Raw genomic sequence first — 57,671 nt, 5'->3', positions numbered from 1 at the left:
TGTTCCTGCGGCGAGAGTTTTGCTGCATGATCGATTATTTCGCGCTTCTCGATCAGCCACGCGTTCCGTGGCTGGATCCTGCGGCGCTGAAAGAAATCTTTCACCGGAAGACGCTGGAGCAGCATCCGGATTCGGCGCGCGGCCCGGAAGGCGGCGGCTTCGCCGAGCTCAACAAGGCTTACCAGGTTTTGCAGGATCCGAAGCGGCGGCTGCATCATTTGTTGAGCCTCGAGAACCGGGCGCCGGCGGCGAACCAGGCGGTGCCGTTGGATTTGCAGGAGATTTTTCTCCAGATCGGCGCGTTGAACCAGAGCGCCACGCGGTTGCTGGAAAAAATGCGCGCGGCGTCAAACCCATTGACCAAGTCGTTGCTCAAGGTGGAGGTTATCGGCGCGCAAAAGGAGGTTGGCGGATTGCGGGACAAAGTTCAGGAACTCAGCAACGCGGCTGAATCGCGTTTGCGGCAAACGGAGATGCAACAGCTCGAGGAGCTCGCGATCCTGTATCAACGATTCGCTTACTTGGGGCGCTGGTCCGCGCAATTGGATGAGCTGGCCTTTCAATTGACCCTGTAGCGGCGGTCTCTGACCGTCGAGGATTCGACATAACTCGTTCGGCGGTCAGAGACCGCCGCTACAGCGAAATGTTCATTTGAACTTGCGAGGCCAACCTTTTCGCGGATGATGGAGACATGCTGACCCAGAGACAGCAAGGTGTTCTCGATTTTATCCAGTCGGAACAGCGAGAAAAAGGGATCACGCCGAGCACGCGCGAGATCCAACAGCATTTCGGTTTCGCGAGCCAAACCTCGGTCATGCAATACCTCGACACGCTCGAGCGGAAGGGCTTTCTGAACCGTCACGCGCGCAAGGCGCGGGCGCTTATCACTCCGGTGCAGAAAGTGCGGATCACGGACATCCCGATCTACGGGCAAATCCCGGCCGGGATGGCGACGCTGACCGAGCAGACGGTCGAAGGCCATGTCTCCCTCGACAGCCATTCGGCGAACGTTTCGAAGAACGGGAAGACGTTCGCGCTCCGCGTCCGCGGCGACTCGATGATCGACGCCCACATCCTCGATGGCGACATGGTGATTCTCGAGGACCGGAAAGATGCCCAGAACGGCGATATCGTGGCCGCGTTGATCGATGGCGAGACGACGCTGAAGCGATACGTGATGGAACACGGACGGCCTTATCTGAAAGCGGAGAACCCGCTCTATCCGAACCTGGTCCCGGCCCGGGAACTGCGAATCCAGGGAGTAATGGTGTCGTTGATCCGGAAGCAGATGCCGGCGGCGCGGCGAAAACGCGGATAAGACCTCAGCTCTGACTGTTCAGTTGAACATATCTCGCGGCTATGCCATTCTCGGGCATGGCCACGAGCATTATCGATCTTCGAAAGCTCCTGGCAGAACGCTTTCCCCAGACATTCGCTCCCACCGTTGATTGTCTTCCGACTGGAGTGCCAGCGATCGATGATTCCATCGGCGGCGGATTACCGAAAAATGCCATTACGGAGCTGAGCAGTCCCAATCCAAGCGGGGGGAGCGCGCTATTGCTTTACGCGCTTTTACAAAATGCCCACCGCACCGGTTGTTTTCTCGCGCTGGTGGATGGGAAAGATTCATTCGATCCCCAATCTCTTGATAATGCCCGTTTGGGCCATCTGCTTTGGGTCCGGTGCCGAACCGCCTTCGAAGCCGTCCAAGCCGCCGATTTACTTCTGCGCGACGGCAATTTCCCGCTCGTGGTGCTCGATCTGGTCCTGAATGCTTCCGAGGAGCTGCGCAAGATCCCGCAAACGAGCTGGTATCGGCTGCAACGCCTGGTGGAAGCCGCGCCGGCTGCCTTCCTCGTTCTTACTCGCACGAGTCTTATCAACAGCGCGCAATTAAAGCTTTCTCTCCATAACGCCTGGCAGCTCGCCGATCTGGAACAAGACTGCCTGACGGCGCGTCTCCAAATTCGGGTGAAACGGGCGCAGGGCGGAAAGCAGGTCATGGCGAGGACGGGCTGATGTTTGCCACGATTTATGTTCCCGATTTTCACCTGCAAGCCGCGTTGCGTCACCAGGCTGAGTTGCGCGACCAGCCTGTCGCGTTAATTGACGACCAGGAAAAAAAAGCCGCGATTATTCAACTCAACGCCGCGGCCGAAGAAACCGGCGTGCATCGCGGCATGACGCCGAGCCAGGGTTTGGCTCGCTGTCTTCAGCTTCAGGTCAGAATCCGGCTGCCTTCCCAGGAAAAGGTAGTCCAGGACATTTTGCTCCATTTGGCGGGGACGCTCGCGCCGTATGTCGAAGCAACCGCGGGAGGAATTGCTACGGTCCAATTCACGGACAATAAAAATCTCCTCCGGAACGTTACGCGAGTCATCGAGCAGCTGGCGGATGCTGAAATCGTCGCGCAAGCCGGGATCGCGCCGACGCCCGACGCGAGTTTTCTCGCGGCTCATTTGGCGAAACCGGTCTTGCAAATCGACGACGCGAGCCAATTTCTCTCCGGACTTCCGACCGAATTACTATCGATCGTCTAATTCCGGATAGCTGCGCGTCCCAGATTAACCGCCGGCAAAATCGGGATACTTTTCGCGCAGTTGTTTCGCCACACGATCGGCTTCTTCTTTCCGGCCCGCCTTTTCGTAGGCAAACGCGGCCTTTTGCAAGGCCCGCGGAGTAACCGCGGGATCGTCGTAAAGCAAGGCGACTCCCATAAAGGCCTTGCCCGCTTCGTCGAAATTCTGGCGCTCAACCTGGACGTCGCCGGCCAGCAAACGAGCTTCCGCATTCACCCGCCCTTCCGGCTGCAATCTCATTATTTCCTCGGCGATTTTCTGGGCGTCATCTGGCTTGTGCGCGGCGATCTTGGTGGCCCCCAGGGCCAGCAAGGTCTTCGCCTTGGCCGCGGGATCGGTCGCGACCTGGAGATATTTTTCGTAGGCGGCTTCCGCCTGGGCGACATTCTTTAGCTTCGTTTCCGCATCGGCGAGATAGAACCAGAAATCCGGTTTCACATTTCCGAGGGACTCGCTCTGACCGAGAAGGTTGAGATATTTCTCCGCCGCTGCGTAATTCTTCTCGTTGTAGTACTCGAGCCCAAGCCATTCGAGAATTTCCGCCGGGATTCGGGCGCTTGGACTGCCCACCAGGAACCCGTCCACTTCCTTCGTCAGGGCCGCGCGATCTTTCAGATAAAAATAGGCGGAGACAATTCGAAGCGTGGCCAGATTGTAATACTGGTCCTTGTTCAGCTGCCGGGCGGCGTCGAGCGGCGCCAAGGATCCTTTGTAATCCTTCGCTTCGAAGGCGGCTTTCCCAATGTAGTAATTGGCCTGCGCCGCGACCGAGCTCTTGGGGAACTCTTTCAGCAGCTGGCGAAACGCGTCGGACATTCCTTTCGCGTTTTCCTGCTGTCCGAGAATCAGGGCCTTTTGCTGGAGAGCTGCTTCCCGCTCCTTCGCAGCAGGATACCGGGCCAGGAGCGTGTTCAAGTCCCCGATCGCCGAGTCGTAGTTCTTATTCGCCTGATGAGCCAGGGCGCGCTGGGTTAGAACGGAAGGCATCTGCGGGCTGTCCGAAAAATTTCCCACGAAATAGTCGAACGCCTCGATGACGTGCTCCCCGTCCTTTAGCTGCACATAACACCAGCCAAGTTTGTAGGCAGCCTCAGCCCGCAGCTTTGGCGAGAGATGGGAATCGCGCAGCTCGGCGTAGAGCGGAGCGGCCTCGGCAAACTTCTGTTCCTTGTAAAAGTATTCGGCTTTCAGGAGCTTTGCCTGGTCGGCTCGCTCCGGCGCAGGGTTCGAATTGAGATACGCGTCGATTTCGGAAAGGAGCGACGTCGAATTCGTGTTGTAGAAGTTGATCAAGCGCTGGTATTGCGCGTCCTTCGCTTCTTCCTTGTCCGGATATTTCGCGATGATCTGGCGATAAATCTCATCCGCTTCTTTCGCGTGCCCGAGCTGGCGGTGGCTGTTCCCCACGATGATCATCATTTCCGCTCTGACTTCTTCGGGGATTTCGTTCTGGCCGCGTTTGTATTCCGCCAAGACCTTGTCGTACTGACCGGCCTGGTATTGCAGTCGCAGGAGCCCGACTTCGGCGATCGCACGCCATTTGCCGGCTTCCGGGAGCGACCGCCCTTTCTGCAACAAACTGAGCGCCTTTTCGGCCATCGTCTTGTCGGTCTTGCCCTTCTCCGTCTGCTGGAGATCGATCGCCACCATTCCGGCCCTGACGGTCGCTTCGGCCTTGAGAGCCGGCTTTGACGTTTCGTTGGCGAGCGCTTCGTAATTCCTGAACGCGTCCGCTTTTCGGCCGCGGGCCAGCGCGATGCTGCCCGCCGCGAGGCGCGCGTCATCCCGATAAGGATTGGGATTTTTCGCTTCGGCGACCTGCTGATAAAGATTCTGGGCTTCGTCTTTCCGGTCGGTGTTTTCCAGGCAGCGCGCCTCAAAATAGCGGGCCGATAAAGCCAGCGCAGGCTCCTTGGATCTCGCCGCCGCTCGATGGAAATGCGGAAGAGCTCCCGCATAATCCTTTTGGTTGAAAAGAATTTCCGCGACCCCATACGAGGCCGGGCCGGCAAACTCACTTTCGCCGTAATTATCCAGGACGCTTTGGAAACTGGTTCGCGCCGCGCTGCTTCGATTGAGGGCGCGATAACATTCCGCAAGATAGAAGTAAGCGCTGGCCCGACCCGGAGCGCCGGGATATTGGCCGAGGTACTTTTCGTACTCCGGCGCGGCCAGATCGTAGAGCTTCCGAGAAAAAAGACCGTTGGCGTACTCCAGCTGCCGGCGGTCCGACGCGTCGGTTTCCGATGCCGGTTCGGTGGAAGGAGGATTCGCTTCGGTAGTAGCCGGCTTTGGAGCGACGTTCGGTTCTGGCGGACTCCGACGAGGCTTGACCGACGATGACGAAGTCGGCGTATCGAGCGGGACAGCCCTGGGAGCGGGCGGTTCTGCCACTGGCTGGGCGCGGCGCACTTCCGGCGTTCGTTGCTGCGCGAGCGCAAACGAAGCCACTAACAAAATCAGCGCCGCCTGGACCAGGCCAACGGCGCCCCACCGGATTTTCATTTTGCCGTGGCGAAAGCCACGTTAGTCACGCCGGCTTCGCTGCAAATATTGAGAACGCCCACCACGTTCTTGTAGGCGCCGGTCTCATCTCCCCGAATGACGACCGCCTGGTCGGGATAAAGTTGCACCAGGTTCCTGAGCATATCGCCAAGCTCAGCCGCGGTCAGGGTGCGCCGATTAACGACCACGTTGCCGTCTGCTTTCACATTCACAACGACATCGCCGATCGGCGTCGCTTTTTCCTTTGCGGACGACGCCTTTGGGATTTTAACGTCGAGCTCATTCTCATTCCGGGCCGCATTCCAGGTCATGAGAAAAAAGATCAGCAGGAGGAGAAGAACGTCGACGAGCGGCGCGAGCTGGATCCCGGGATGCTGCGGAGTGGCGTGCCGGCGCAAGTTCATGAAGTGGGATGCGGGATTCGGGATGCGGGATGCGAGGTGGGCGTACGATGCTCGCGCTCCACGCCTTCGATGAACACGTTCAGCTTCCGACCGAGGAGATCGAGCCGTGCTTGTAAATCCTGGTAGGTCGTTTCGTTCGTCAACGATTCGGTTTCAGAGAGCCCTTCCAGATGGTCGATGGTCTCGTCGCAAGACGCGTGGGCGAAGACGAGAAAGCGAATGAATTCCTGTTTGTAACGACGCCGCCCGTAACCTTCGACGATATTCGAGCGGATCGATTTCACCGAGCGCCGAATCTGGCTCCCTTCTTCGTACATCTCGAATTTCGGCAGATCCCGAATCGTCATCCGATGGACGGCAACCGCGGCGTCCCGGGCCAGTTTCCAAATCTCAAGATCTCGATAGCTCACGTGTCGGGTGCCATATCATCCCGCATCGCGGATCCCGAATCCCGCATCCCTTTAGAATTCATCTTCGAGCAGGACCGGCGCACGTTCCGGGGTCCGCTTGTTGTACTGCAAGGAAAGCAGCGCCAGGATATGGGTCACGGCCGATTCCAACTCCGAAATGATCCTTTGTACGCGCCCCCGGAAGTAGGCGTAGAAAATCATCGCGGGAATGCCGATGGCCAGCCCAGCCGCGGTATTGATCAGCGCCTGGCTCACGCCGCTCGAGAGCAGCGCGTAACGGGCGGTACCAAGGTCGGAGCCCAGCGCGCCGAACGACTTGATAATGCCGAAGACCGTTCCAAGTAATCCCAGCATCGGCGCGATCATGCCGATATCCGCCAGATAAATAACTCGATTGTTCAGACTCGAGGCGACGCGCGTGCCCTCTGTCTCCGCGATTTCCCGAACTTGCGCGAAATCGGCGCTCGGATTCTTGGTGGTGAAATCGAGCATCTTTTGCACAACCCGCGCGATCGCTTCGCCGTGACGATTGGAAACCGCGAGCAATCCCAGGTAATCGCGCTTTCGAAGCAACGCGTCGGCAGTGGCCATAAAACCGCTGGAGACCACCGAGCCCCGACGAATGGTAAGAAGATACACCACCACCAGCATGACAAAGATGATGGAGAGGATGAACAGCGGAATAATGACCGGTCCCGCGGCAATGAGGGTGTCCAGAATGGACTTCGTGCGCGGCATATCAGGAGCCAACGGGGCCGGAGTCTGTGCCAGAAAAGGCAGTGCGCCCGCAAACAGCGCGAAGAGATTATTCATTCCGAAAGTGCTGTTAGGATAGGCGGCGAGGAGACCAGATGCAAATTAGGGTCAGCTTCCAATGACCGCCCCGCCACCGGCGGCGTTCAAACAAACTTTTCCCCCGCCAGCCACCGGCGCACCCGGAAAATGTGGGCCGGATGCTGTGGATGAAGCTCGACGTAATTTCGCTCCCCCCGCCAAAGATAACGGGCGTCCGTGAGAAGATCGTGCACCTGATAAACGTCAGCATCCATCGGCCCGAAGTCCCCCAGCGGAACGTGAACATAGGAATTCTGCGACTGGGTGGGATCGAGATTCACCACCACCAGAATGATGTTATCACGCGCCGCCGTCATCTTTCCGTAACAGAGAATGGCGTCGTTCTCGGCCCAGTAGAACTTGAGGTTATCGTATAACTGCAAGGCCCGGTTTTCTTTCCGGATGCGGTTCAGGCGCGCGATCCAATCCTTGATATTACCCGGCGCGTCCCAATCACGGGCTTTCCATTGGTATTTTTCCGAATCGAGATATTCCTCTCGGCCCGGCAGCGCTTCGTTCTCGCATAACTCGAAACCGCTGTAGATGCCGTAGACACTCGACAACGTCGCCGCCAGGACCGAGCGAATCAGGAAGGAAGGCCGGCCACCCTCCTGCAAATGAAACGGCAGAATGTCAGGCGTGTTTGGCCAGAGATTGCCGCGAAAATATTCCCGCATCCCGGTCTGCGTGAGTTCGGTGAAATATTCGACCAACTCGGCTTTGGCGGTCCGCCACGTGAAGTAGGTGTAGCTCTGGGTAAAACCGGCCTTGGCCAGCGCCTTCATCATCTTCGGTTTCGTGAAAGCCTCGGACAGAAAGATCACGTCCGGATACTTCGCCCGGACTCCGGAAATGAGGAATTCCCAAAACGCGACCGGCTTGGTGTGGGGATTATCCACTCGAAAGATCCGCACCCCGCGTTCGGCCCAGAAGAGAATAATGCTCTTCATCTCTTCCCAGAGCGCGCGCCAGTTTTGGCAGCGAAAATTCAGCGGATAGATGTCCTGGTATTTCTTCGGAGGATTTTCGGCATACTTGATCGTCCCGTCCGGCCGCTTGTAAAACCATTCGGGATGTTCCCTCACGTAGGGGTGATCAGGGGAGCAATTGATCGCAAAATCGAGTGCGATCTCCATTCCGCGACTGCGGATTTCATTCTCCAGCCAGGCGAAATCCTCAAAGGTACCGAGGGCCGGTTCGATCGCCTTATGACCGCCCCACTCGCTGCCGATCGCGTAGGGCACCCCGGGCTCACCCGGTTCGCAAGTGACAGAATTGTTGCGACCCTTCCGATTGGTCTGGCCGATCGGATGGATCGGCGGGAAATAAATCACGTCGAACCCCATTGCCCTGGCGTCGTCTACGCGGGGAATGGCATCGCGAAAAGTGGAGCCTCGATCGGCACGGCCTTCGGCCGAGCGCGGAAAAAACTCGTACCAGGCCGCGGTTCTCGCTTCCTTGCGATCGACCACGACGCGTGGTGCGGGGCCATATTGGGTGGCGCTGGCCCGGTCCGGATAGGTTGCCATCAAAACATCGAGCTCCCCCGAATGAGCGATCGCATTGACATCAGCCGGCTGCCCCGCTCGGATGGCCTCCCCAAGTTCGCGAAGCCGAGCTGCATCCGCCTGATCATCCGCGCGGTCCGCTGCCCCATCCAGCAATGCCGCCCCTTCTAATGTCTCGCTCGACAAATTCGCCAGGCCCGCTTCGAACTTCTTGGAAAACTCGTGCTGCCAGCCGCGGAACGTGTCGGTCCAGGCTTCGACGGTGTATTCGTAGATCGAATTTTCGTAGAGGGTGCAAACGCCTCGCCAACGATCATTGTCGACGTGGGCCATGGGCGTCTCGTGCCATTGCGTCTCACCCAGCTGACGCCATTTCAAGGCCGCCGCGACCACGTCGTGACCGTCCTGGAAAACATCGGCTTCCACCACCAGATCGTCACCCACGACCCGCTTCACCATGTAGCGCCCGCCATCGACGAGCGGTTGCAGATTCTCAATAACAGCGGTCGGAAAAGGCCGGAGCATGGGGCCATCAATCAACCGAAATTCGCCTGATACGAAAGCGAAATTCTGCGGGGGCGAAGGAAAGAACTAACTCAAACCGCAAAGTAAAACGCGCACTCGTACAGACCGGAGGTGCGGGTTTCTTCGCGTCGCACTTCCGTCCCTAAAACGGCCGCGAAAAGGTCGTGCTCGAGACGTCCAATGATCGGATATTGATCGAGCAGGTTTAGGATCGGAGAATGGCACTCAAGGATCTGGGGGCCGCCTTCTTTTTCGTCGGCGACAAATTGCGACATATATCCTTCCTTTTCCCGTTGGGACGCGAGCCACTTCGCACGCTCCACGACGGTTTCGCCTTTTGCTTTCGCCTTCACCGCTGCCGTTTTGCGCTCGAAAACGTTGAACAGCATCTTTTCCGGCCCATTCGGGCCGTAAACCTCCTTAATCGATTTCAGCAGCTCCAAAGTAAAGTCATTGCTGTCGCAGGGGAACAAATCGTGGGTCCGCCGGGTCAGACGATAAACCATTTCCGGGCGGCCCATTTTTTGTGGGCGTCGCCAAGTATCGAGATATCCATCCCGCTCGAGGGTAAGGCAATGTTGTTTGATGCCCATGTAGCTCATCTTCATCCGTCCAACGAGCTCGTTGACGGAAAGGCCTTTGGTGCGCTTGAGGGTGTTGAGAATTTCTAACCGTTGGGTACGGCCGATTTCGGAAAGTAATTGTTGGTTCACTAGGGCTCCTCTATAGGTAAGGCCAACCTTAAGGTCGACCTAAAGTCGACCGAGATTACCCGCAGGGGCCTTGGAAAGGCAACAACAAACTTTTCACAAGATTCAGGGGGGAAGGAAATTACGTTTCTTGCATAATCCGGCCTCCGGATTCTGCGTCAAAAAGGTGCGTTTTTTCCACTTTGATCTCGAATTGGGCTCGAAACCCGCCCTCACGCCTCTCCATTCCCCGGCGAGTCCGGCAAACCAACCCATGAGCCCCGGTCTGAAGATGAAGGGTCGTCTCGGCTCCCCCGGGCTCAACCCGATCCACCAAGGCCCGGAAGCGGGTCGACGCGCGCTCAACCGGCCCAGTGCCAGCCGCCAGAGCGCAAAGCTCGAGGTCTTCCGGACGGACCCCCAGAACGATTGGCTTGCCCGCAAAGTCTCGCGCTTCTGGAAATCGAGAACCCGGCAGGCGCACTTCGATTGTGCCATCCCCCGCTTCCGAAAAGAGAAGAGAATCGCGATCCTGCTTCAGCGTCCCGTGAACCAGATTCATCGGCGGGTTCCCGACGAATCCAGCCACAAATAGGTTCGCCGGCTGCTCGTAAATCGACTCGGCGCTCCCATCCTGTTGCACCATCCCGCGATTGATTACCACGGTCCGAGACCCCATTGCCATTGCGTCAACCGGATCGTGGGTCGCGTAAACGATTGTCGCGGGCAAACGCTGGTGGAGCCTTTTGATTTCCGCTCGTCCGCGAAGCCGCACCTCGGTCCCAAGACTTGAGAACGGCTCATCAAAAAGGAACGTCTTCGGTTGAAGCACCATCGCCCGGGCCAGAGCGACGCGCTGCCGTTCCTCCTGACCCAGCGAATCGGCATCGCGATCAAGCAACGCCTGCAACCCGAGTATTTCCGCCACATCCAGAATGCGTTTCTTAATTTCGGCCGCGGAAAATTTCCGGCGTCGCAATCCGAGAGCCAGGTTGTCGAAGACCGACATCCGCGGGTAAGGCGCGTAGTCTTTCGAAACGAGCGCAACATCCCGGTCTTTCGGCGGAATCCCGTTGAGCGGACGGCCATCGACCAAAGTCTCCCCTTGCGACGGTTCCAAGCCCGCGATCATCCGCAGAATGGTGGAAATCCCAGAGCCACGCGGTCCCGTGAGAACCACAAATTCCCGGTCGCCAATCTCGAGATGAAGCCCGCTCTCCGGAGCGAGGCTGGTCCGAGCAACCGAGAGATTCTTCAAAATAATTCCAGCCATAATCTAAACAAACGGGAGCGAGACAACCTCGACCATTACATCGGCATTTCCATCGGACTCGCCGGCCTTGGCCGCGTAAAGCCGGGTGCCCTCCGAAAAATAACCGCGCTTCACATAGCCAAGGGCGATTTCCTTTTCCAACCGGGGGCTCCGGGTGGCGCTGGTAATCCAGCCGGCTTCCTTGCGCTCGTCGGTGCCAGCCACGAGACGCAAATCCGGGCCAAGCGGCTCTCCGGAAACGGAAATCAAACCGCACAACCGTTTGTTGGTTTGGCCCGACATCTTCATTCGGGAAATTACTTCCTGCCCGATATAGCAACCCTTGTGGTAGTCGATCGAGGTCGCCTCCAAATTCGCCTCCAGCGGGATGATTTCGTCCGTCAATTCCCGGCCCCAACGCGGAATCCCCTGTTCGATTCGCAGAACTTCGGCACAAGCATCGTCACAAAAGGCGAAGCTGTCCGCCAGTTCGCCACGAACTTTTTCCGCCTCGGCACTCTCGAACCAAAGGTCCCGACCGAGCCAGCCAAAGCGCGTGGCGAGAATGGTTCTTGCCGGCCGCGTAATAAGCGGCGGCGGTTCGCCTTCAACGTGAAAAATCGTGTATCGATCGGTCACATCCTCGAGTTGGACGTCGTCGGCAATAATATACCGGTCCAGCCGGGCCAGGAGCGCTTCGCGAAGCTCGGAATCGGCGTCGAGGAAAAACGCATCGCCGTCCGCCGAGAGGTAAACATGACCATTCAACTTTCCCTTCGCATTCAGGATCGACGCTTGCAGGGCGGCATCGGCGGAGGCTTTCCGCAAATCGTTGCTAATTTGCCCATTCAGAAAACGGACGGCGTCGGCGCCGGCAATCCGCAACTTCGCGCGGCTCGAGCAGTCCAGGAAAATGCCGCGCCTGGCCTTGGGAGATGGCGTCATGCTGGACGCTTCGGACGAACTCAATCGTCCGTCCGTCGCCGCCAAAAGCCTCCCCACAATCCCCGTGGCTCGGGCTCGTCCCCTTCCTTCAGGGGTGCCGGGAAAGTAAGAATGGGAGCTTCTGCGGGCTTGGTTTCGGTGGACTCGGTGGACTTAATTTCGGCACTGGCGGCCGGTTTTTCCGCCGGCGCCGGCGCCGGCGCTGGCGAAACAGGAGCTGGCGATGGCGCCGCGTCTTTGCTTTCACTCGGAGCCGCCGCCTCGCTGGCGGGTGCAGCCGCTTCTGGTTCGGCCGTTGCCTCCCCTGGAGCTTCAACGGCCGCGGGAGCTGGGACCACCTCGCCCATCGCCTTGGCCTCGGATGGAACTTCCGCTTTTGTCTCCACTGCTTCGGGAATCTTTTCCGGGACAGCCGGCTGCGTCTGATCGATGCCGACCAGACGAGGCTGATCGTCCTCACCGTTAGTCTGGCCGGGCGGACTTCCCGCCGGAAAATACTGGCGAAAGAGCGACGAATAATCGTCGTCACCCCGCCCCTGGCGCAGTTCTTCGGTTAAGCCATGTCGCGAAGCATCAGTAGCGCCGAACTCGATCCCAAATCCGCGAGCCAGTCGGGTCGCGATGACGACATCCTTGAGCATGTGCTTCACTGAAAAATGAGGCTCGAAGTTGCCCTGCATCATCATGGGCAGCTTCATATCGAGGGTCGCCGAAAAGCTGCCGTTGTTTCGCATCGCCACTTCGAACTTTTCCATCGGGAGGCCTGATCTCACGACAAGGGCCAGCGCTTCCGCGGCCGCCTGGACGCTGGCGGCCGTGATCATGTTCGTCGCGACTTTCACCGTGGTCGCGTCACCCACTTTGCCGATTTCGATGATCTCCTTGCTGCTCGCTTCCAAAACCGGACGCGCCTGGCGCAGGGCCGCCTCATCGCCGCCGACGTAATAAACCAGCTCGCCTTTTTCCGCGGCGTTCTTGCTTCCGGTAAAAGGGCAATCGAGTAATTGCCCGCCACGGCGTTCCACGATCTCGGCCGCGGCCCGCATCGTGTCCGGCGACACCGTGCAATGCGCCATGACAATATGATGCGCGGTCAGATTGGGCGTCATTCGTTGCACCATCTGAAGCAACGCGTCGTCATCCGACACGAAAATCTGGATGAAATCGCAAAGCTCAGCCACTTCGGCGGGCGATCCGACAAAATTCGGCACCGGGCGCGGGGTGCGGTTCCAGACAAAAACGTGGAACCCGTGTTCGCGGAGATTGTCGACGACCCGCTGGCCAATGATGCCAAGGCCGACCACTCCAATATTCTTTCGTGTGCGAAGGGACATTTCCTGAACTGATTACGTCGCAGATTTACCGGCGACCGCTGAAAATCACGGCAAATCGCCTGAGAAGCAATGCCGAAGTTCAACCCACGTCGTCATGAAAACCCGGCTCATTTCAGGGCAAATTCAGCCAGATAGTAACAGGCGACTGCACCTGTGATGCGGAGGCTTTCCGCGCTGATTTTGTCCATGGTGTCCGCCGGCGTGTGCCACGCTGCAAAGTCGAAATCGATCAAATCGATCACGGGAATGCCAATGGCGTTCAAAGGCGTGTGGTCGTCCATCACATCGCGGTCGAAGTAGGTGAAATGCTTTCGCAGGTTCAAGGCGTCCGCTGAAGCGAAGATATCCCGTGCGATCTCGACGGGAGAATCCGGAGGCAGCGTTATCTTGAGCGATCGGTCCCCCACCATGTCGAACAGGATTCCTCCTCGGAACGTCCTGGCCCGGTTCTGGGCGGCAAGGTCTTTCGCGAAATGACGGCTGCCGTAGAGGCCGTCCGTCTCGGTGAACGCTTCGTACGCTTCTTCGCCGTCAAAAAAAACCAGCTCCACTTTCCGGGCGAGGTCCGGACGCTGCGCCAGAACCCGGGCTAGCTCGAGCAGCACTCCCGTGCTGGATCCGCCATCATTTGCGCCGACAAACTGGGCATTATCGAATGTTTTCGTGTCGTAGTGGGAACAGGCGAGATAGGAGGGCGAAACATCTTTTCCGCCGAAAGTCGCGATCAGATTCACAAAACTCACGCTGCCTCGCGGAGTCTGATCTGTGAAACCCTGGCGTTCCACTTTCCACCCGAAAGACTCCAGCTGGCTGGTCAGGTATGTTCTCGTCTTTTCGATTGCCTCAGTGGCCGGTGGCCGGGGTCCCAAGTCGACCATGGCCTGAACATGGGCGAGCGCCTTTTCCCCGGAGAACTCTTCCCAGATTTTTGGATGCGCGTTTCGCTGGGACTGCGAAGTGGCGCGATCGCAAGCGGCGAGAAGAGCGAGCGCGAGAAGCACAAAGGTGAATCGGGCGCTCCGCGCCCGATTGGAGACTCGCGGCGCCCCATTTGGAAATATCGCGCGCGGAGCGCACGATCCACCTTTACTGCTCTGGCAATCCGAGGGCGGCGAGAAGCCGTTGCAGATCATCGTTTCCATAATACTCGATCTCGATGCGGCCGCGTTTTTCTCCGTGATGCAGCGTCACCCGGGTGCCGAGATGCTCCTGCAATCGGCTTTGCAGATCGTCAATCGCCGCCGAGCTGACAGTCGTTGCTGACTGGCGTTTGCGTCGTGGGTAGGTCTTCCCGAGTTGTCGCGCTACCAGTCGCTCGGTGGCGCGGACGGTGGCGCTGCGACGAAGAATGGTTTCAGCTACGGCGCGCTGCTCCTCGGGTTCTTTCAACGCGAGCAACACCTTGGCGTGACCCACCGAAATCAAACCCTGCGTCACCCATGCCTGCACTTGCTCGTGGAGATCGAGCAGGCGCATCGAATTCGTCACCGCCGCCCGGCTGCGACCCACTTTTTGGGCAATGTCTTCCTGCCGCATGCCGAATTCATTCGCGAGCCGGGCATACGCCTGCGCTTCTTCGATCGGGTTTAGGTCCGCGCGCTGGAGATTTTCGATCAGAGAAAGCTCCAGAACTTCGAGATCGGTCGCGATCCGGGTGATGATTGGCGCCTCGGTGAGGCCAGCTTCCTGGGCCGCGCGCCAGCGTCGTTCGCCCGCGATCAATTCATGACGCCCCGCGACCTCCCGGACGACCAGCGGTTGGATGATCCCATGCTGACGAATGGAGTCGACCAGCTCGGCGAGGGCATCGCGGTCGAAATCCTTTCGCGGCTGCAAAGGGCTCGGCACGATACTGCCAAGACTGACCTGACGGATCTTCTCGCCCGGTGCTGCGTCGAGCCGAACGGCTGGCGGCCGCGTGGTGATCAATGCGCTGAGACCTTTGCCGAGAGCTGACTTCGCCATGCCCTTGCAGGGTATCGGAACGGCGGTCGCGAGGCAAACGGCAATGCCTTCCCTCAATTTTGCGAAGCTGCTCGGGCGCCGCTACCGTGCGCGCATGGCGAGCGAAGTTTTCACCCTGGGCCACTCACCCGATCCCGATGACGCTTTCATGTTTTATGCGATGGCCGAAAACAAAATCGATCTGCGCGGTTATCGCTTCGAGCACCGCCTTGAAGATATTCAGACGTTGAACGAGCGCGCGCTCCGGGGCGAGCTGCATATCTCGGCCATCTCGATTCACGCCTTCGCCTATGTGAGCGATCGTTATGCCCTCTTGCCCTGCGGTGCGAGCATGGGCGATGGCTACGGACCGATGGTGGTAGCCGTTAATCACGAAGGGCTTCCCGTCGATCCCGCGGACGATCAGGTCCGCGCCTGGCTCAAAGGCCGCACGATCGCGGTCCCGGGCCGAATGACCAGTGCCTACCTCGCCTTGCAACTGTATCTCGGAGACTTCGATCACACGGTTGTTCCGTTCGATCGAATCTTCGACGCCGTAAAATCCGGACAAGCCGCCGCGGGTTTGATTATTCACGAAGGCCAACTGACGTATGCGCGCTCGGGATTCAAAAAAGTGGTCGATCTGGGCGAATGGTGGAAACGGGAGACGGGGCTTCCCCTGCCTCTCGGTGGCAATGTGCTACGCAAGGACATCGCGCCTCCGGTCCAGCGCGACTTGCTCGCGATCATGCGCGAGAGCATTGATTACGGACTGGCTCACCGGCAGGAGGCCGTGGCGCATTCGATGCCTTACGCGCGCGATATGGATGCCGGCCTCGCCGGGAAATTCATCGGGATGTACGTGAATGATTACACCCGTGATTACGGGCAAACGGGCCGCAAGGCTGTCCGCGAATTTCTACGGGTAGCCCATGAACGCGGTTACCTCGAGAAAGCGCCGCTGGTAGAATTCGCGGAGTAGCCCGGTCGCTGGTCTACTTTTTGGGCTTGGGGGAGGGCTTGGCAGCCTCCTTGGCAAATGTCTTGACCCGTTCGAATTCCTTCTGGAAGCCGGAGGTAAAGTCGTGCGTTCCGTACTCAAAAAGCACGACAAAACAAAAGGTGAAGAACACAAAAAGAACGAGCCAGAAAAGCCCGCGAATCAGCGACATGCTTTCAATGGTAACTTAGTCGCCTTCTGAGGTCAATTGGCCTGCACGGTCTCGAAACTTCCCGTTGAACGGTCACTCGAAACTGCCATTCTTTCCGAGCCATGCGCGTGCCTTTGCTCGATCTCAGCGCCCAATATGCCGCGCTCGCCAATCCGATTCGGAAGGAGATCGACGAAATCCTTGCCACCCAGCAGTTTATTCTCGGGCCGAGGCTCGAAGCATTTGAGAAAGCGATTGCGGATTACTGCGGTTCGCCCCACGCCATCGGCGTTTCCTCCGGGACCGATGCGCTTCTGGCGATCCTGATGGCGATCGGGGTTGGGCCCGGAGACGCCGTTGTCACCAGCGCCTACTCCTTCTTTGCCACCGGCAGCTGCGTCGCACGCGTGGGAGCGACGCCGGTCTTCATCGATATCGATCGGGATACCTGCAATATCTCCCCCGCCGCGCTGGAGCGCTATCTTTCCGGCTGCCACCGTGACGGCGATGGATCGCTCCGCACCGCGCAGGGCCAGAAGGTACGCGCCATCGTTCCCGTGCATCTCTATGGCCTGTGTTGTGAGATGGACGCCATCCAGGAAATCTCCGAACGATTCCGGGTGGAGGTAATCGAGGACGCCGCCCAGGCCATCGGCGCTGAGTACCCTTTTCGGGGCGGGAAAGCGAAAGCCGGGACGATGGGCCAGATCGGTTATTTCAGTTTTTATCCGTCGAAGAATCTGGGCGCCGCCGGCGACGCCGGGATGGTGATCTGCCAGGAAGAATCGATTGCGAAACGCCTGCGGGAGTGCCGGCAACACGGAATGGAACCGCGTTATTTTCATCACTTCATCGGAGGCAATTTCCGCCTGGATGAAATCCAGGCCGCTATCCTGAACGTGAAGCTGCCTTTCCTTGATGGCTGGTCGGCCGCCCGGCGAGACGTCGCTGATTTTTACCGCGAGGAATTCGACCGCCTTGGCCTAACGAATCAAATCTCGCTTCCGCCGGAACCGTACCGGAAACAAGGCCTGACGAATCACCACATCTATCACCAATATGTGATCCATACACCGCGCCGGGATGCGTTGCGGGAGCATTTGACGCGGAAGGAAGTCGGGACCGCGATTTATTATCCCCTGGGACTGCACGAGCAAAAATGCTTCGAATACCTCGGATATCGTCGAGGAGATTTCCCGGAGACCGAGCGCGCCGCGCAGGAGACGCTGGCCCTGCCGATCTATCCCGAATTGACTCGTGATGCCCAGCGCTACGTGGCGGAAGCGATCGCGGAGTTTTTCTAGGTGGATCGAGCGCTCCGCGCTCGATGGTTGCCGTTCACTGTGGAAGCCTGCCTACAATCGCGCGCGGAGCGCCCGATCCACCACTTGCGGCAGTGCACGTCCAAGCCTATATCAACGCTCGCCTTTGCCGGCAATCGGGTAGGTACCGAAGTGGCCAAACGGGGCGGACTGTAAATCCGCTGGCTTACGCCTTCAGTGGTTCGAATCCACTCCTGCCCATATCTAACCTTGTCGCGCGCGTCTTGCCTTCGCGGCCAGGAAAATGCCGGCCCCGAGAATGTTGGCCCCAATAATCACAGCACTGATCTTGAGGGTGAACGAGAAATTGCTTTGCACGGTGATGATCGGAAAGACCGAGAGCACGACGTAAAGGAGCGTCATGAGAAATCCCGATGCCGCCGCGATCCGCAGCCACCAGGGCGGCGCTGGTTTAAGCGCGGACAAACCGGCCAGCGGAATGGCGAACATGACCAGGTAAGTCAGCGCGTAAAAGATCCCGCCGGCGTTGAAAAGAAGCTGAAACGATTCCTGCCGGCCGACTCCGATCAAGCTCAACGCTCCCATCACCAGAGTGACGATGCCTACAAAGAGGATCGAATTCGCGGGAGTTTTGAAACGGGGATGCAGTTTGGTAAACCAGCCCGGCATGAGATGGTCCCAGCCGGCGACCATTGGGAGTCTCGTTAGGCCGGTGAAGTTCACGCTCGCCTGGGCAATTCGGAGAACGATTAGGAGAGCGAGCGCGATGGGAACGACCAGGGCCGCGACCCCAAAAGTGCCGAATCCGAGGCTGAGGACCTGGGGAATGGGCGCAATCAGGTCGATGTCGTCCGGATGGACGAACGCCAGGACCGAGCTGGTGCCCAGGATAAACATGACCGCGATAAGCGGCGCGGCGACCATCACCGAACGGCCAATTGTCCGGGCCGGGCTGCGGCATTCGCCCGCCAGGATGGCCACATACTCAAATCCACCCAACGCGCCGAAACCGAGCTTGCCCAGAATGTTCAGGCTCAAAAGCGAGAAGACCGGCATCGCCGTCGCCAGCGGGTGATACTCCCGCAGCTCGCCGCGGGCGACATGAATGAAGGGCAGCGCGAGCAGGGCCGCGAAGATCGTCAACATGATGATGCCCCCGGCATTGTGGACCCATTTTCCCACGCTGAGTCCGATTGTGGAAACGACCACGAGCAAGGCAATCACCACGACACTGGTCAGGGTGATCAACCATTTATTGGACGAAATCCAGTCACCCGATGGACCAATAGCGTAGGCCAGGTTGGTCGTGAGCTGGAGGCCGAGCTCAGAGGTGTTGGTGATGACGTAGAGCCATAGATTCCAAGCGACCATGAAACCGGCCGCTTCGCTGAAACCGAGCTTGGCCCATTGATAAAGCCCGCCCTCGAGCGGCATGAGCCGGTTCAAATAAATGACCACCGCTGCGGACGGCAGATAAAAGAAGGTAATGGCGAGCAGCCAAAAAATGACATGCGCCGGACCAAGCTTCCCGGCCGCGCCGACCCACGACAACCCGATGATGAAAAGAATCTGGGTGAGCGCGAGATCGCGCAGGCCGAGTTCTTTTCGGAACTCCGCGCTTCTTTGCTCAACGCGTTCTTCGCCGGCGCGTAGAGTTGCGGCTGCAAGACGATCTTCCTCCGCCATGAAGGCCGGATCGTGACGCAGTTACCTCGTTCTGTCGATAATCCGCCTTGGCGCTGACCGAGGCTTAACGTTTTTTCTTCCCGCCCCGCTTCTTGCCGCCACCCTTCGCGGAACGAGCCTTTGCTCCGCCCTTTTTCTTGCCCCGGCCTTTGGCCGCGGATTTCGTGCGGCTTGATTTTTTGCCCCGCGATGCGCCGCTCTTGGCTTTTCCTCGGGACTTCGTCTTTGTCCCTTTGCTCTTCTTCGCAGCCGCTTTTTTGGCGCTCCGGGATTTGCTGCTCTTCTTCGCGGGTCGTGAAGCCTTCTTGCTCGCGCTCTTGGAGGCTGCCTTTGCTTTGGCGGCGACCTTCTTAACGGCCTTGCGCACTTTTGGAGCCGTACTTTTAGAGCTCGCGGCCCTTCCAGCGATCGCGCCGAGCACACCGCCCACCACTGCGCCTACAGGGCCGGCGACACTGCCGATGACCGCGCCAGTCGCGAGGCCAGCCGTCTGTTTGGAAATAGGTGGAATCTCGATGTTTTCAGATGAACTGGAGGGTTCGTTGGATTGTTGATTTTCTTCAGCCATAACGTGGGTGCCCCTTGGGCGGTAGGTTGGTTTGAATGTACTTCGGATGCCGCCGCGCTTTTAGACGTGGCCGGTGTTGATTTTGCCTCGGATTTCGGCTCCGAGCGCGAACCTACGGTCCAACCTTGGGGGGAAAGAAGACGTTCTCCCGTTCGACGGAGGCACCGCGGCCCAGGAAGAATTCGCGCAATTCCGGCGTGTAATACTCCTTGTTCTTGCCCGGATTGAGCCCAAGGAAAATGCGGCCCCGGGGATTGAGGTGGCGATCCAGGTCGTCCAGAAAGAAACCCCACTCGACCGGCCCCCACCACCAATCCTGCTTGCTGATCCGGTTGAAATCGGTCGAGAACGCCGTGATCAAATCGAACTTCCGTCCCAGATCAGGAAGCGGCTCGTGCGGCCGAATCGTCCACACTCGACGTTCGACATGGAATAGCTCGAGCAGCTGGGTGAAGAGCGGGAATTCGTCGATATCCAGGCCGAGGCAATCATGCCCGAGATGTTGGAGGACGAAGAGAAAGAACCCGCCACCACACCCGAGGTCGAGGACCGACTTGCGGGGACAGAGATGCAATTTGAGGTCCTGCGCCCGGATAATGTTCAGCCGCAGCCATCGCCGCACATCGGCGTATTTCGCGTAGTGTTCCTTCGAGGAAGCGTATTGCGCCTGGATCCCGGCCAGTTTCGCCTGATCGATCCGGTTGAAAATGGGCTCCAGAGGCAGCGGGTGGATGAACCGCTCCGCTCGCCGCCAGGCCCGGCGGTAGGTAAGTGGCTGCGCCAGCTTAACGACTTTGTGGGAGAATTTCACAGGTCGGCCAGGGACAATGCCGGCAGCAATTGGGGCCAGCGTATCGTCACGCTGAACCGCGACAAAAGGACAAGTCTGGAGGATGGGACTCCAAACCGTTGGAAATCGACTGAAATGGCGCGCGAATGCGCCGGCTTAGCGGCCGCGACGGTTGCCTCCGCCGCTGTCGCGACGTCCGCCACCGTAACCACCTCCGCCACCGCCTCCGCCACCGCCGTAGCCACCACCACCGCCGCCGTAGCCACCGCCGCCGCCACCATAACCGCCGCCACGTCCGCCACCGGGCGGGCGAGCTTCACGGGGACGCGCTTCGTTCACGGTCAGGGGACGGCCTTCTACCGTCTTGCCGTTGAACTCGGTGATTGCTTTCTGGGCGTCTGCTTCCGTTGTCATCGTGACAAAGGCGAAGCCGCGCGATTTCCCGGTGAACTTATCCTGCATCAACGTGACCTCTTGAACTGGTCCCGCTTGAGCGAAAAGATCCTGAAGATCTGTTTCGGTCGTGTTGAAGGAAAGATTTCCTACGTATAATTTAGTTCCCATCTGAGTTTACTGAGGAAAACGCCGCCAGGCCACTGTTCCCGCTCATCGGATTTCAAATCGCCACTGAAAATCTCAACTGACAATCTACCAACGCACCGAGCTTCCGTTTTCTTATCGGCGTTAGTAGAGGCTTTTGCCGGTGAAAGCAAATAGAATCGGGCCCTCTGTCCCTGCTAAAAATGGCTAATTTTTCCTCCGCCCCGCAGTCGCCAAATCCCGTCCGCGTGGCCGTGGTAGCAGCCGGTGTCGTTAGCCCGCTGGGGTGCGGCTTGACGGAGACTTCTTCTGCTTTGCGCGAAGGGAGGGATTGCGTCACGCCGGTGATGTCTTTTGAGGTGGATCGATGCCGCTGCAAGACTGCCGGACAGGTCGCAGACTCCCGTTTGGGCAAGGCCCGTGACCTTTCCCCCCACCCGGAGCGGCTGCATCGGGTCGCGCAAATGATGATCCTGGCCCTGCAAGAAGCGCTCGCCCAAAGCGAGGGCTTTCAACCGGAGCTTACCGTGGTAGGGACCACCAGCGGCGGGATGACGTTTGGCGAGGCCTACTACCGCGCCCTGAATGACAAAGCCGGCACCCGCCACGCAGCCTCCCTGATCGCCAATTACACCCCGCAAAAGCCAGTTATGGACGCTCAGGAAGCCTTCGGGATCACAGCACCCTGCCAGGTGATTGCGAATGCCTGCGCCTCTGGGACAAACGCGATTGGCCATGCTTTTGAATGCGTCCGTTCCGGTCGCTATCAGCGGGTGCTGGCGGGAGGATATGACGCCATCTCGGAGCTCGTATTCGTTGGATTCGATTCCCTCCAGGCCTCGACTCCTGAACTTTGCCGGCCGTTCGATAGCGAACGCACCGGAATGGTTCTCGGAGAAGGGGCCGCGGTGCTCTTCCTCGAGAATTTTGACGCCGCCCAGGCCCGGGGCGCCAGGATCCTGGCCGAGATCGTCGGATACGGCATCTCGACGGATAACCATCACCTTACCCAGCCAAATCCATCCGGAAGCGGTCCGCGTCAGGCGATGGAGAGTGCTTTACGGAGTGCTGCGATTGGGCCGAGCGAGATCGACTACATCAACGCGCACGGAACGGCCACGCCTTTCAACGACGCCGCCGAAGGCAAAGCGATCGCCGAGCTTTTCAACGGCGTGCGCGTGAGCTCGACAAAGGGAATGATGGGGCATTCGCTGGGCGCGGCTGGAGCGATTGAGGCTGTTTTCAGCATGCTCGCGCTCCAGGGCCAATTCTTGCCTCCGAACATTAACTTTCGCAAAGGAGACGGAGACCTAGACCTGAACATCATCGCAAACCAAGCCCGGAACGGCCAGGTCCGGACCGTTCTTTCCAATTCCTTTGGCTTCGGCGGCACCAACGCATCGATAATCCTGCGGGCCTGCTCGGAATGAATCTGCGAATTGCCGGCATGGGTTGGGTCACGCCGCTGGGCAGCGGCGTCGAGGAGGTCTGGGAGCGCCTCTTGAAGGGCGAGAGCGCAGCCGCCAGCGCCGTTTCCAGCCCCCTTGGGCCCGACTATCTGGCTTTTAGGGTGCCGGCTGAGGCAACCGGCCAGGCTCCGCCCCATCCGCGGCTGCGGCGCTCCAGCGCCATCTCGCGCTTCGCGGTCGTGGCCGGGCTTGCCGCCCTGACCGACGCCAAGCTCACGCTTGATCCGGACATCGCCGGCAAAACGGCCCTGATCTTCGCGGTCTCCAACGGCGGCGTGATCTACACAAAACGATTTTATCATGATGTCGTCGAATCGGGCGCGCAGGCGGCTAGCCCGCTGCTTTTTCCCGAGACGGTCTTCAACGCCCCAGCGAGTCATTTGGCCGCCATTCTCGGAATTTCTGGAGCGAGTTACACTTTGGTAGGCGACGGGGCGGTCGGAACTCTCGCGCTGAAGATGGCGGAAGAGCTAATGGGGAACGACGCGCTCGACTACTGCCTGGTGGTGGGCGCCGAAGAGGCCGACTGGTTGCTCTGCGATGCCTATCGGAAGTGGCGCCTTCTTCGTTCGGCTCCGCCGGTCGAGCCTTTTCAACAGCCACCCCACGGAATGATTCTGAGCGAAGGTGCGGGAGCTATCTTGCTGGGGCGACGCGGACCAGTGGCGATTGAGAAGATCGCCAGCGGAACCAATTTTCGCACTCAGCGCGAAGCCGCGTCGTGCATCGAGAAAGTCGTCGGCGAAGTTTGCCTTGAGCCACCCGATTTCGTCGCGGCCAGCGCGAATGGAACGTTCATCGATGAGGGGGAACGCGGGGCGATTTCGAAGCACTGTCCGGACGCGAGGGTTTATGCAATCAAACAGGCTCTCGGCGAAAGCGTGGGGGCGAGCAGTCTCTGGCAAACCATTTGCGCGGCCCAGTCCCTCCGAACGCAGCGTGTGCCTGCGCTTTCACTCGGCGCAGCGGCCATCCAGGCGCCGCTGCGCACCGCCATCGTCTCGACCTGCGGCTTAAACCAGCAGGTCGCCGGTTTGCGTCTCGCGTTCTCGCCGCCGGCCTGACCTCGCCCAACCCCGATTTCCGCCCTATACGCAGCCCTGCTTCCCCGCTTTTGCCTTTGCAACTGCCCTCCCCTCCAGTAGCTTCGGCATCCGGCGATGCGTAGGCTGTTTTTACCTTTTTTTGGCCTTCTTTGCGCCGCTTCCCTGGCCCAAGCGGAGCTGGGCACGGAGAAACAGCCTCTCGAAATATCCGCCACCGGCGACACCAATTACGAGAACGGCATCGCCACTGCCCACGGCAACGTGGCCATTCACGCCGGTGATGCCGATATTTACGCCGATTCCGTCCGCTACAACCCCAAGACCCACGAGGTCCTGGCGGAGGGAAATGTCCGGATTTATCGCACCCAGGGGCTGTTCGTCGGCGACCGCGCGATTTACAACACCGAAACCAAAAAAATCCAGGCGGTCGACATGCGGACCGACAAGACGCCGTATCTGGTCAGCGGAGAGAATGTCACTTCCATCTCGGAAGACGCCTATCTGGTTTCGAAAGGTTCCTTCACCACCCACGATTCCTCGAAGCCGGATTTCCGTCTCCAGGCCAAAAAGATTCGAGTGTATGAGCACGACCGGGTGGTCTTTTCGAACGTGGTTTTTTACGTCCGGAACGTCCCGATCTTTTGGTGGCCCTATCTCTACCAATCGCTCGACGACTCTTTCACCTACATGATTTCCCCGGCCTACCTGAGCTCCTGGGGCCCATCTCTTTTGGGCCGGATCAGCATGCCGATTACCGATGATATCAAGGCTGACATTCGCCTTGATTATCGTTCCCGGCGCGGACTCGCGTTTGGGTTCGATCCCTACATCCGCTTCGGTGAAAACAAGAGAAGTTGGGCCAGAATCCGGACCTACTTATTGAAGGACGAAAATCCGGACATCAATCGCACTTCTGCGGTGCGTCCGGACATTCCCGAAAATCGTTACCGGGTTTCAATCCAGAGCCGGACGCTGTTTACCGAAGACATCTACGGGATCGCGAACATCACGAAGCTAAGCGACGAGTTCGTGCTCCAGGACTTTTTTCAGGGTGAGTTCCAGCTAAATCCGCAGCCGGACAACATCGTCGCGGTAACGAAGAGCAATCCGAATTACACGCTCACCATGCTCGGCCGTTTCCAGGCCAACGAATTCTACGAGACGACCGAGCGGTTGCCCGAAATTGTCCTCGACGTCAAACGCATGCCGATCTTCGGCGGCCCGATCTTTTACGAAGGCGAGACCGGCATCGCCGACCTCCATCGCAGCTTCGAGGAAGATTCGCCCAAGCACGATTACAGCACGCTCCGGCTCGACTCTTTCCATCAGTTCACCTTCCCGACGACACTCTTCGGCTGGCTCTCCGTCGTGCCGCGGGTCGGCTTCCGCGCGACCTACTATGACAAAACGCGCGACGTCACGAAGACGGATATCATGCCAAGCGACAACCCCTTCATCCCCGATTTCCTGAACGTCGATTTGACGGATAAGGTTGTTTTCGCCGGGAACAAATTGCGGACGGTCTTCAACGGCGGGATCGAGAGTTCATTCAAGGTAACCCGGACGTGGGACGGCGCGCAGAGCAGCGCCGTTGGTCTCGACGGTCTCAAGCACGTCATCCAGCCGTTCGTGAATTTCTCCTGGGTTTCGACGTCCGCGAACGATCCGGCGTCGATCCTGCAATTCGACCGCTACCAGCCTTCGACGCAATTGCGGCCAATCGATTTCCCGCAGTTCACCACCATAGACTCGATTGATAACTGGACCATCCTGCGCTTCGGCGTGCGCAATCGGCTCCTCACCCGGCGAGACGATTTCACGGTGAGCTGGATGGACATCGAGACCTACATGGACGTGAACTTCGATAACCCGTTCGACAAGACGCAGTATTCGAACCTGTTTAACCGGCTCAATTTCACACCGGTCCCCTGGATGTCGTTCGGCGTTTCTTCGCAGGTGCCGTTGTTCGAGAAGGGCTTCACCGAGGTCAACACCAGCATCAACGTTCAGCCAATCGCGAATCTTCAGCTCTCGTTTGCCCATCGGTATTTGAACCAGAATCCGTTTTTCGATAACAGCAGCCTCTACGTCTTCGGGGGCTTCTATCGGATCGATGACAACTGGGGCATCGGAATTTCGGAACAATACGAAGGAACCAGCGGTGTCCTCGAGCAACAACGCTATTCGATCTATCGGGATCTGACGAGTTGGGTCGCGTCGGTCGGGGCCATTATCCGCGACAATGGCGGGGTAAAAGAATACGGCGTTCTCCTGACCTTCACTTTGAAAGCGCTGCCGAAGTTTAGCTTCGATCTTAACTTCGATCCGGGCGGCGCCGAACAAACGCAATAAGACGGCGTGGCGCGTTCCCGATTGCAATTTGCGCGCTTTGCCCGTTCTTTTCCGCGCTGCGCCTGACGCGCGGCGCTAATTTCTCATGGACATCTCCATTATCGGTTCAGGTTATGTGGGTCTCGTTACCGGGGCTTGTTTTGCGGACGTGGGCCACAACGTCATCTGCGTGGATAACGATCCGCGCCGGGTAGAGGCGTTGCAGGCCGGCAAAGTGCCCATTTACGAGCCGGGCCTGGAAGAAGTGATTCACCGGAACGTTTCCGCCCGGCGGCTCCGCTTTACCGGAAGCATCCAGGAAGGGGTCGATAACTCACAGATCGTGTTCATCGCCGTCCCCACCCCGCAGCAACCGGACGGCAGCGTCGACCTCAGTTTTATCGAAAAGGTCGCGAGAGAAATTGCGGGCGTTTTGACCAGCTATCGCGTCATCGTGGACAAGAGCACCGTGCCGGTAAAAACCGGCGAGAAGGTGCGCGAATCAATCAAGCGCTATAACCGGCATGGCGCTGAATTTGACGTCGTCAGCAACCCGGAGTTCCTGCGCGAAGGCTGCGCCGTCGCGGACTTGATGCAGCCGGACCGCATCGTGATCGGCGCCGAGAGCGAACATGCGATCGACCTCATGAAAAAAGTCTACGAGCCTTTCATGGCGCCGATTCTGGTCACGGACATCAATAGTGCTGAGTTGATCAAGCACGCCGCCAATTCTTTCCTGGCGCTAAAGATTTCATACATCAACGCGGTTTCGGCGATCTGTGAGGCGAGCGGAGCCGACGTCGAAAAGGTGGCGGACGGCATCGGGATGGATCGCCGGATCGGACGGAATTTTCTCAACGCGGGAATCGGTTACGGCGGCTCCTGTTTTCCGAAGGACCTCGCCGCGTTCATTACGATCAGCGAACAGCTGGGCGTTCCTTTCAACCTGCTCAAAGAAGTGCAGCGGATCAACGCCGAGCAAAAGAACCGGTTTTTGAAATCGCTCCGGGCAGCGCTCTGGGTTTTGCGCGAGAAAAAAATCGCGGTTTGGGGACTGACTTTCAAACCCGACACCGATGACCTTAGATCTTCCGTCGCAATCGATCTCGTGGCGGACATGATTAAGGAAGGCGCTCAGGTCACGGTTTACGATCCGAAAGGAATGGAAAAGGCGCGCTCGCTCGAGGCGATCGCCGGAGCGAAATTCGCGGGCTCGGCGCTGGAAACGGTGGAAGGCGCTGAAGCGCTGGTCATTGCCACGGAATGGGCGGAATTTGCCAACATCGATCTGGCAGTAGTGAAGGAAAAGATGACCACGCCGATAGTTTTCGACGGACGCAATCTGTTCGATCCCGAAACCATGGCGAAACTCGGCTTCCACTATCACTCAATTGGCCGCGCGAGTGCAAAACCGCGTGGATCGTAACAGGTGGATCGTGCGCTCGGCCGCGCGATAACGTTCTCAGCCAGCTCTAATCGAGCGACGGAGCGCTCGATCCACCTATGTCAAACACGAGTTCACGCGCTCTGGCGCTGGCCGCGCTCCAGGAATGGCGCAGCAGCGAAACCTTTGCGGATGCAATTCTCTCGCGCCGGTTGCGCGCGAGTGAGCTGATGCCTGCCGATCGTGGATTCGCCACGGAGCTCTTTTACGGAGTCATCCGCAATATCGCACTGCTCGATTTTTGGATCGCTTCGCTGCGGCCGGTGAATTTGGATCCCGATGCCCGGGACATCCTGCGGCTCGGTCTCTACCAGCTCTTTTTCCTGGAGACCCCGGAGCATGCCGCGGTTTTCGAGACCGTCGCGCTGGCCAGCACGAGATTGCGATCCCTGGTCAATGCCATTTTGCGCAATGCTCTTCGCCAAAAGGAGCTGCTTCTGGCTCGTGCGGGCCAGCAGGACCTCAGCATCAGAAGCTCGCATCCTCAATTCCTGATCCAGCGCTGGGCCCACAACTTTGGAGAGAAAAACGCCGCTGCCCTTTGTGAATGGAACAACCTTCCAGCTCCAATATATGCCCGCGTTAATCTGCTAAAAACTTCGTTGGAGAACTTCGTCAGCCGACACCCTGAAGTCGAAGCACTGCCCGAAAATGCGAACTTCATGCGCCTGAAGAGTATTCCCGGCGAGGCGCTGGCCGCCGGACATTGCTACATTCAGGACCCCAGCACGGCGCTCGCCTGCCGGCTGCTCGATCCCAAACCCGGCGAGAGAGTGCTCGACGCTTGCGCTGCGCCTGGAGGCAAAACCGGTCTGCTCGCCGAGCTAATGAGAAATCAGGGGGCGATCGTGGCCTGCGATCGTGACGCCGGCCGAATCCAAACGCTCCAGGATAATCTGGACCGCCTCGGCGTCGGAGTCGTCCGAGTGGCGCAACACGATTGGACCACGGGCCAGGCCCTGCCGGAACCGTGGGTAACTTGTCCGTTCGATCGGATCCTGATTGATGCGCCTTGCAGCAATACCGGGGTGATGCGGCGCCGGGTCGATCTCCGCTGGCGGTTGAGCCCGAAAGATTTCTCGCGCATGCCGCACGAGCAGCTTCGCATTGTTCGCGCGATCATTCCGCTGCTCAAAGCGGGAGGAGCTTTGGTCTATAGCACGTGCAGCATCGAACCGGAGGAAAACGAGAAGGTCATCGACGCGATCCTGCGTGAGTTTTCGTTCCTTCAACTGACCGAGCAACGTTCGCTGCTCCCCTTCCGTGATGGATTCGATGGCGCTTACGCCGGCAAACTCGTGCGCGCTGAGTGATGATTCCAATCCCCGCGCAACGTCATCTTGCATCCGCGATTGCCAGTGGAATCGTAAGGCGCTATGCATGACCCGCGCTTTGACAAACTCGCCAAAATCCTGGTCGAATATTCGACCAGATTGAAGCGGAACGAAACCGTCCTGATCGAGACTTTCGACGTGCCGGACGAAATGACGATCGCGTTGGTGCGGGCTGCGCGAAAGGCCGGAGCGATTCCTTTCGCCCAGGTGCTGCGATCCCGAGTTAACCGGGCGCTAGCGCTCGACGCGACGGAGCGCCAATTAAGTATCACCGCCGCTCATGAATTGGCTCGGATGAAAAAAATGGACGCCTACATCGCTATCCGCGGCGCAAATAACGTCACGGAATTGTCCGATGTTCCTCCGGAGCAAATGAAGTTGAGCGCAAAGAAGATGCGGCCGGTGACCGACTGGCGGGTCCAGAAAACAAAATGGGTCGTGCTGCGGTGGCCTTCGCCTTCCATGGCCCAGCTTGCTTCCATGAGCAGCGAAGCGTTCGAAGATTTCTATTTCGATGTTTGCACGCTCGATTACCGGAAATTGCAGCCGGGCATGAAAGCGCTCAAGGCGCTCATGGACAAGACCGACCGGGTGGAGATCAAGGGTCCCGGAACGGACTTGCGCTTCAGCATCAAAGGCATCGGCTCCGTGATTTGCGGAGGCGACCGGAACATCCCGGATGGCGAGGTTTTCAGTTGCCCGGTCAAGGATTCCGTCCAAGGGCACGTCCTCTTCAATGCGCCCACCATTTATCAGGGCACCGGTTTCGACAGCATCCGGCTGGAGTTCAAGGATGGGAAGATTGTGAAGGCGACGAGCAATCTGACCGAGAAGTTGAACAAGATTCTCGATTCCGATCCGGGGGCCCGGTATATCGGCGAATTCTCGCTCGGCTTTAACCCGTATGTCCTGCACCCGATGCGCGACATTCTCTTCGACGAGAAAATTGCCGGGTCCTTTCATTTCACTCCCGGTCAGGCCTACGAAGACGCGGACAATGGCAATCGCAGCCAGGTGCATTGGGACATGGTCAATATCCAGCGTCCTGATTACGGCGGCGGTGAGGTCTACTTCGATGGAAAACTCATCCGCCGCGATGGTGAATTTCTTCCCGCTCCCTTGCGGTCGCTGAATCGCGGACGGTTCACGAAGAAGTAATCATAGCGAGCCTGCCAAGGTAGCGACGGCGCTCTGTCGCCGTAAACAGCCGTTGCAGCAGGGTGGGCGTCGTCCGCCGACAGAGCGGCGTCACTACAAACAAAACGAGGAGGCAACCCTGCCTCCTCGTTCCGTTGATAAACTGGACGACTTGCCTTACGCCGCTTTCGGGCCCGCGCCCTGCGCGTTGAGCTGCATCATGCCGATCTCGCCATTCGGGGAGATCTGGACGTTGGCAATCTCGAAGACCGGCGCGCCTTCAACCGCGCTCGGACCTGCGCCTGGCAATTGCACCGACACACTCTTGGAAGTGGAGTTCAGGACGATCGAAGCAATCTCGAACGACGGCGAGAATTCCACGGTCGCGATTTGGAACCGCCCCGTGACATGGACGGAAGCCTGCCCTTGTTGCGAAGGGGTGAGCTGAACCGCGCCGGCATCCGTGCCGGAAAGAAGCTGGAGTCCGGCAATATTAAAGGCGGGCGAGCTGATCACGCTGGGCCGTTGCTGTTGTGACGGAGTAAGCCGAATCTGACCGATGCCACCACCCGCGGCCTGCACGGTGGAGACTTCGAACGTGACTTGGAGATTCATCGCCGGCTGCGGCTGTTGCGAGGGCGCCAGACGCATGGTGACGATCTTCGAGGTCGGCTTGAGCTGGAGCGCGCCCATCTTAAAGCTCGGCGTAAGTTGCAGCGACGCGATCTCAAACGAGAACGTCAGCTGCACTGCGGTTTGCATGCCGCTGGCGGGTTGAGATTGCGGAGCGCCCCCCATCATTGGAGCTGGGCGAATTGCGGGAGCGGGTGTTGGTTGGTTCGGTTGAGGCATGGTGGCTGGTATGGTTGGCTGCTGAGCTAAAGGCTCGGTGGATATGACTTGAGGCGCAAACGACGGCGATTCGACAGAATGACGAAGAGCGCCGATCCCGGCCATCGTCGTCCCGGGGACAACGTCCTGGGCTAGATGGGCCGGAAGGGCTTCCGGTTCCGGTTTGGTGATTTCGGCCATGGGCGAATCGGTTGAAAACGCGGGAACTTGATACGGGATAGGTTGGCCTTGTGCAACTGGTTCTAGCTCCGGCTCCCAAGTTTTCTCGATCTCCTCCGGCGGAGGCGCGGCCACGATCTCCGGAGCCGCGAAAATCGGTTCACCGACCGATTCGAATGATTCTGCAGTTTCGGCGACCGGCACGGCGGCTTCTTCGATTGGAGCGGACGCCTCGAATGGAGCCGGGGCTTCGAACACCGGCACGGATTCCTGGAACGAAAGCGGGGCCCAAACAGGCTCGGGCATTGCCGGCGGCGTCCAAGCCGGAACTTCGGGAACAAACGGCACCTCCTCCGACACCGCAGGGACTTCGGCGACGACTGGCTCTTCCAGCATCGAGGCGGGGAGTTCGGCGGCGACTGGTTCTTCCGGCAGCGCGGCCGGAATTTCGGCCACAACCGGTTCTTCCGCCATCGCGGCCGCCGGGAGTTCGGCGACGATCGGTTCTTCCGGCAGCGCGGCCGGAATTTCTGCAAAGCTCGAAATGGCCTGAACGTTTTCCTCCACAACCGCGGGCTCGATGACTTTCGGTTCGCCGACAGAACTGAACTCCGGTATCGGCGCGAACGAAGCGAAGTCGCGATTGGCCTTGGGGCTGGCCACCGGTTCCGGCGCCGACACGATTTCCGAGACCGGCTCGATTGCAGGCGTCTCGACCCGCTCCGGCTCCGGTTCTGAAACTGGAGCGCGTGGAACCAAATTCTCGATGGCGGCGCCGAGTCCAGCCGGAGTCGTTCCGCCATTTGTGCCAAAAGGCCGATTCGTTTTGCCAAAAGGAACCGCGGCGCGGCGGACAGAAGGTTCGGAGGCTTTGAGATGCAGCGAGACTTGCGGAGGTCCGCCGGCAAGGCGCTTGGGAGCTGCCAATTTCTGCTCGGTAGCCGGCGCCTCAACCGCATCGAAACTCGGGCCGGTGGCGGGCGCGGGAGAACGGTAAACCGAAACGCTGACGCGACGGCGAAACTCAGAATATCCAACCCAGGCGAGGATGAGAAGTGCGGCTGTAATCAGGCCGCCGAACAGCAAGCTGTTGTAATTGAAACGATCCGGATTCTCGCCCACGGTCTGCACGGTTGCGGGCACCATTACGGTGGCCGGTGTGGTGGCGGAAGTGGTCGTCGTCGTTGCGGGCGCTGGGGCAACTTTGTTTGCGGGTGAAGTGGCCGGGCTGGTCTTTTGGGTAACGGCGTTCGACGTCGCCGGGCCGGTCGCCGGACTTTGCTCCGTCTTCGCCATCGAGGTCGCTGGTCCTGTAGCCGGGCTTTGCTCTGTCTTCGCGGTAGCGGTTTCAGGCGCAGTGGCGGGACTGGAAGCAGGTTCAGGCGGAAGTGGCGCGCGCGTTTCGGACGGCAATGCGTTCGAGACTACCGGCGTTTCCACGCTCGGCGAATTGGTCGTTACAGGCGCGGGCGGCTTCTCGGTCTTGGCGTTCGCGGTCGTCGCGTCCGTGCTGGAAACCTGCGGTGGCGCTTTCTGCGGCGCCGTTTCGGCCGGCTGCTTGGCGGATTTGTTCAAAGCCAGCGCAGGCGCCGGAATGGGGCTTGGCTCAATCGAAGGCGTCGATTCCACCTTGGCCACTTCCTTGGATGGAGCGACTGGCGCGGCCGCCACGTTTTGCTGGATCCAGCCGAGATCGTAGAAGGAATCGGCGAACACGAGGTTTAGCGCCGGGGAATAAATTTTCCGGGCGGAAACGATCCAATCATTCGCTTTCGCGGTGTTGTTATGTTTGAACTCCCAGGCGGCCTGGGCGTAGTAGAGCGCCGGGGTATCGCCCGTAAACTGGAATTGCTCCATCATCTTCTGAGCGCGGCTGTCCTTGCCCTCGAGCAGCAGCGTCAGGTAAATTTTGAACTTGATGATCTGGGCAGCCTGGTTCTTGTCGCCGCCCGGTGAAGGCGTGGAGTTGAAGAGCGCCTCATATCGTTCGCGCGCCTTGGTGTAATCCTTTTTCTTGAAGGGGATCTGCGCGAGGTTGTACTGCGCTTCCCGGAATTTCGGATCGATCTTGGCCGCTTGCTTGAACGCGGCTTCCGCCCCGTCGAAGTCTTTCTGGGCCAGCAGAATTTCGCCCCGGAGATTGATTGTCGCGGGCTGGTTGGGATCGGCCGCGTCGGCTTCGTCCACTAGGCGGCGGGCGGCGGTCAGATCGCGCTGCTGAAAAGCCTGCTCAGCTGCCTCAAATTTTTCCGTGGCCATCGCCTTGGCTTTCGCCTGACGTTCCGCTTCCGTGGTGATTTCCAAAGCCACCCGTGTTTGGCCCGCCGGCTTTTGCATCCAGCCGACCTCGTAAAGAGATTCGGCAAAAAGCTTGTTCAGCTGAGGTGAGAATTTCTTCTCCGCCGCTGCCAAGAGATCGTTCGCTTCCTTTTCGTTTTTGTGCTGGAAAGCGATGGCCGCATTCGAGTAATGGACGGCCGGGGTATCGGGCGAGAGTTCAAACTTCGCCAGAATCGAATCGACCATGTTCTCCTTCCCTTCGAGCAGATAAGTCAGGAGGACTTTGTATTGGATGAGCTGCGACGCTTCGCCCTGGAGCTCGGCATTTCCCTGGAGCAGACCCTCAAATCTTTTCCGCGCCTCAGCCCAGTCTTTCCGCAAAAACGGGATCTCAGCCAGGTTGAACCGGGCATTCCAGAATTTCGGGTCGGTCGCGAGCGCCTTTTGGAGCGCGGCCTCGGCCTCATCGTATTGGGCCTGCCGCATCAGGATGACACCGCGCAGGTTTTGGGATTCGGCCAAATCCGGCTGGCGGGCATCGATCGCGTCGAGTTCCTTCAGTGCCTGGGGATAATTGTTGGCGTTGAATTCCCGGAAAGCCTTGTCATACATCGACTCGAGCTCCGCCTTGGTGGGGGCAACATTTGTCGCCGCAAAAGAGCTGAGGACCAGGACCGTAATCGTCGCGAATTTCCGAATGTTCATGCCAGGACGCATACAAGCTTTGCGCATGCCCAATGACAAGCCAATTTTTGCCGTTTTCTCCGCGAAAATTCGATTTTTTGCCGGTCGCACCCCCAAGGGCCAAAATCGATCCCTTTCCGCCTCCGCGGCCTCCCACGGCCGCTGCTGCGCCTCAGACATTCCGATTCGCGATGATCCGCAACCCTTCCAGCGTCAAGTTCGGGTGGACCGCTTCGATTTCTGGCAATTTTCGCGCGATCAATTGAGCATACCCGCCGGTTGCAACCATTCGCGGCCTTTTCCGCGGAAAATTCTCACAAATGAGGCGATCAAGGATCTCGTGGACCAGGCCCCGATATCCAAAAACGGCGCCGGACATCATGGCGTCCCGGGTTGTTTTCCCGATCGCCCGCGCAGGCTCGCTCAGTTTCAGCCGAGGCAGCAACGCTGTCCGCTGATAAAGAAAATTCGTCATCGCCTCGAGACCGGGGGCAATCACCCCGCCGACATAATTCCCGGCGGCCGAAACGACATCGAAGGTGACGGCCGTACCGAAGTCCACCACGATCGCGGGGTAACCGTACAATTGAGCAACCGCCGCCGCATTCGCGAGACGATCCGCACCAATGGATCGCGGCGCGGGATAATCAATCCCGACGCCAAGATCAAGTTTCGGACTTAGAAAAAGAGTGCGCGCAGAACCGGCCGCCGCGGTGATGACTTTGTTTTTTTGAGGGACAACTGAGGAGACAACGATCGTCGCCACCGTTCGGCCACACAGAATCTGGCGGATGGCTTTCGCGGTGAGCTGGTTTGTCGGATGACGCGCCGGTTTTTCAATCCGATTCCGGGTCGCGAAGGCAATTTTTGCGAAGGAATTGCTGATGTCGACCAGCAGATATTCGGTCTGTCTTTTCCTGGCCGCACGCATTCCTGAAGGGCATTTCATGCCGGAACGACCGGCTCCGTCAAGTCCATCAGACTCGCCCCTCGGGCAGCGCGGAAGCTTGCGACCTCACCGGGCAACGTTTAGCCTCGGGCGCGTGAGAAAAATGGTTCAGCGCCCGCGTCGTTTGCGCCGCAGCGCAGGCGTGCGAAACCTCGTTCGGGAAACGAGGCTTACCCCGCACGATTTCATCCTCCCCCTTTTCATCAGCGAAAAGCTGACGGCGCGAAAGCCGATCGAGAGCATGCCCGGCGTATTCCAATTCGCGCTTGGGGATGTGATCGCGGAAGCTCAACGCGCCCATGACCTGGGATTGCAGGCGGTCTTACTCTTCGGCATCCCGCGCGAAAAAGACGAGCACGCCAGCGGGGCCTATGCTGAGAACGGCGTTATCCAGCAAGCAGTGCGCATCATCAAGGAGCGCTGTCCCGGGCTGGTCGTGATGACGGATGTTTGCCTTTGCGAATACATGAGCCACGGCCATTGCGGCGTGACGCGAATCGACGGCGAGCACTTCCACGTTCTGAATGATGAATCGGTCGAACTGCTCGCTAAAACGGCTGTCTCGCACGCCGCCGCCGGGGCCGATTTTGTCGCGCCGAGCGATATGATGGATGGCCGGATCGGCGCGATCCGGGAGGCGCTGGATGCCAGCGGCTTTCAGGACACGGGAATCATGAGCTACGCGGCGAAATTTGCGTCGGCCTTTTACGGACCGTTTCGCGAGGCCGCGGAGAGCCCGCCGCAGTTCGGCGACCGCCGTACTTACCAAATGGACAGCGCTAATGCGCGCGAGGCTTTGCGGGAAGTCGCGCTCGATATCGACGAAGGCGCGGACATCATCCTGGTGAAACCGGCCCTGCCTTACCTCGATATTCTCTGGCGGGTGCGCGATCGCTTCGCGAAACCGACGGCGGTTTATCATGTAAGTGGAGAGTTCGCGATGGTGAAAGCCGGGGCCGAGAAAGGATGTTTCGAAGAACGTGCGGCGGTGATGGAGATCATGACGTCGCTCAAGCGCGCCGGCGCAGATTTGATCGTGACCTATTGGGCGCGGGAGCTGGCCGAATGGACTCGCCCGTAACCGCGCGCCGTGCTGAAACCGAAGCCCATCTGCGGCTGAAGCGTCTGGCGTTGCTTTGGGCGCAAGCGAATGGCTACTCCGCCTGCGCCGCGGAAGTGAGCCTGCCGCAATGCCGCTATCGGGCTGATGTCGCAGCGTATCGAGCACGGCCGCGTGAACAAACCGTGACCGCCATCTTCGAATGCAAGCAGGCTCTTCCCGACTTACGTCGGGATAATTGCGAAACCGCGAAAACCCGTGAGCGGCTCCGCTCGCTCCGGCACCGGCGGGAGATTCTCGAAAAACATTTGCGGGTCCATTACCCCACCCTGCGCACGGGCGACTCGCTTTTCGCCGAGTACGACTCACACGATTTCGACGCGATCGGCCATCGTGGTTATCGACGCGTCCTGCGGGAGTCCGCCGCGCTCGAGAATCGGCTCTACGGCGGAACCAAGTTCGAGTGCCTGTGCCGTTACCGATGCGCAAATCTGTTTTTTCTCGTTCTGCCTAACGAGTTGTTTCGCGACACGGAGGTGCCAACTGGCTGGGGTGTGCTCGTGGAAACAGGCGGGACGCTCGATTTGGCGCGGAAACCAACCTGGCATGACAACGCCGCCCAGGCCCGGATTCGATTGCTCCAGCGCATTGCCACCGCGGGCACGCGCCAGTTCAATCGCGCTTTCGCTATCACTCGCGAAGAACTCGGCTACGCCTGATCAGCCGTGTTTCGGGACGAGCAGATTGCGGCCGGTCATTTCCTTCGGTTGGGAGAGACCTAGCAGAAAGAGAAGAGTGGGTGCGACGTCGGCCAGAATACCGTCTTCGACCCGAAACTCGGCGGCGTTCTCCGCCACGTAGATGAAATGGACGAGGTTTGTCGTGTGCGCGGTGTTCGGGGAACCGTCCGGGTTCCGCATCAGCTCGCAGTTTCCGTGGTCCGCTGTGATCAGGCAGGCCCCGCCCAGTTTGAGAACCTCCGGCACAATCCGCGAAACGCATTCATCGATCGTTTCCACCGCTTTGACGCCCGCGGCGACGACGCCGGTGTGTCCCACCATATCGGGGTTGGCGAAATTGAGGATGATCAGATCGTAATTGGCCAGACGGCCCAGAACTTCATCCGTCACTCCCAGCGCGCTCATCTCCGGCTGAAGATCGTAGGTCGCCACTTTCGGCGACGGCACGATCTTGCGGTCCTCCCCCGGAAACGCGCGCTCGATTCCGCCATTAAAGAAATAGGTGACGTGCGGATACTTTTCCGTCTCCGCGATTCGCAGCTGGGTCTTCCCGGTCGCGCTCACGACTTCGCCCAGGATCTGCGGCAACTCGTCCGGAGCGAAAACGAAGGGCGATGGGTAAGTGACGTCGTATTGCGTGAGGGTGACGTAATGCACCTGGGGCGAGACTTCCCGGTCGAATCCGTCGAAATCCGGCAGGAGAAAAGCCTGCGAAAGTTGCCGGGCGCGGTCGGCGCGAAAATTAAAAAAGAAAACAGTATCGCCGTCGCGAACGCGTTGCTCGTTCGGCTGGGAAAAAACCAGTGGCGGCAGGAATTCATCCGTTGTCCCGCTTTCGTACTGCCTTCGCACAGCGTCGGCTGGCGAACTCTCGCAAACATCGCCGCGTCCCAGCACGATAGCGTCCCACGCTTTCTTAGTTCGATCCCAGCGGCGATCGCGATCCATCGCAAAATAGCGGCCGACCACAGTCGCTATCTTTGCCCCGCTTTTCGTTAGTCCGGCCCAGCAGGCTTCGAGAAAATCCGCGCCACCAGTGGGAGACGTGTCACGCCCATCCGTGAAAGCATGCACCAAAATATCCGTGACTCCCGCGGCCTGAGCGGCGTCAGCAAGCGCGATCAAATGCCGGTAATGGCTGTGCACGCCGCCGTCAGAAAAGAGTCCGAGGAAGTGGAGCCGATGACCGCGGGCGCGCGAAAAAGCTTCTTGAGCAACGCGGTTGCGCGATAATTCCCCTTCGGCGATCGCCTTGTTGATTCGGGTAAGATCCTGATAAACGATTCTGCCCGTTCCGAGATTAAGGTGGCCCACCTCCGAGTTGCCCATTTGTCCCTCGGGTAACCCAACATCGAGACCGCTGGCGCTGAGCCGGCCTCCAGGGTACTCGCGGTAAAGCCGATCATGGAAAGGTGTTCGTGCCAGCAAGGTGGCGTCGCCATTCTCTTCGCGCTTCTCCCGCCCGCCGGGATTGATACCCCAGCCATCGCGAATCATGAGCAGAATCGGTTTCGCCACGGTGGCGCAGTTTGCCGAGGATCGAGGGCGCGCACAAGCGGTTTCCCGCTCTGCGGGATTGACAACGTGAAGCCCGGACTCCTACATCGGCCTAATGAAGTGGCGGAATCAGTTACTCGCGCTGTTCTGCCTGATCCTGTTCGCGGCGTTTGGAGTGCTCTACTTTCAACATTGGGTCGTTCAAAAACCCTTTGGTATTATTTTGTTTATCGGGGAAGGCCTGGCCCCGGGCCGCCTGGCGGCGACCCGGGTTTATGCCGGCGGTGCGGATAAGCCTCTCGCGCTCGATTCGATGCCTCACCTGGCGTTGATCACAAATTACTCAAACGATTTTGCAGCGCCCGACCGGGCGGCTGCTTCCACGGTCCTCGCGACCGGAGTGAAGGCTAACAATAAGTCGATCGGAACTGATTCACACGGGACCGCAACGAACCTCATTGAGTTAGCACGGCAGGCAGGCCGGGCGACGGGGTTGATCACCGATGGAAGTATCGTCAATCCCACCGCCGCCGCCTTTTACGTGCACGCCTCAAACCAAAGTGGTCCGGCGGACATCGCCCGACAGATGACGGACGGACCAGCGATCGATTTGGTCCTGGGCGGAGGCGCAGGGGATTTTCTGCCGGAAGCAAAGGAGGGCACGAGGAAGGACGGACGCGATCTTCTCTCGGAGATTCGACGCAAAGGCATTGATCTTGTGCGTTCGAAAGCGGAGCTCGAAGCGATCCCGGGCTGGCGGCGCCCAAAGCTCTTTGGCGCCTTTAGCCGGGCGGAACTTGCCTACACAGATCAAATTGAAGCGCGGGGGGAACAACCAAGTCTCGCCGACATGGTTCGGCGCTCCATCGAACTGCTGCAATACAACCGCGCCGGCTACCTTCTGATCGTCGATGCAGCGCTGATGCGAAAAGCGGCGGAACAGAATGATGCGGAACATACCTTGGCCGAGACAGTGGAGTTCGATCGCGCGGTCGCCGTTGCGCGCCGATACGCCGGCGACAAGTCCGCCATCTTTGTTTGCGGCGACGTGGCGATTGGAGGGTTGAGTCTTAATGGGTACCCGTTTCGGAAAGACCGTGGAATCGCCGTCCTCGGCCTTAATTCAGCTGGCGAACCGTGGTTGTCATGGGCGACCGGCCCGAAGGGCCCGAAAGCCTACGGAGCCGCGAAATTAACTGCGACCAATACGACGGAGGCAAATTCCACCTCGGCCGAGATTTCCCAAGAACCCGCGGCGTTTTACGCGCCCTTAGCGCTGGAAACGGTCGACGACGTCATTGCTTTCGGTGCCGGGCCGGGCACCGAGGATTTGCAGGGCTCGAAGGACAACACTGCGATCTTCAACATGATCCGGGATCTCCTCTGACACGGCTGCCGAAACCCGAACCAATAACGGCGGATGTTTACCAAGTCCCCGCGCAAACAAAAAGCCCGTCGATCAGCAGGGCTGATGGACGGGCTTTAGAAAGAATCCTAGCTAGTCGCTGGCAGGCACGATCTGCGGAATAAAGGTGAACGGCGGCGGCGGCGCGAGCGGCGGCGGCGGGCCCTCTTCCGGAGGGGCAGGAGGAGCTACTTCAGGCAGGTCCTTGCTTTCACCAACATCCTTCGAGTCTCCGACGTCTTTGGAGTCGACCGTAGTCTGGGCGCTCGAGAAATTCCGATTTGAAGCCAGGAGATTGCCACGAGTCGGACTGAAAGCGGAAACTTCTGCAACCGTGAAAGCGGTGTCGCTGTGCGCGGCTGGTGACCACCGCACCATCAGGTAGCGACCGGACGTGGCAGGAAAATCCACACTCGCGTTGCCCTGTGTCCCATCATCAATTGCAGACGCGACAGACTTGAGACTCGAGAATGTCTTCTCGTTAAGCTTCAGCGCTCCATCGCTCTCCACTCCAGGCAACGTCGGCAGAACATAAAAATCAATTGCCGTAGCCCGAGGTGAATAAACAGCCGAGAGCTTGCGAACCGTCGCTACTTTTCCAAGATCGATTACTGCGACCGGAGAATTGTCCGTCGGGGAAAAGACAAACGAAGTTGCGGCCTGATCGTCGATCATGTTGTTCGCGTCCTTCAGGTCCGCACCCGAGCTGACATACAGGGCGCGCGCCTGCGTGCGCACATTGTAATTGATCAGGGCGAAGCTGGCCTGCGGACTCAGGCTCGATTTTGTGACCGAGTTAGTCTCGGCGGCAGGCACCTTTTGCAGGACGATGTCCGAAGCAAAAACGGTTGAAGCCGAGAGGAGGATGCAAGTGGCAGAGCGGGTAAAAGCGGAGGCGAGCGTTCTCATAATTTCCATATCCACAAAAACGATAGTAGGACGTTTCCTTCGTCTCGGCAATAAAAATCTTTAGGCCTCTGCCGATATTTTTCGCGGAAGCATCCTACCACGACCATTCTGTCACAACCCCTAGAGAAATGCTCGCTTTTTCTCCTCCTTCTCGGCCTCCCGCCGCCATTGTCGGGCCGAGGCTAATTTACCCTCTTGGATTGCTGCATTCATGGATAAACCTTATCCCCGGAAAAAGGGAACGCTGGGGCCGACCGAGTTGGTTAGAATCGCTGCCGGCCGTGCGACATTTGACGCCTCCGCGCGGCGAATACAGGCCGGCATATGGCCGACTTGATTCACAATCGGCGTAATAACGGGGGTCTCCGTTTCGGAAAATCCCTCACGCAATCTCGCCTGGCCATTTTCACTGCTTTCACATCCCGCCGGCGCCGAAAGACCGACGGACCTTGCCGCGTCGGAACCAGCCGGTTGCTCCACTGGTGCGTAACGCCGCGCCATGAAAAGCGAATCAGCAAAGCAGACGGCGGAAGAGAGGCCAAGAATAGCGGCCGCCACCAGAATGATCCTCCTAAAGGCAAAAGGTCGAAGGCTGACGAGAACCATAGTGATTATGGTTTTTATGAGCACTGCTTGTGCCAAGCCGCGGAGCGCTCAAGCCGCTCTGGGTTGCACGGTTGAAACTGGGCGGTCGGCTTCAATGGCCCGCGAGGGACCGGGCAAAACTCAGGTTTTTCTTTGCCTCTGGGAAATCTGGCTGGATTCGCAGGGCGGCTTCGTAATGCGAGATGGCCGCATCGTATTCGCCCCTGTCACGCAGCAAATCCGCCAACTCTTTATGCGCGATGTGAAGATCGGAATTCAGTGACAGGCTGTGTTCGAAGTGCGAACGCGCTTCTTCGTTTCGTCCCAACAGGACAAGTGTTTGGGCGAGGAATACTTCGCACTTGCCGTTCTTCGGATCGAGTCGAAACGAACGCTCAAAGTGCTCGAGTGCCCGGTCAAAATCTCCGAGAGAATACCAGGCACCTCCCAGATAGTACTCGGCCTCGGAGAACCCGGGTTTCGTCGCAATTGCAAACTCGTACTTTGCAATCGCCTCCCGGACCCGACCCGTCCGGAACAGCGCCTTCCCATAATTCAATTGCGCTTCGGGATCTTGCGGCAGGACCTCCGCCACCTTCGCGCTCCGCTCAACAGGCGGAACGACCCGACCAACCAGTTGCGCAGCGCACAGAGCTCCAAAAGGGAGCACCAGCGCCGCCCAACGCAGGGTGTGGCGGGCCCACGCCGGCCAGAGCCGTGGCGATGCCAGAGCCGCTGCTCCAGCCCCTTCGATTCCCAGCGCGGTCCGCGTTTGCGGCTCGCGGACCTTCCAGATAAATCCGTCGTAATAAAAGTGAAGCAACGCGGAAGCCGTCACGATGCCGATGAGGCCCTGTCGGATCCACTCGATGGTAATGGCGGATTGAGTCAACGCGATCGCCCCGTAAGCCAGAACCAACCCGACATACACACCGATGAGCGACCCGCTTCGCCGGAAGACGAAGCGCATGAACCCACCAATAGTCTTGTCCCGCTCGACCCGGGTCCGGTTATAAATCCAGACGATGGCCAGGTATTGCACATCATGAAAAACCTCGAAGAGTGCGATGCCCACCAGGATATTCTGAACGCCATTGTTGCAGTACCACCAGAAGGCGATGCTGCTCACGAGGAGGGTGATTTTCACCGGGCTGGCGCCTCGAGCGGCGCGCCAGTCACTCCATTGTCGCCACAAGAAGACAGCCGTGACGAGTCCGAGCGCAACCACAATCCCCAACCGCACTGCGGAAATCGCAGCCGAAGCCAATGCTGGTCCACCGCTTTCGTAATACAATTCGAGCAGCGATCGAAAGCGGACCGGGGACAACACAACGGCCGCGGAAAACCAAGCGAAACATAGCGCGAGATCTACACGCGCCCGAGCCGCAGCCTTGGCGGACGCCTTGGCATCGTAGATCCGGCAAAAACCGTAGGTCTGCATCATTCCGTGCCAGATTCCCCACGCCATCGCCACGAGTTGAACGGCCTGAATGTTGTAAAGCGATGACCAAACGCATACGGCGAGAATGGCCAGAGGAGCAACGATGAACCGAACCTTGAAGCGATCAAAAAGGGAACGGTCTCCGTAGGCCCGAATCATACCCGGCAAATGGTGCCCCATCGCGCCAAAGGCGCCGACAAAAAGGAAAATATCCTGAGCGCTCCAACGCGCCTGAGCCGCAGTGAAAATCGGGATCAGAAGGGCCGGCGTCCCGACGAACAAAAGTAAATCCCGCCACCGGTCCAGAATCCAGGGTGACGACTTCGGCGCCGCCGCCGACGGAGCGTGCTTTGCTTCGCTACCTTCCGATCGCGGCATCTTCTCCAGCGTCAATGCGTGCGATGCCATCCCGATTTGATAATTCAAACCGATCGCAAAAACAAGTCCCCGCGTTCGAACTTGCCTGCCGGAAAAGCGAAAGGCGGGTGGCTTTCTGCCACCCGCCTTCGCGTTGATTATTCTACGTTAGTTTAGAACTTCTTCGTCAGGCTCGCGAACCAGAACCGGTTACGGATCGAGTAGAGCGAGGTGTCGTAGTTGTCATTGAACGCGCCGATAACCGATGGCGGGTAGCGATCAAACGCATTGTTCACGCCCACCGTCAGCTTGGTGCCCCAGAGCATCCGCTGCCAGATCGAGGCCGTAGCGGCTTCGGTCTGCATCACGTTCTTGCTGTCCTTCGACTCCTTCACGTAAGGAGCCGGCTCGACTGGCGGCTTCACGAACTCGTAGCTCAGCTGCATGTCGAGGGTAATGTAGCTGTCCACATTCCGCGGCGTGTCGGCGCCGTAGAGGCGGATGTAGTCGGGTCCGAAGAAGCCCGGGTCATCCCGGAAATCGCCGATGTAGTTAACCGTGGAAACGAAGTCGAAATGTCTCCATTCCCATTCGCCGCGGAGGAAGGCCTTGTTCCAAGGAATCGCACCAGGAGCCAGCGGCAATGTGCCGTTGTTATAGTTTCCAAGGAAGCTATTGAACGCTCCTGTGCCCGGTTGCGCCTTCCAAGTGAAGAAGTGGTTCCAGCCACCGGAAAAGGTGAACTTGCCCCAGCGCTCGGTCGGAATTTCATAGACCGCCGTGACATCGATGCCCTGCACGTGCCGCTTACCGGCGTTGCCGACCTGGGAATACACGCACTGCAACGCCCCGCCGGCGTCGCGGACCGCACCAAGGTTGGTGGCCGGATCAATTTGGTCAGTGCAGAACGGAGACCCGTCGGGGAAGGTCTGGACCGGCGACAGGACGTTGCCAGCCAGCAACACCTGGGCGAAGTCATTCCCACCCAGGATGAGATCCGTGGTGAAGAGCTGATACCAGTCCACGGTCATCGTGAAACCAGGCAGGAACTTCGGTGTCCAGACAATGCCGGCTCCATAAGAATCGGTCTTTTCTGCCTGCGTTCCAGGATTTCCGCTTCTCAAGACGCCGCTCGGTGGCTGCAAGGTAACTGGACCACCAGGATTGAACGGATCGAGGAGCTGCGGGAAGTCCTGAGTATTCGGATCGAACAGGTTCGCCGGGCTGGGCGACCGGAATGACTGGCCCCAGGAAGCGCGCAACGTCAGGTCCGCAGTCGGCTGATAGCGCAGCGACACACGAGGCGCTCCACCGAAGTCCTCATCGGGATTAGCGTTGTCGAAGCTACCCGTAACATGGGTGAATTGATCTTCGTCATCGAACTTCTCGTAACGCCAGGCGATCGAGAGATCGAGCGAACGAATCCACGGAACGTTCATGGTCGAGGTCACGATCGGAATCCCAAACTCGAAGAAGACGGAGTCGACTTCCTGCTTGGTCTTGGTATTCGGCGCTTGATTGAAGCCGAGCTGATCATTCGAAGCCTGCACTGGATCGGGGATCGAGTGCTGCTGAATTTCCCGATGTTCGTAACCGAGCGCGAAGTCAATACCACCATTCCACAGGTTCGGGAATAGATGGGCATTGATCTTGGCATCATAGAGGAAGTCACGCTCGAGGAAGAGCGAGTGACCAATGTAGGTGGCCCCGCCCTGCAAATAATCTACACCCGCTATGCTATTGTCGTAGGCAGCGGTCAGGCCGGTCGGCACGCCGTTAACGTAAGTCGGGGCCGTGCCGGTAATCGGCGCGAATTGGCCGATAAACGGATTGAAGGTGCCATTAGCAATCAGCGCTCTCAGAGACGAGCGGCGAGCGTCGCCGCTGTCGATCCGATCTTCCTGGAAGTGTTCGTAAACGAAGCCGCTGTCATAGCCAAAGCGGCTGATGAAGCCGTTATCTTTGATATTAAAGTCGCCGTTAATCCCAGCCACATAGCGCTGATAATCGTGATCGAAGAACGACCGGCGGCCAGAAGGGTTCTTGACTTCCTGCTGGAGACGATATCGGACGGACCCGAGGTTGTTGCCAAACGGGTTGAACACCGAAGCGCGGGCCTCGGTGAGGCCGTTGAGGGTGCTCGTGATAGCGAAGGGAGAGCCGGCGAGACCGTTATCCTGCTTGGTGTGGGAATACATGATGTCCCCATAGAGCTGGAGGCCGTCACCGAAGATTTTGTAGCGGCCAGTCACGTAATACATCGCCTTTTCCACAGCCGGAATGGCCGGAGTGAAGGCGCGGAAATTGAACCGGAACGGATCAGTGCCAGCAGGAACGTCGAACCGCCGATAGCTGCCCGGGGTGACTTGGTTCTCGCTTTGACTGATCAGAGTAAGCTGGCCGGCAATCCCATTCACTGCCGTCGCGATACTCACGCGACCAGCATACGTCGGGCTGTTGTTATTGAGACCGCCCCACTGCATGCCGTCCGGGTTGTTGCTTGTATCACCGCTGCGAGCCACATCGGGACGATCGCGCGAGTAGAGGTTGGCGCGGGAATAATATTCACCGGCGGCCGCGATAGCGACTTTACCATCCAAACCTGTCACACCACCCTTGAGGTAAACCTGGCGAACGTGAGCGTCCGTGTCGGTCGTATTGCCATACAAGGCGAAGAGTTCAGCACCCTCATACGGCTTTTCACCGGGCCCGTTGACGAGGATGAAGTTCACGACACCCGCGACTGCGTCGGAACCGTAAATAGCGCCGGCGCCGTCCTTCAGGACTTCGGTGCGGCTCAAGGAACCGATCGCGATAGCGTTAACGTCGGAAAATTCAAACGCGCGACGACCGTTGATGAGGGTCAGCGTGTTTTCCGGTCCGACAGCGCGCAAATTGACGGCCGCCTGGCCGTTACCGCCGTTCGAATCGTTTTCAGTCAGCGTGTTACCCACGAATGAGGGCAACTGACGCAAACCTTCGACTGGGGTGTTGGCGCCCTGCTTCTTGAGGACTTCCGCCGTGTAAACCGTCACCGGCAAAGCCGATTCAGTTTCCGCGGTTGGGATGTAGGAACCGGTCACAATCACGCGCTCGGTTGTGGCTTCGCTCGCGGGTGCCGGGGCGGGCGCCTGCGCGTAGGCGCTGGCGATCAAAAAAGGAAGCCCAACACCGACTGCGAGAGCCGAGCGAAGGGATCCTAATGGTCGTAGTACGTATCTTATCATTAGTTTCTCCATTGGTTTGGTTAGGTTTGGCGGTGAGGATTAACGACGTTTTGAGGGGCTGACAAGCCTTTTTTTCACTTTTTTTAAAATATTTTGAACGGACGCGGACAGACTGATGTCGGGCGGGGACCCCAGTCAAGCCTCTTTTGTGCCGGTTTTCTGCTTTTTTCGCCAATTTTCGACTCGGGGACTCTTCCCTTGGGCACCCGCCTTTGGCCCCAGGCAAGTCCCAGGCGCCGGCAAGGGGCCGCCAAAGAGATTAAATGACTGGAAAAACGTTAGATCCCGTTCAAGGTAATTTTCCCGTCAGCGAGCCATGAAGCGTTATCTCCCTTTCGTAATAATTGCGGTCGTTTTTTGCATCGCGACCGTGTTCGGCGTCGAGCTTTACCAATCGAAGAATGAAAAGCCGGCCCGGCCGGGAAAAATGGCTTTCGGCAAGCCGGGGGCGGATCCTCCTCACATTCAGGGGCGCCCGAAGGCCCCCGTGGCGCTGGAAGAGTTTGGCGATTTCGAGTGCGAGCCGTGTTCGAAATTCTGGCCCATCTTAAAACAGGCACAGAAGGAATACGGCGATCGCCTGAGCGTCACGTTCCGCGAATTTCCCCTGGTGAAGATTCATCCGCACGCCATGGAGGCGGCACGCGCCGCCGAGGCCGCGGGCCTGCAGGGGCGTTTTTGGGAGATGTATGAGTCGCTCTACGCAGACCGTTTTATCTGGATCGGGGCGGGAGATACCCGCGCGGCGCTGACCCTGTGCGCGTCCCACCTGGATTTGGATTTGGAGAAGTTCAAAAAAGACATGGACAGCGAGGAAGTTTCCAAGCGGATCGCCGCCGACAAAGAACGCGTCGAATCCCTCGAGCTCACGCGAACTCCGGGCGTTTTTGTGAATGGAGATCAGGTGACGGCAGCTCCCATCACAATCGAGATTTTGCGGGCGGCAATCGACGCGGCCCTGGGCGAGAAACCGAAATGATTTCGTAAACCCGGCACCTTCGCCGGGCAAAGTCGACTAACGAATTGTCAATTGTGCGATACCGACGCGCCGAGATTTTCCTTTATAGCTTGGCCGCCATTTTCGCTCTCGGCGGTTTGACCGACGCCATCTATCTCACCGTGGGCCATCTCACCGGACAATTTGCAACCTGCGTCGCCTCCTCCGGGTGCGAGGCGGTGCTCAGGAGTGAGTATGCCGCTATCGGGAAAGTGCCGGTGGCCGCGTTCGGGGCCGCGGCCTACTTCAGTGCTTTCAGCCTGGCGACGTTGGCTGCGTTTGGTCACGATCGTGTCCGGCCCCTGTTTCTTTGCCTGGTCGCGGGAATGCTGGCGGCCACATGTTGGTTTTTGTATGTCCAAGCCTTCCTGCTCCACGCTTTCTGCGATTATTGCCTGCTCTCCGCGACCTTGACGGGACTGCTTTCCGCAATCGGAACCGCCGTTTTTTTCCTCGCGAAAAAGCGGGCCGCGCCGAGTCTATAGCGCAAAGCGTTCTTTCGTTCGCACCGCGGCATCGCGATTCCAGAATATGTTCACGGGTTTGATTGAAAACGTCGGCACCGTCGTCGCGATGGAGAAAAATCGCACCGGGGCGAAGTTGGCTATCGCGGCGGCCGGGCTCCCCGAAAAAGCCCATCTTGGCGAGAGCATTGCCGTCAATGGCTGCTGCCTGACCGTCTCTCGGCGTGGCGACGATCAGCTCGTCTTCGATTTGCTGGAAGAAACACTTCAGCGCACAAACTTGGGAGCTCTACACAAGGGGGATCGCGTGAATCTCGAACGCGCGCTCCTCGCGGAGGGCCGCCTCGGCGGCCATTTTGTGCAAGGCCACGTCGATTGCAGCTCTGGGATTATCAGCCTGGAAGAGACTGGCACAGACTGGCGTCTCGAAGTGGAATTGCCCGTCGAGTTTGCCAAATACGTCGTCGAAAAAGGTTCCATCGCCGTGAACGGAATCAGCCTCACCGTCGCGGACGTTTCGCCGAAGAGTTTCGTGGCCTGGATCATTCCTCATACGAAGGCGCATACGAACCTCGCCGTCGCGCGCGCTCATGACCTGGTAAACCTGGAGTTCGATCTGCTCGCGAAATATGTTGAGCGAATGGTAGTTCGCCCGGCATGACCAAGCCCGCGGCCCGACGAATTGTTGGCGTCATTTCTTCCCGAGCCGATCTGCGACGGGCCCTCAGCATGCGAACTCCGCCGGATCTGTTTGAGTTACGTCTCGACGGGCTCATTCGAATTATCGATACGGTTCACGCGACCATCGAGCAGCTGCCATCGCCACTGATCATTACGGCGCGGGACCCGGCCGAAGGCGGCGCGAATAATCTCTCTTCAAAGCAGCGGCGAGCGCTGCTGCTCGAGTTTCTTCCTCACGCCGCTTATGTGGACGTTGAATTACGAGCAGCTCCCTTCTTTCGTGAGGTTTTGCGAACCGCTCACACCCGAAAAATTCAGTCGATCATTTCCTTTCACGATTTGCGGGGAACGCCGAGTGCCATGCGGCTCGACCACCTCGCTTCGGCCGCCAGGTCGTTAGGCGCCGCCATCCTAAAATTTGCCACCCGCACCGACACAACTTCGCAAATGCATCGGCTCCTCGATTTTTTTGATCGGCAAGGAGACCCGACCAAAATCGTCGCGATGGGAATCGGGAAACTCGGCCCGGCCTGTCGGCGCGAACTTTTTCGTCGGGGCTGCGTGCTCAATTACGCGCCGATTGGCCGCCGCCAGGTGGCGGGCCAATTGACGATCGCGCAAATCCGAAAACTCGAACGACGTCTAACAAGTTCCAGGCCCGCCGCTCCTCCCAATTAGTGGCAGGTCGGACTCGCCCGGTTTTGCGGACCGCGCTGGAAGCGTATCTTCCCGGTGAAGCCCTTCCCTTATAGCCATGGCCGAATCAATTCAATTCCCGGACGAAGTGCCGGTGATGCCGCTGCCGGGAGCGCTCCTTTTTCCCCATGCTCTCCTGCCTTTGCACATTTTTGAGCCCCGTTACCGGGCGATGCTCGAGCATGCTTTGCGCGAGCAGCGGATGTTTTCCGTGGCGCTGATCCGGTCGCAACGCAGCCAATGGAAATCGACCGATGACTTTTTTCACGTCGCCGGAGTTGGCCTGATCCGGGCCTGCGTTGGACGGAACGACGGAACCTCTGACCTGATCCTGCAAGGATTGCGGCGAGTGCGTTTCACCGGGTTCCAGCAAAGCGCGCCCTTCCCGATCGCTCGGATCGAGCCGCTCGAATCGGACGCGACTACCTCGGTAGAAACGGACGCGCTTGGAGCTAAAGTGCTCGAACTTTATTCCAAGCTAAAGGACACCGGGCGTCAGCTTCCTCAAAAAGTGGACCAATACCTTTCCCACCTCGGAGACACTGAGATGCTCGCGGACCTGATGGCAGCGACCTTTATTAATGATCCGTTGCGCCGCCAGCAGGTGCTCGAAGAACTTTCCCTGAATCAACGCCTGCGGCTTGTCATCCAATATCTTCGCGAAGAGACCGGCACCGCAGCAGCGTGAGGAAGCTCGTTACCCGGTTTGCCCTTCGCCGCCTCCCCTGAGCCGCGCATGCTCTTCTAATAAGTACCGGTCGGTCATTCCCGCGATGTAATCGCAAATGGTCCGATGCAGTCCCTCGGTTTCGATTCGCTTGCTGGCGGCCTCTCCCAGGAGATTTGGCGTCCGGACATACGCCTCGAAAACAGCCCGCAACATCTCGCAGGCGCGACGGTTCACCTCCGCCACTCGCGGATGGTAATAAACATTCTTGTATAGAAAGCGGCGTAGTTCACGGTTCGCTTCGAATAGCGCCTCGCTGTAAGAGATCAGGGGAATGGGCTGCTTCCGCACTTCCTCCGCGCTGTTCACGCCGGACTGCGCGAGAGTTTCCGCGCTCGTCGTAATCACATCGCGGACCTGGACGTCTATAATGTCTCGAATGATCAGTTTGTGGAGCTCCGGCTCCCGCACCTCGGGATGCCGGGCCACAACGGACTCGTGGCTGCGGCGCCAGACTGCGCTCTCTTCGAGCTGGGCCGAACTTAGGATTTCGAAATCCACCGCGTCATCCAGATCGTGACTGTAGTAAGTAATTTCATCGGCCAGATTTGCGATCTGGGCTTCGAGGGACGGGCATCGATATTTGTCTTCGCTGGCGACAGGTGGATCGTAAAATGCCTGGTGTTTTTGCAGGCCCTCACGGACTTCGAACGTCAGATTCAATCCCGGAAAACCCGGGTAAGCGGCTTCCAGCAATTCGACAACTCGCTGGCTTTGCCGGTTGTGATCGAAGCCGCCGTGTTCGCGCATGCATTCGGCGAGCATCTCCTCGCCGGAATGGCCGAAAGGCGAGTGTCCAAGATCGTGGGCCAGAGCAATTGCCTCGGCCAGGTCCTCGTTTAAGGACAACGCCCGCGCGATCGTGCGGCTGATCGAAGCCACTTCGATGGAGTGGGTGAGCCTCGTTCTTAGATGATCGCCGGTGCCGTTCAGGAACACCTGCGTTTTGTATTCCAATCGCCGGAAGGCGCGCGCATGGATGATCCGCGCACGGTCGCGCTGAAATTCCGTGCGATAGGCGTGGCGCGGCTCGGGATATTTCCGGCCGCGGGAATCACCCGACTTTTGAGCGAACGGCGCGAGGACGCGGTTTTCGTCCGCCTCCATTTGTTCCCGTCTTTTCCAGCTCTCCGGCCGATCCGCGCCGGCTGGCAAATCGTTCGTCACGGCAAAGAATATTCGTTGGTGGAAGCGGTTTGCGAGTCCGGAATTGGGCGTTTTGGCTAGCGATTCCCGGTCGTCTCTTTATTCTCTCCGCGCCCCGAGACCAATGAGCCGCAGATCCAAACCCGCCGCTGTGCAAAAGAACGAAATTGTCTCCAGGAATCGCTGGGTAATTTTCGGCGTTTGCGCGGTCATTGTTGCAATTACGTGGCTCGTCTTTGGCCAGACCCTTGGTTTCCAATTCATCAATCTCGATGACAACGCCTACGTATTTAAGAACGCGCAGGTCGCCCGCGGTCTGACGATCGAAGGAATCGGGTGGGCCTTTACGCATATCCATTCGGCAAACTGGCATCCATTGACGTGGATTTCCCACATGTTGGACTGTCAATTGTACGGCCTAAACCCGCGCGGGCATCATTTCACCAATGTCCTGCTTCACACCGGCACCGCGATTCTCCTCTTCCTGGTCCTGCGCCAGATGACAGGCGCGCTGTGGCGCAGCGCTTTTGTGGCGGTTGTTTTTGCCATTCATCCGTTGCGGGTGGAATCGGTCGCCTGGGTGGCGGAACGAAAGGATGTCCTGAGCGGACTATTCTTCGTGCTGACTATTGGCGCCTACGTCCGATACGTGCGGGCTCCGTCATCGCTGGCCCGTTATGGCCTTGTCGTGCTGTTTTTCAGCCTCGGTTTGATGTGCAAGCCCATGCTCATCACGTTGCCTTTCGTTCTCCTGTTACTCGATTATTGGCCACTCAATCGGATAGCCGCCGTCGGCGATCAAGGGAACCAAAAATCTCCAACCGCGCGTCGATTCATCGGCGAGAAGCTGCCGCTCTTGGCGTTGGGAGTAGCCTCGAGTCTCGCGACGCTCTTCGCTCAAAAAATCGCCCTTCAGCCCCTGTCGCACCTCTCTCTCTCTCAGCGCACAGGAAACGCGATCATTTCGTATGGGGTTTACCTGCGCCAGATGCTTTGGCCCAGGGACCTGGCGCCATTCTACCCGTTAAACCCTCAGGACATTATTGATTCGCGAGTTGCCTTCTCGCTGGTCATCTTAATCCTGATCTCTACCGCCATCTTCATCTGGGGCCGCCGCTATCGATATCTCATAACCGGATGGCTTTGGTATTTGATCATGCTCATTCCGGTGATCGGTATTATCCAGGTGGGAAATCAATCCCGGGCGGATCGTTACACATACCTTCCCCAGATCGGCCTTGCTCTGCTGATCACCTGGATGGCGGTGGATATCTCGGCGCGCTGGCGTCCCCAATCTTTGGTGTTGGGCATTCTTTCCGCGGGGGTCGTTTCCTTCCTCGCCTTCTCTGCGCATGTTCAGGCTTCGTATTGGCGAAACAGCGAAACGCTTTGGACGCACACCCTGGCGTGCACGACCGGCAACGCGACAGCCGAAGAGAATCTCGGTCAGGCCGTTTACGATCAAGGGCGGGTAAACGAAGCCCTCTCTCATTTTCAGAAGGCCCTTCAAATCAACCCCAAACAACCTTTCGTCCATTCATTGCTGGGGGTCGCGTTTTTGGAAACCGGCCGCGTGGAGGAATCATTGGCTAGCCTCAGGACCGCGCTCGAAATCAATCCGAACGACGGCGACGCGCATTACAACCTCGGCAACACTTTTCTTCAAATGGGCCGGGCAGAACAGGCGATCGCCGAATACAGTCGAGCCTTGGAAATCAACACTGATGACATCGAAGCCCGCAATAACCTGGCCTGGGTGCTTGCGACTTGCCCCGATGCTCTCCTTCGAAATGGCATGAAGGCGATCGAGATCGCCGAGCGAGCCAATGCATTGACCCGGAGCCAGAGTCCGGTGATCAGCGCGACGCTCGCCGCCGCCTACGCGGAGGCGGGACGTTTCGACGACGCCATCAAGACCGCCCAACGCGCCCTGGAGTTAGCCTCGCAGGAAGGGCAAAACGCGCGCGCCGAGGCAATCCGGGGGCAAATCCAATTCTACCAATCGGGCCTTGCCTTTCGCGACAGCCGTTACACGCCCATCGCTCCTTAACGGGCCGCCAGAAGAACAGTCAAAGAATGATCAGTGATTCAATACAACGACATCGTTGGACATGGTTAACGGCTCTCGCCCTGGTCCTCGTTGGGGCGTTTATCTTTCGCCAATTCCTGTTCGGCGACGCAGTCCTGCTTTACACGGACATTGGTAGCGACTCGGTCAATGACTACTACCCGAGCTTCGTTCATCTTTCGGACTACATTCGGGCTGAGGGCGTCCCTTCGTGGTCCTTCTCGGTCGGAATGGGTCAGGACCTCGCCTATGCGGCCGGTTACTTGGTCTGGCAGCCCGTGAGCTGGCTCTCCAGAGCGTTGATCGCCCCCGCCCTTGTCTATCAACATCTGGCCAAGGTTCTCCTCGCCGGTTTGCTTTTTCTTCGTTTTCTCCAGCTTCGCCAGCTCCAGGGACCGGCCCCATTTCTCGGCGCCTTCCTCCTCTCTTTCTCGGCTTACATGTGCACCGGGAGCTGCTGGTATCCTTTTGCTGACGAAGTCGTTTGTTTCGCCGCGATCCTGCTAGGGGCCGAGGAAGCTCTCCAACGCGGCCGCTGGATTATCCTCGCGGCGGCGGTGGCATTGGTCGGAATGATCACCCCGTTCCATCTCTATTTGTGCGCTTTGTTCGTGGCCATATACGTTCCGGCCAGAGCCTGGGGGCAGTCCGATTGGCGGCTTGGGCAAGTCGCCCGCGTTTGTCTTCCCCTGTCGGCTATCGCCCTCCTCGGAGTGGCCCTCGGAGCGATCATTACTCTCCCGGTGCTCGACGCTATTTTCCATAGTCCCCGCGGATCCGGGACCACCTCATCGCTGGCCACTCTTAGTTCGTCACCACTCTTTCGCCTCGAATCCGCGGCCCATTACATAAGCGCTCTCACCCGCCTGTTTTCCAATGATCTCATCGGAACGGGCGATGATTTTCGGGGGTGGCAAAATTACTTGGAAGCACCGTTGACCTACTGCGGATTGATTTGCCTGGTCCTCTTTCCGCAGATATTTCCGGGAGCTGGTCGACGTCAGCGCATCGTCTATCTGTTCTACTTCCTGGGGATGGTTCTGCCGGTGATATTCCCCTGGTTTAGATATCTGTTTTGGCTCTTCCAAGGCGATTACTACCGAGCCCATTCGTTATTTTCGGTTCTTGGAATGATAACCCTGGGGATGATGGTTCTTTCGCGTTACAGCAAGGGTCAACCATTGAAGCTCTGGCTCCTTGCCCCGACGATTGCTGGAGAGATCGCACTCCTTTATTGGCCTCTGGAAGATTTGCAGGTTCGCATCGATCAGACTCTTAAACTGGAGGTCACAGTTTTCCTGCTTCTCTACGGTGCCTTACTCACGATTGGTCAGCTCATTCGCAGGCAAGGGTTCACGGCCTGGGCCATTGCGGGCGTCGCAATCGTGGAGCTATGCCGATTTGATCAGATCACGGTATCGAATCGCAAGACCGTCAGCAAACAGGACCTGACCCAGCGCGTCGACTACAACGATTTCACGCTCGACGCCGTCCGGGATATAAAGGCGGAAGATCCCGGCTTCTTTCGCCTAACAAAGCTGCGGCCATCCGGGCCGAGTGCACGCTGGGCCAGTTTGAACGACGCCGAAGTGTTTGGATACTACGGCACTTCCTCCTATAGCTCATTTAACAGCGTCAACTACACCGACTTTCTAACGGCGGTGGATGCGATAACACCTCGCTCGGAAGCTGAAACGCGATGGTCGATCGGGCTGCTGAATGATCCGATGCTTTCTCTCTTCGCGGGCGAGAAATATGCCCTGGTAGAAGATCCCGCGCCCTTCCAAAGGGCCGTTCAATATGAACTCGTTAGGCGCTATGACCGGGATTATTTGTTTCGCAACGCCCGATTCGTTCCTTTCGGGCTAACCTTTCATCGGTATATCTCACCGGACGCTTTCCTCCGGTTTCGATCCCAGGAAAAACCGGAGGTGCTCCTGCGGGTGGCAGTTCTTTCCGACAACTCCGAAGCAGACAAACTCGGCCTTGTCCCCGCAAACCTTTCCGATTTGGAGGATGAGATCAGGAATTCGGTCCTGAAAGATCTTGTTCTTGAACGCCGGAGAACGGGCCTGGAAATGACCAATTTCCGTCAAACGCACTTCGCGGGAACGGTGCAACTCGAACAAAAGAGCGTTCTCGTTCTGCAAACACCTTTCGCTCCTGGATGGCACGCGTCACAGGACGGCAAACCGGTCCCGGTCTTTAAGGTCGACATGGGATTGCTCGGTGTGGCGTTGGATGCAGGCTCGCACAAGGTCGAACTGAGTTACCGCAACGCCTGCCTTATCGCCGGCGCGGCCATCACTCTCGCGTCACTTCTGCTTATGGCCGTGGCGGCGTGGAAATGGCCGCGACTGAGTCTGCCGTCCGGGGACGGATTCTGATCACCTGTCGCTGTCTCCGTTCGACGGCGCTGAGATGCTTCCCTTGGAAAGATTCTCCTGGAAAGCTTTTCGCGCGGCACGAGCTTGCGCCCGCAAGAGGAGCAGATCAAAAAGCGCCAGTAACAAAACCAGCACCGTCTCCCACGCGCAGGCGAGCCAGAACAAGATGAAGCGCCAGGGATGTTCGTGCGGATCCAGCCACGGACGCAAAACCGTTAGACCCGCGACCAGCAAGAGGAGGGCGACGACCAGCGAGATCGCCATGGTTTTTCGGCGTGAGCGCTGATCGCGCAGCAATCCCTTCGTGGCGTGAACCGTAAACGGGACCATCCAGAAACTCCTTTTCGGCGGCGGAGTTTCCATGGCCTGACCGCTAAACCAGAAGGAGGGCGGGATTTTCGAGCAGTTGGCGCAGCGCCCTCAGGTATTCCGCGCCCAGAGCGCCATCAATCACGCGATGGTCGCAGCTCATTCCAATAGCCATCCGCTGCCCAGCGACGATCTGGTCGCAGTTGTCGATCACCGGTTTTTTCACGATTCCCCCGATCGACAAAATGAACCCCTGCGGCGGATTGATGATGGCCAGGAAGTGATCGATGCCGTAGCTGCCGAGATTGGAGACGGTAAAACTTCCGCCCTGAAATTCCTCCGGTTTCATCCGCTTGTTCCGCGCCCGATGCGCGAGATCTTTAACGGCTTCGCTGATCTCCCGGAGCGACCGGCCCTGGGCCGCGCGAATTACCGGCGTTACCAAGCCATCCTCGATTGCAACGGCAATCGCAAGATTGACGTCGTTGTATTCCACAATCGCGTCGCCATCGAAGGACGCGTTCGCTTTCGGCACCTTGACCGCGGCTTCGACCGACGCTTTGAGAACAAAATCGTTCACTGTGATCCTGGCAGAATCGGATCCTTCCCCAGCCGATTTCAATTCGGCCCGTGCGGCCATGAGCGGGCCGGCGTCAATCTCGATATTCAAATAGAAATGCGGCACCGGCGCTTTGCTGGCGACGAGACGCTCTGCGATTACCTTGCGCATGCCGGTGAGGCTAATCCGGGACCCTTCCCCGGCTGGAATTCGCGGGGCCGCAGCCGCCGGCGCCGCACCTCTGGATTTCCCGGCCGCCCGGACATCGCTTTCGGTGACTCGTCCTTCCGGACCCGTTCCCTTGACCGTGGAAAGATCGATTCCCTTTTCAGCGGCAACCCGGCGGGCCATCGGTGAAGCTTTCACACGCGCTTCGCCCGTGCTTTCCGTCTTCTTGTTCGCAGCCGATTCTGAGGCTGGCGCAGCCTTGGCGGACTCGGCAGGTTTCTTTGCACTCTCCTGGGGCGGCGCCGTTTCTTTTTCTTTCTTCTCGGCCGGCGCCGGCTTTTCCGTTTCGGCTTGCTCCTTCTTTTCCGAGGCCGGCTTTTTTTCTTCTTTCGACTCAGGTTCCGCCTTCTTCCCATCGGGCTCCTGCTTCGCTGGAGCTGCTTCCCCTTCGGCGCCGATGAACGCTATTTTCACGCCGACATCGACCTTGCCGCCCTCCTCAACATAGATTTCCGTCAGAGTGCCGTCTTCCGGCGACTCCCATTCCATGGTTGCCTTGTCGGTCTCGATTTCGGCGATGACGTCGCCCGCCGAAACTTTGTCGCCCTTCTTTTTCTTCCAGGAGACAAGCGTGCCTTCCGTCATCGTGTCACTGAGCTTGGGCATTTGGATCTCTGGCATGGCGGCGGGTCGTTAGGTGTAACAAACTTTCTTCACGGCGGCGATCAACTTATCGGCGCTGGGCAGCACCGCTTGCTCGAGGCGCTCATTGTAAGGCATCGGCACATCTTCCTGCGCGACACGCAGAACCGGCGCATCCAGCTCGTCAAATATCTCCTTCTGGACTCGGTAGGAAATCTCGGCGCCAATTCCACAGAACGGCCGATCCTGCTCCACAATCACCACCCGGTGCGTTTTTGAAACCGACTTGAGAATCGCGTCCTGATCGAGCGGCTTGATGGAACGCAAATCGAGCACTTCAGCGCTGATCTCTTCTTCCTCTTCGAGTCTTTCCGCAGCGGCCAGCGCCAGCGGAACAGTCTGCGCATAACAAACAATCGTAACGTCACTGCCGGTCCGCTTCACTTCGGCTTCTCCCAATGGAATCAGCAGCTCAAAATCCTCTTCTTCGACCATTCCCTTCGAGCTGTAGAGAAGCTCTACCTCGAGGACCAGGACCGGGTTATTGTCGCGAATCGCCGTCTTCAGCAGGCCTTTCGCGTCGCGCGGCGTGGCCGGCGTGCAGATCTTCAATCCTGGAAAGTTGGCATAAAGACATTCGGTGGCATGGGAATGCGTCGCGCCCAGTTGATGGGCGGGACCGTTAGGCCCGCGGAACGTGATCGGGATGTTGAACTGACCACCCGACATGGTGAGCATGTTCGGCGCATTGTTCACCACCTGATCGAACGCGACCAGGGAGAAACTGAAAGTCATGAACTCAATGATCGGCCGCAGCCCCACCATCGCCGCGCCCACCCCCAGTCCGGCAAAACCGTTCTCACTGATCGGCGTGTCGATGATGCGTTTCGGACCGAACCGCTCGAGCAAACCCTGGCTCACCTTGTAGGCGCCGTTGTACTCCGCGACCTCCTCGCCCATCAGGAAAACATTCG

Annotated in this window: 49 protein-coding genes and 1 tRNA gene (2 of these 50 cut by a window edge); 24 read left to right on the top strand and 26 right to left on the bottom strand. The window is 58.6% G+C overall.

Annotated elements, in window-relative coordinates; translation table 11 throughout:
• The 5 genes from VJU77_07355 to VJU77_07335 form a co-directional block, all read left to right on the top strand.
• A protein-coding gene (locus tag VJU77_07355) for an iron-sulfur cluster assembly accessory protein (GenBank protein HKP03171.1) crosses the window boundary here: on the top strand, positions 1-30 show its 3' end. It extends 351 nt beyond the left edge of the window; only the last 30 of its 381 coding nucleotides appear in the window; its start codon lies off the left edge, out of view; the stop codon is at positions 28-30.
• Positions 27-575 (top strand): DnaJ domain-containing protein, encoded by a 549-nt coding sequence (locus tag VJU77_07350; GenBank protein HKP03170.1) that lies wholly within the window; start codon positions 27-29, stop codon positions 573-575. Before VJU77_07355 ends, VJU77_07350 begins: the two co-directional genes overlap by 4 nt.
• Positions 576-691: 116 nt before the next feature.
• Positions 692-1,318, top strand: coding sequence for a transcriptional repressor LexA (lexA, locus tag VJU77_07345; protein ID HKP03169.1), 627 nt, complete (start codon positions 692-694; stop codon positions 1,316-1,318).
• A 41-nt stretch (positions 1,319-1,359) separates the two neighbouring features.
• On the top strand, positions 1,360-2,019 hold the full coding sequence (locus VJU77_07340; protein ID HKP03168.1) for a hypothetical protein: 660 nt from the start codon (positions 1,360-1,362) through the stop codon (positions 2,017-2,019).
• Positions 2,019-2,540, top strand: coding sequence for a hypothetical protein (locus tag VJU77_07335; GenBank protein HKP03167.1), 522 nt, complete (start codon positions 2,019-2,021; stop codon positions 2,538-2,540). The genes VJU77_07340 and VJU77_07335 overlap by 1 nt, the downstream gene beginning before the upstream one ends.
• A 24-nt stretch (positions 2,541-2,564) precedes the next feature.
• Here the strand turns inward: VJU77_07335 and VJU77_07330 are convergent, their stop codons facing one another.
• The 11 genes from VJU77_07330 to VJU77_07280 all read right to left on the bottom strand — a co-directional run bounded on the left by VJU77_07330 (position 2,565) and on the right by VJU77_07280 (position 14,950).
• Complete coding sequence (locus VJU77_07330; GenBank protein HKP03166.1) at positions 2,565-5,084, bottom strand: tetratricopeptide repeat protein; 2,520 nt, start codon at positions 5,082-5,084, stop codon at positions 2,565-2,567.
• Positions 5,081-5,488, bottom strand: coding sequence for a biopolymer transporter ExbD (locus VJU77_07325; protein ID HKP03165.1), 408 nt, complete (start codon positions 5,486-5,488; stop codon positions 5,081-5,083). The genes VJU77_07330 and VJU77_07325 overlap by 4 nt, the downstream gene beginning before the upstream one ends.
• Positions 5,485-5,898 carry a four helix bundle protein gene (locus VJU77_07320; protein ID HKP03164.1) on the bottom strand — a complete coding sequence of 138 codons (414 nt, stop codon included), beginning with the start codon at positions 5,896-5,898 and terminating at the stop codon, positions 5,485-5,487. The genes VJU77_07325 and VJU77_07320 overlap by 4 nt, the downstream gene beginning before the upstream one ends.
• Positions 5,899-5,949: 51 nt before the next feature.
• Positions 5,950-6,711 carry a MotA/TolQ/ExbB proton channel family protein gene (locus VJU77_07315; GenBank protein ID HKP03163.1) on the bottom strand — a complete coding sequence of 254 codons (762 nt, stop codon included), beginning with the start codon at positions 6,709-6,711 and terminating at the stop codon, positions 5,950-5,952.
• An 86-nt stretch (positions 6,712-6,797) separates the two neighbouring features.
• On the bottom strand, positions 6,798-8,765 hold the full coding sequence (locus VJU77_07310) for an alpha-1,4-glucan--maltose-1-phosphate maltosyltransferase (protein HKP03162.1): 1,968 nt from the start codon (positions 8,763-8,765) through the stop codon (positions 6,798-6,800).
• Between the two features lie 71 nt (positions 8,766-8,836).
• Positions 8,837-9,478 carry a hypothetical protein gene (locus VJU77_07305; GenBank protein HKP03161.1) on the bottom strand — a complete coding sequence of 214 codons (642 nt, stop codon included), beginning with the start codon at positions 9,476-9,478 and terminating at the stop codon, positions 8,837-8,839.
• Between the two features lie 118 nt (positions 9,479-9,596).
• Positions 9,597-10,727: an ABC transporter ATP-binding protein gene (locus tag VJU77_07300; GenBank protein HKP03160.1), complete on the bottom strand. Its 1,131-nt coding sequence runs from the start codon at positions 10,725-10,727 to the stop codon at positions 9,597-9,599.
• Positions 10,728-10,730: 3 nt separating this feature from the next.
• A complete protein-coding gene (locus tag VJU77_07295; protein ID HKP03159.1) occupies positions 10,731-11,651 on the bottom strand; it encodes a glycine cleavage T C-terminal barrel domain-containing protein in 921 nt (306 codons plus the stop codon).
• Positions 11,652-11,671: 20 nt separating this feature from the next.
• Positions 11,672-12,985 (bottom strand): NAD(P)-dependent oxidoreductase, encoded by a 1,314-nt coding sequence (locus VJU77_07290; GenBank protein HKP03158.1) that lies wholly within the window; start codon positions 12,983-12,985, stop codon positions 11,672-11,674.
• Between the two features lie 107 nt (positions 12,986-13,092).
• Positions 13,093-13,986, bottom strand: a complete 894-nt coding sequence (locus VJU77_07285) for a M28 family metallopeptidase (protein HKP03157.1) — start codon at positions 13,984-13,986, stop codon at positions 13,093-13,095.
• 85 nt (positions 13,987-14,071) lie between these two features.
• Entirely contained in the window at positions 14,072-14,950 is an 879-nt protein-coding gene (locus VJU77_07280) for a ParB/RepB/Spo0J family partition protein (protein HKP03156.1), read from the bottom strand.
• A gap of 43 nt (positions 14,951-14,993) precedes the next feature.
• Between VJU77_07280 and VJU77_07275 the strand changes: the two genes are divergently transcribed.
• Entirely contained in the window at positions 14,994-15,911 is a 918-nt protein-coding gene (locus VJU77_07275) for an MqnA/MqnD/SBP family protein (GenBank protein HKP03155.1), read from the top strand.
• A 13-nt stretch (positions 15,912-15,924) separates the two neighbouring features.
• Here the strand turns inward: VJU77_07275 and VJU77_07270 are convergent, their stop codons facing one another.
• Positions 15,925-16,101, bottom strand: a complete 177-nt coding sequence (locus VJU77_07270) for a hypothetical protein (protein ID HKP03154.1) — start codon at positions 16,099-16,101, stop codon at positions 15,925-15,927.
• A gap of 101 nt (positions 16,102-16,202) precedes the next feature.
• On the opposite strand from VJU77_07270, the gene VJU77_07265 reads away from it, so the two are divergent.
• Together VJU77_07265 and VJU77_07260 are read left to right on the top strand one after the other, a co-directional pair.
• Positions 16,203-17,384, top strand: a complete 1,182-nt coding sequence (locus tag VJU77_07265) for a DegT/DnrJ/EryC1/StrS family aminotransferase (GenBank protein ID HKP03153.1) — start codon at positions 16,203-16,205, stop codon at positions 17,382-17,384.
• 136 nt (positions 17,385-17,520) lie between these two features.
• Positions 17,521-17,603: transfer RNA gene (locus tag VJU77_07260), tRNA-Tyr, on the top strand.
• Between the two features lie 3 nt (positions 17,604-17,606).
• Here the strand turns inward: VJU77_07260 and VJU77_07255 are convergent.
• From VJU77_07255 to VJU77_07240, 4 genes are all read right to left on the bottom strand, one after another.
• Complete coding sequence (locus VJU77_07255; GenBank protein HKP03152.1) at positions 17,607-19,049, bottom strand: APC family permease; 1,443 nt, start codon at positions 19,047-19,049, stop codon at positions 17,607-17,609.
• A 64-nt stretch (positions 19,050-19,113) separates the two neighbouring features.
• On the bottom strand, positions 19,114-19,617 hold the full coding sequence (locus tag VJU77_07250; GenBank protein ID HKP03151.1) for a hypothetical protein: 504 nt from the start codon (positions 19,615-19,617) through the stop codon (positions 19,114-19,116).
• Between the two features lie 112 nt (positions 19,618-19,729).
• Positions 19,730-20,428: a class I SAM-dependent methyltransferase gene (locus VJU77_07245; protein ID HKP03150.1), complete on the bottom strand. Its 699-nt coding sequence runs from the start codon at positions 20,426-20,428 to the stop codon at positions 19,730-19,732.
• 135 nt (positions 20,429-20,563) lie between these two features.
• Positions 20,564-20,971 (bottom strand): RNA-binding protein, encoded by a 408-nt coding sequence (locus VJU77_07240; protein HKP03149.1) that lies wholly within the window; start codon positions 20,969-20,971, stop codon positions 20,564-20,566.
• Between the two features lie 179 nt (positions 20,972-21,150).
• Between VJU77_07240 and VJU77_07235 the strand changes: the two genes are divergently transcribed.
• The 6 genes from VJU77_07235 to VJU77_07210 all read left to right on the top strand — a co-directional run bounded on the left by VJU77_07235 (position 21,151) and on the right by VJU77_07210 (position 29,729).
• Positions 21,151-22,377 (top strand): beta-ketoacyl-[acyl-carrier-protein] synthase family protein, encoded by a 1,227-nt coding sequence (locus VJU77_07235; GenBank protein ID HKP03148.1) that lies wholly within the window; start codon positions 21,151-21,153, stop codon positions 22,375-22,377.
• The gene (locus VJU77_07230; protein HKP03147.1) at positions 22,374-23,480 is read left to right on the top strand and encodes a beta-ketoacyl synthase N-terminal-like domain-containing protein; all 1,107 of its coding nucleotides are present in this window, start codon (positions 22,374-22,376) and stop codon (positions 23,478-23,480) included. Before VJU77_07235 ends, VJU77_07230 begins: the two co-directional genes overlap by 4 nt.
• A 96-nt stretch (positions 23,481-23,576) precedes the next feature.
• On the top strand, positions 23,577-25,814 hold the full coding sequence (lptD, locus tag VJU77_07225; protein HKP03146.1) for an LPS assembly protein LptD: 2,238 nt from the start codon (positions 23,577-23,579) through the stop codon (positions 25,812-25,814).
• Between the two features lie 85 nt (positions 25,815-25,899).
• Positions 25,900-27,219: a UDP-glucose/GDP-mannose dehydrogenase family protein gene (locus tag VJU77_07220; GenBank protein ID HKP03145.1), complete on the top strand. Its 1,320-nt coding sequence runs from the start codon at positions 25,900-25,902 to the stop codon at positions 27,217-27,219.
• Between the two features lie 77 nt (positions 27,220-27,296).
• Positions 27,297-28,550: a 16S rRNA (cytosine(967)-C(5))-methyltransferase RsmB gene (gene rsmB, locus VJU77_07215; GenBank protein ID HKP03144.1), complete on the top strand. Its 1,254-nt coding sequence runs from the start codon at positions 27,297-27,299 to the stop codon at positions 28,548-28,550.
• A gap of 63 nt (positions 28,551-28,613) precedes the next feature.
• A complete protein-coding gene (locus VJU77_07210) occupies positions 28,614-29,729 on the top strand; it encodes an aminopeptidase (protein ID HKP03143.1) in 1,116 nt (371 codons plus the stop codon).
• A 156-nt stretch (positions 29,730-29,885) separates the two neighbouring features.
• Here VJU77_07210 and VJU77_07205 read toward each other — a convergent pair whose 3' ends face one another.
• Positions 29,886-33,704: a tetratricopeptide repeat protein gene (locus VJU77_07205; GenBank protein ID HKP03142.1), complete on the bottom strand. Its 3,819-nt coding sequence runs from the start codon at positions 33,702-33,704 to the stop codon at positions 29,886-29,888.
• A 151-nt stretch (positions 33,705-33,855) separates the two neighbouring features.
• Positions 33,856-34,614, bottom strand: a complete 759-nt coding sequence (locus VJU77_07200) for a type III pantothenate kinase (GenBank protein HKP03141.1) — start codon at positions 34,612-34,614, stop codon at positions 33,856-33,858.
• 160 nt (positions 34,615-34,774) lie between these two features.
• Between VJU77_07200 and hemB the strand changes: the two genes are divergently transcribed.
• Both hemB and VJU77_07190 read left to right on the top strand, forming a co-directional pair.
• The gene (gene hemB, locus VJU77_07195) at positions 34,775-35,713 is read left to right on the top strand and encodes a porphobilinogen synthase (GenBank protein ID HKP03140.1); all 939 of its coding nucleotides are present in this window, start codon (positions 34,775-34,777) and stop codon (positions 35,711-35,713) included.
• Entirely contained in the window at positions 35,698-36,411 is a 714-nt protein-coding gene (locus tag VJU77_07190; protein ID HKP03139.1) for a hypothetical protein, read from the top strand. Before hemB ends, VJU77_07190 begins: the two co-directional genes overlap by 16 nt.
• On the opposite strand, the gene gpmI is transcribed toward VJU77_07190, so the two are convergent.
• Entirely contained in the window at positions 36,412-37,950 is a 1,539-nt protein-coding gene (gpmI, locus tag VJU77_07185; GenBank protein ID HKP03138.1) for a 2,3-bisphosphoglycerate-independent phosphoglycerate mutase, read from the bottom strand. It abuts the gene before it with no gap.
• A 94-nt stretch (positions 37,951-38,044) separates the two neighbouring features.
• On the opposite strand from gpmI, the gene VJU77_07180 reads away from it, so the two are divergent.
• On the top strand, positions 38,045-39,316 hold the full coding sequence (locus VJU77_07180; protein ID HKP03137.1) for an alkaline phosphatase: 1,272 nt from the start codon (positions 38,045-38,047) through the stop codon (positions 39,314-39,316).
• 111 nt (positions 39,317-39,427) lie between these two features.
• On the opposite strand, the gene VJU77_07175 is transcribed toward VJU77_07180, so the two are convergent.
• The 3 genes from VJU77_07175 to VJU77_07165 form a co-directional block, all read right to left on the bottom strand.
• The gene (locus tag VJU77_07175; GenBank protein HKP03136.1) at positions 39,428-40,243 is read right to left on the bottom strand and encodes a hypothetical protein; all 816 of its coding nucleotides are present in this window, start codon (positions 40,241-40,243) and stop codon (positions 39,428-39,430) included.
• Between the two features lie 697 nt (positions 40,244-40,940).
• Entirely contained in the window at positions 40,941-42,677 is a 1,737-nt protein-coding gene (locus tag VJU77_07170; GenBank protein ID HKP03135.1) for a tetratricopeptide repeat protein, read from the bottom strand.
• Between the two features lie 122 nt (positions 42,678-42,799).
• Complete coding sequence (locus VJU77_07165; GenBank protein HKP03134.1) at positions 42,800-45,781, bottom strand: TonB-dependent receptor; 2,982 nt, start codon at positions 45,779-45,781, stop codon at positions 42,800-42,802.
• 388 nt (positions 45,782-46,169) lie between these two features.
• On the opposite strand from VJU77_07165, the gene VJU77_07160 reads away from it, so the two are divergent.
• The 5 genes from VJU77_07160 to VJU77_07140 all read left to right on the top strand — a co-directional run bounded on the left by VJU77_07160 (position 46,170) and on the right by VJU77_07140 (position 49,379).
• Positions 46,170-46,832 (top strand): thioredoxin domain-containing protein, encoded by a 663-nt coding sequence (locus VJU77_07160; protein ID HKP03133.1) that lies wholly within the window; start codon positions 46,170-46,172, stop codon positions 46,830-46,832.
• 53 nt (positions 46,833-46,885) lie between these two features.
• Positions 46,886-47,335 (top strand): vitamin K epoxide reductase family protein, encoded by a 450-nt coding sequence (locus VJU77_07155; protein ID HKP03132.1) that lies wholly within the window; start codon positions 46,886-46,888, stop codon positions 47,333-47,335.
• 46 nt (positions 47,336-47,381) lie between these two features.
• The gene (locus VJU77_07150) at positions 47,382-47,975 is read left to right on the top strand and encodes a riboflavin synthase (protein HKP03131.1); all 594 of its coding nucleotides are present in this window, start codon (positions 47,382-47,384) and stop codon (positions 47,973-47,975) included.
• Entirely contained in the window at positions 47,972-48,673 is a 702-nt protein-coding gene (locus VJU77_07145) for a type I 3-dehydroquinate dehydratase (protein ID HKP03130.1), read from the top strand. Before VJU77_07150 ends, VJU77_07145 begins: the two co-directional genes overlap by 4 nt.
• A 76-nt stretch (positions 48,674-48,749) precedes the next feature.
• On the top strand, positions 48,750-49,379 hold the full coding sequence (locus tag VJU77_07140) for an LON peptidase substrate-binding domain-containing protein (GenBank protein HKP03129.1): 630 nt from the start codon (positions 48,750-48,752) through the stop codon (positions 49,377-49,379).
• Positions 49,380-49,388: 9 nt separating this feature from the next.
• Here VJU77_07140 and VJU77_07135 read toward each other — a convergent pair whose 3' ends face one another.
• Entirely contained in the window at positions 49,389-50,585 is a 1,197-nt protein-coding gene (locus tag VJU77_07135) for a deoxyguanosinetriphosphate triphosphohydrolase (protein HKP03128.1), read from the bottom strand.
• Between the two features lie 103 nt (positions 50,586-50,688).
• Between VJU77_07135 and VJU77_07130 the strand changes: the two genes are divergently transcribed.
• Positions 50,689-52,614, top strand: a complete 1,926-nt coding sequence (locus VJU77_07130) for a tetratricopeptide repeat protein (GenBank protein ID HKP03127.1) — start codon at positions 50,689-50,691, stop codon at positions 52,612-52,614.
• A 26-nt stretch (positions 52,615-52,640) separates the two neighbouring features.
• The gene (locus VJU77_07125) at positions 52,641-55,019 is read left to right on the top strand and encodes a YfhO family protein (protein ID HKP03126.1); all 2,379 of its coding nucleotides are present in this window, start codon (positions 52,641-52,643) and stop codon (positions 55,017-55,019) included.
• Here the strand turns inward: VJU77_07125 and VJU77_07120 are convergent, their stop codons facing one another.
• The 3 genes in view from VJU77_07120 to VJU77_07110 are tightly spaced (at most 12 nt apart) and all read right to left on the bottom strand, a layout consistent with a single transcriptional unit that may run on beyond the window.
• Positions 55,020-55,382 carry a hypothetical protein gene (locus VJU77_07120; GenBank protein HKP03125.1) on the bottom strand — a complete coding sequence of 121 codons (363 nt, stop codon included), beginning with the start codon at positions 55,380-55,382 and terminating at the stop codon, positions 55,020-55,022. It lies immediately after the preceding gene.
• Between the two features lie 10 nt (positions 55,383-55,392).
• The gene (locus VJU77_07115; protein ID HKP03124.1) at positions 55,393-56,736 is read right to left on the bottom strand and encodes a pyruvate dehydrogenase complex dihydrolipoamide acetyltransferase; all 1,344 of its coding nucleotides are present in this window, start codon (positions 56,734-56,736) and stop codon (positions 55,393-55,395) included.
• Between the two features lie 12 nt (positions 56,737-56,748).
• A protein-coding gene (locus tag VJU77_07110) for a pyruvate dehydrogenase complex E1 component subunit beta (protein HKP03123.1) crosses the window boundary here: on the bottom strand, positions 56,749-57,671 show its 3' portion. 64 nt of this gene lie beyond the right edge of the window; the window shows 923 of its 987 coding nt (coding positions 65-987); its start codon lies off the right edge, out of view; it ends in the stop codon at positions 56,749-56,751.

It is taken from the genome of Chthoniobacterales bacterium, from assembly GCA_035274845.1.
Lineage (GTDB): Bacteria > Verrucomicrobiota > Verrucomicrobiia > Chthoniobacterales > UBA10450 > AV80.
This window is presented reverse-complemented; position numbering and strand designations above follow the sequence as displayed.

Bases quoted from the DNA above. Each gene is read 5' to 3' on its own strand.
- VJU77_07350 (HKP03170.1), top strand. From the start codon at position 27: ATGATCGATTATTTCGCGCTTCTCGATCAGCCACGCGTTCCGTGGCTG.
- lexA (HKP03169.1), top strand. From the start codon at position 692: ATGCTGACCCAGAGACAGCAAGGTGTTCTCGATTTTATCCAGTCGGAA.
- VJU77_07340 (HKP03168.1), top strand. From the start codon at position 1,360: ATGCCATTCTCGGGCATGGCCACGAGCATTATCGATCTTCGAAAGCTC.
- VJU77_07335 (HKP03167.1), top strand. From the start codon at position 2,019: ATGTTTGCCACGATTTATGTTCCCGATTTTCACCTGCAAGCCGCGTTG.
- VJU77_07330 (HKP03166.1), bottom strand. From the start codon at position 5,084: ATGAAAATCCGGTGGGGCGCCGTTGGCCTGGTCCAGGCGGCGCTGATT.
- VJU77_07325 (HKP03165.1), bottom strand. From the start codon at position 5,488: ATGAACTTGCGCCGGCACGCCACTCCGCAGCATCCCGGGATCCAGCTC.
- VJU77_07315 (HKP03163.1), bottom strand. From the start codon at position 6,711: ATGAATAATCTCTTCGCGCTGTTTGCGGGCGCACTGCCTTTTCTGGCA.
- VJU77_07310 (HKP03162.1), bottom strand. From the start codon at position 8,765: ATGCTCCGGCCTTTTCCGACCGCTGTTATTGAGAATCTGCAACCGCTC.
- VJU77_07300 (HKP03160.1), bottom strand. From the start codon at position 10,727: ATGGCTGGAATTATTTTGAAGAATCTCTCGGTTGCTCGGACCAGCCTC.
- VJU77_07295 (HKP03159.1), bottom strand. From the start codon at position 11,651: ATGACGCCATCTCCCAAGGCCAGGCGCGGCATTTTCCTGGACTGCTCG.
- VJU77_07290 (HKP03158.1), bottom strand. From the start codon at position 12,985: ATGTCCCTTCGCACACGAAAGAATATTGGAGTGGTCGGCCTTGGCATC.
- VJU77_07280 (HKP03156.1), bottom strand. From the start codon at position 14,950: ATGGCGAAGTCAGCTCTCGGCAAAGGTCTCAGCGCATTGATCACCACG.
- VJU77_07275 (HKP03155.1), top strand. From the start codon at position 14,994: ATGCCTTCCCTCAATTTTGCGAAGCTGCTCGGGCGCCGCTACCGTGCG.
- VJU77_07270 (HKP03154.1), bottom strand. From the start codon at position 16,101: ATGTCGCTGATTCGCGGGCTTTTCTGGCTCGTTCTTTTTGTGTTCTTC.
- VJU77_07265 (HKP03153.1), top strand. From the start codon at position 16,203: ATGCGCGTGCCTTTGCTCGATCTCAGCGCCCAATATGCCGCGCTCGCC.
- VJU77_07255 (HKP03152.1), bottom strand. From the start codon at position 19,049: ATGGCGGAGGAAGATCGTCTTGCAGCCGCAACTCTACGCGCCGGCGAA.
- VJU77_07250 (HKP03151.1), bottom strand. From the start codon at position 19,617: ATGGCTGAAGAAAATCAACAATCCAACGAACCCTCCAGTTCATCTGAA.
- VJU77_07240 (HKP03149.1), bottom strand. From the start codon at position 20,971: ATGGGAACTAAATTATACGTAGGAAATCTTTCCTTCAACACGACCGAA.
- VJU77_07235 (HKP03148.1), top strand. From the start codon at position 21,151: ATGGCTAATTTTTCCTCCGCCCCGCAGTCGCCAAATCCCGTCCGCGTG.
- VJU77_07230 (HKP03147.1), top strand. From the start codon at position 22,374: ATGAATCTGCGAATTGCCGGCATGGGTTGGGTCACGCCGCTGGGCAGC.
- lptD (HKP03146.1), top strand. From the start codon at position 23,577: ATGCGTAGGCTGTTTTTACCTTTTTTTGGCCTTCTTTGCGCCGCTTCC.
- VJU77_07220 (HKP03145.1), top strand. From the start codon at position 25,900: ATGGACATCTCCATTATCGGTTCAGGTTATGTGGGTCTCGTTACCGGG.
- rsmB (HKP03144.1), top strand. From the start codon at position 27,297: ATGTCAAACACGAGTTCACGCGCTCTGGCGCTGGCCGCGCTCCAGGAA.
- VJU77_07210 (HKP03143.1), top strand. From the start codon at position 28,614: ATGCATGACCCGCGCTTTGACAAACTCGCCAAAATCCTGGTCGAATAT.
- VJU77_07205 (HKP03142.1), bottom strand. From the start codon at position 33,704: ATGAACATTCGGAAATTCGCGACGATTACGGTCCTGGTCCTCAGCTCT.
- VJU77_07200 (HKP03141.1), bottom strand. From the start codon at position 34,614: ATGCGTGCGGCCAGGAAAAGACAGACCGAATATCTGCTGGTCGACATC.
- VJU77_07190 (HKP03139.1), top strand. From the start codon at position 35,698: ATGGACTCGCCCGTAACCGCGCGCCGTGCTGAAACCGAAGCCCATCTG.
- VJU77_07180 (HKP03137.1), top strand. From the start codon at position 38,045: ATGAAGTGGCGGAATCAGTTACTCGCGCTGTTCTGCCTGATCCTGTTC.
- VJU77_07175 (HKP03136.1), bottom strand. From the start codon at position 40,243: ATGAGAACGCTCGCCTCCGCTTTTACCCGCTCTGCCACTTGCATCCTC.
- VJU77_07170 (HKP03135.1), bottom strand. From the start codon at position 42,677: ATGGCATCGCACGCATTGACGCTGGAGAAGATGCCGCGATCGGAAGGT.
- VJU77_07160 (HKP03133.1), top strand. From the start codon at position 46,170: ATGAAGCGTTATCTCCCTTTCGTAATAATTGCGGTCGTTTTTTGCATC.
- VJU77_07150 (HKP03131.1), top strand. From the start codon at position 47,382: ATGTTCACGGGTTTGATTGAAAACGTCGGCACCGTCGTCGCGATGGAG.
- VJU77_07145 (HKP03130.1), top strand. From the start codon at position 47,972: ATGACCAAGCCCGCGGCCCGACGAATTGTTGGCGTCATTTCTTCCCGA.
- VJU77_07140 (HKP03129.1), top strand. From the start codon at position 48,750: ATGGCCGAATCAATTCAATTCCCGGACGAAGTGCCGGTGATGCCGCTG.
- VJU77_07130 (HKP03127.1), top strand. From the start codon at position 50,689: ATGAGCCGCAGATCCAAACCCGCCGCTGTGCAAAAGAACGAAATTGTC.
- VJU77_07125 (HKP03126.1), top strand. From the start codon at position 52,641: ATGATCAGTGATTCAATACAACGACATCGTTGGACATGGTTAACGGCT.
- VJU77_07120 (HKP03125.1), bottom strand. From the start codon at position 55,382: ATGGAAACTCCGCCGCCGAAAAGGAGTTTCTGGATGGTCCCGTTTACG.
- VJU77_07115 (HKP03124.1), bottom strand. From the start codon at position 56,736: ATGCCAGAGATCCAAATGCCCAAGCTCAGTGACACGATGACGGAAGGC.